The 57,224-nt window shown below is 69.6% G+C and carries 49 protein-coding genes, 1 pseudogene and 1 riboswitch (1 of these 51 running past the window's edge); of the genes and pseudogenes, 31 read left to right on the forward strand and 19 right to left on the reverse strand.

Translation table 11 applies throughout. From position 1 onward, the window contains the following. Positions 1–274: 274 nt before the first annotated feature. The 4 genes from AB0I69_RS46605 to AB0I69_RS46620 all read left to right on the forward strand — a co-directional run bounded on the left by AB0I69_RS46605 (position 275) and on the right by AB0I69_RS46620 (position 5,761). On the forward strand, positions 275–739 hold the full coding sequence (locus tag AB0I69_RS46605; protein WP_363101928.1) for a hypothetical protein: 465 nt from the start codon (positions 275–277) through the stop codon (positions 737–739). Positions 740–873: 134 nt separating this feature from the next. Beyond that, on the forward strand, positions 874–3,918 hold the full coding sequence (locus AB0I69_RS46610) for a tetratricopeptide repeat protein (protein ID WP_363101929.1): 3,045 nt from the start codon (positions 874–876) through the stop codon (positions 3,916–3,918). Positions 3,919–4,064: 146 nt separating this feature from the next. Beyond that, positions 4,065–4,706 carry a recombinase family protein gene (locus AB0I69_RS46615; RefSeq protein WP_363101930.1) on the forward strand — a complete coding sequence of 214 codons (642 nt, stop codon included), beginning with the start codon at positions 4,065–4,067 and terminating at the stop codon, positions 4,704–4,706. 53 nt (positions 4,707–4,759) lie between these two features. Then, positions 4,760–5,761 (forward strand): CBS domain-containing protein, encoded by a 1,002-nt coding sequence (locus AB0I69_RS46620; RefSeq protein ID WP_363101931.1) that lies wholly within the window; start codon positions 4,760–4,762, stop codon positions 5,759–5,761. Between the two features lie 475 nt (positions 5,762–6,236). Here AB0I69_RS46620 and AB0I69_RS46625 read toward each other — a convergent pair whose 3' ends face one another. After that, on the reverse strand, positions 6,237–6,704 hold the full coding sequence (locus tag AB0I69_RS46625; protein WP_363101932.1) for a hypothetical protein: 468 nt from the start codon (positions 6,702–6,704) through the stop codon (positions 6,237–6,239). A 250-nt stretch (positions 6,705–6,954) separates the two neighbouring features. Further along, entirely contained in the window at positions 6,955–7,200 is a 246-nt protein-coding gene (locus AB0I69_RS46630; RefSeq protein ID WP_363101933.1) for a hypothetical protein, read from the reverse strand. 111 nt (positions 7,201–7,311) lie between these two features. Between AB0I69_RS46630 and AB0I69_RS46635 the strand changes: the two are divergent. The 7 genes and pseudogenes from AB0I69_RS46635 to AB0I69_RS46665 form a co-directional block, all read left to right on the forward strand. Next, positions 7,312–7,815, forward strand: a pseudogene (locus AB0I69_RS46635) (DUF4192 family protein); the annotation flags it as partial. A gap of 440 nt (positions 7,816–8,255) precedes the next feature. Beyond that, entirely contained in the window at positions 8,256–10,496 is a 2,241-nt protein-coding gene (locus AB0I69_RS46640; RefSeq protein ID WP_363101934.1) for a glycogen debranching N-terminal domain-containing protein, read from the forward strand. A 130-nt stretch (positions 10,497–10,626) separates the two neighbouring features. Beyond that, positions 10,627–11,385, forward strand: coding sequence for an NUDIX hydrolase (locus AB0I69_RS46645; protein WP_363101935.1), 759 nt, complete (start codon positions 10,627–10,629; stop codon positions 11,383–11,385). 91 nt (positions 11,386–11,476) lie between these two features. Beyond that, positions 11,477–13,423 carry an ATP-binding cassette domain-containing protein gene (locus AB0I69_RS46650; RefSeq protein ID WP_363101936.1) on the forward strand — a complete coding sequence of 649 codons (1,947 nt, stop codon included), beginning with the start codon at positions 11,477–11,479 and terminating at the stop codon, positions 13,421–13,423. 162 nt (positions 13,424–13,585) lie between these two features. Beyond that, positions 13,586–14,473, forward strand: a complete 888-nt coding sequence (locus AB0I69_RS46655; protein WP_363101937.1) for an FCD domain-containing protein — start codon at positions 13,586–13,588, stop codon at positions 14,471–14,473. Positions 14,474–14,906: 433 nt separating this feature from the next. Beyond that, positions 14,907–16,445 carry an RNA polymerase sigma factor gene (locus AB0I69_RS46660; protein WP_363101938.1) on the forward strand — a complete coding sequence of 513 codons (1,539 nt, stop codon included), beginning with the start codon at positions 14,907–14,909 and terminating at the stop codon, positions 16,443–16,445. Between the two features lie 132 nt (positions 16,446–16,577). Beyond that, the gene (locus AB0I69_RS46665; RefSeq protein WP_363101939.1) at positions 16,578–17,435 is read left to right on the forward strand and encodes a serine protease; all 858 of its coding nucleotides are present in this window, start codon (positions 16,578–16,580) and stop codon (positions 17,433–17,435) included. 116 nt (positions 17,436–17,551) lie between these two features. Here AB0I69_RS46665 and AB0I69_RS46670 read toward each other — a convergent pair whose 3' ends face one another. Then, positions 17,552–17,785 carry a hypothetical protein gene (locus AB0I69_RS46670; protein WP_033283991.1) on the reverse strand — a complete coding sequence of 78 codons (234 nt, stop codon included), beginning with the start codon at positions 17,783–17,785 and terminating at the stop codon, positions 17,552–17,554. Positions 17,786–18,228: 443 nt separating this feature from the next. Between AB0I69_RS46670 and AB0I69_RS46675 the strand changes: the two genes are divergently transcribed. The 6 genes from AB0I69_RS46675 (at position 18,229) to AB0I69_RS46700 (ending at position 25,121) form a co-directional block, all read left to right on the forward strand. After that, positions 18,229–20,349, forward strand: a complete 2,121-nt coding sequence (locus AB0I69_RS46675) for a DNA topoisomerase IV subunit B (RefSeq protein WP_317883153.1) — start codon at positions 18,229–18,231, stop codon at positions 20,347–20,349. Positions 20,350–20,549: 200 nt separating this feature from the next. Beyond that, positions 20,550–21,074 (forward strand): DUF1453 domain-containing protein, encoded by a 525-nt coding sequence (locus tag AB0I69_RS46680; protein WP_363101940.1) that lies wholly within the window; start codon positions 20,550–20,552, stop codon positions 21,072–21,074. Then, positions 21,071–22,222, forward strand: coding sequence for a histidine kinase (locus AB0I69_RS46685; protein WP_363101941.1), 1,152 nt, complete (start codon positions 21,071–21,073; stop codon positions 22,220–22,222). Before AB0I69_RS46680 ends, AB0I69_RS46685 begins: the two co-directional genes overlap by 4 nt. Then, complete coding sequence (locus AB0I69_RS46690) at positions 22,219–22,905, forward strand: response regulator transcription factor (RefSeq protein ID WP_363101942.1); 687 nt, start codon at positions 22,219–22,221, stop codon at positions 22,903–22,905. The genes AB0I69_RS46685 and AB0I69_RS46690 overlap by 4 nt, the downstream gene beginning before the upstream one ends. Positions 22,906–22,974: 69 nt before the next feature. Continuing rightward, positions 22,975–23,535: a DUF485 domain-containing protein gene (locus tag AB0I69_RS46695; protein ID WP_363101943.1), complete on the forward strand. Its 561-nt coding sequence runs from the start codon at positions 22,975–22,977 to the stop codon at positions 23,533–23,535. Then, positions 23,532–25,121, forward strand: a complete 1,590-nt coding sequence (locus AB0I69_RS46700; protein ID WP_363101944.1) for a cation acetate symporter — start codon at positions 23,532–23,534, stop codon at positions 25,119–25,121. Before AB0I69_RS46695 ends, AB0I69_RS46700 begins: the two co-directional genes overlap by 4 nt. Before the next feature lie 84 nt (positions 25,122–25,205). Here the strand turns inward: AB0I69_RS46700 and AB0I69_RS46705 are convergent, their stop codons facing one another. After that, on the reverse strand, positions 25,206–25,898 hold the full coding sequence (locus AB0I69_RS46705; protein WP_327400814.1) for a response regulator: 693 nt from the start codon (positions 25,896–25,898) through the stop codon (positions 25,206–25,208). A gap of 159 nt (positions 25,899–26,057) precedes the next feature. Here AB0I69_RS46705 and AB0I69_RS46710 point away from each other — a divergent pair, with 159 nt between their 5' ends. From AB0I69_RS46710 to AB0I69_RS46720, 3 genes are all read left to right on the forward strand, one after another. After that, positions 26,058–26,873 (forward strand): ABC transporter ATP-binding protein, encoded by an 816-nt coding sequence (locus AB0I69_RS46710; RefSeq protein WP_363101945.1) that lies wholly within the window; start codon positions 26,058–26,060, stop codon positions 26,871–26,873. Continuing rightward, positions 26,863–27,741 (forward strand): ABC transporter permease, encoded by an 879-nt coding sequence (locus AB0I69_RS46715; RefSeq protein ID WP_363101946.1) that lies wholly within the window; start codon positions 26,863–26,865, stop codon positions 27,739–27,741. The genes AB0I69_RS46710 and AB0I69_RS46715 overlap by 11 nt, the downstream gene beginning before the upstream one ends. Positions 27,742–27,821: 80 nt before the next feature. Continuing rightward, on the forward strand, positions 27,822–28,874 hold the full coding sequence (locus AB0I69_RS46720) for an ABC transporter substrate-binding protein (protein ID WP_363101947.1): 1,053 nt from the start codon (positions 27,822–27,824) through the stop codon (positions 28,872–28,874). Positions 28,875–28,947: 73 nt separating this feature from the next. Here AB0I69_RS46720 and AB0I69_RS46725 read toward each other — a convergent pair whose 3' ends face one another. The 4 genes from AB0I69_RS46725 to AB0I69_RS46740 all read right to left on the reverse strand — a co-directional run bounded on the left by AB0I69_RS46725 (position 28,948) and on the right by AB0I69_RS46740 (position 33,684). Continuing rightward, a complete protein-coding gene (locus tag AB0I69_RS46725) occupies positions 28,948–29,628 on the reverse strand; it encodes a response regulator (RefSeq protein ID WP_363101948.1) in 681 nt (226 codons plus the stop codon). After that, positions 29,625–31,295 (reverse strand): sensor histidine kinase, encoded by a 1,671-nt coding sequence (locus tag AB0I69_RS46730; RefSeq protein WP_363101949.1) that lies wholly within the window; start codon positions 31,293–31,295, stop codon positions 29,625–29,627. The genes AB0I69_RS46725 and AB0I69_RS46730 overlap by 4 nt, the downstream gene beginning before the upstream one ends. Positions 31,296–31,434: 139 nt before the next feature. Further along, complete coding sequence (locus AB0I69_RS46735) at positions 31,435–32,373, reverse strand: sucrase ferredoxin (protein WP_363101950.1); 939 nt, start codon at positions 32,371–32,373, stop codon at positions 31,435–31,437. A gap of 54 nt (positions 32,374–32,427) precedes the next feature. Next, a complete protein-coding gene (locus AB0I69_RS46740; protein ID WP_363101951.1) occupies positions 32,428–33,684 on the reverse strand; it encodes a citrate synthase family protein in 1,257 nt (418 codons plus the stop codon). Positions 33,685–33,782: 98 nt separating this feature from the next. Between AB0I69_RS46740 and AB0I69_RS46745 the strand changes: the two genes are divergently transcribed. After that, on the forward strand, positions 33,783–34,949 hold the full coding sequence (locus AB0I69_RS46745; RefSeq protein ID WP_363101952.1) for a citrate synthase/methylcitrate synthase: 1,167 nt from the start codon (positions 33,783–33,785) through the stop codon (positions 34,947–34,949). 249 nt (positions 34,950–35,198) lie between these two features. Here AB0I69_RS46745 and AB0I69_RS46750 read toward each other — a convergent pair whose 3' ends face one another. Then, entirely contained in the window at positions 35,199–35,435 is a 237-nt protein-coding gene (locus tag AB0I69_RS46750; RefSeq protein WP_363101953.1) for a hypothetical protein, read from the reverse strand. Positions 35,436–35,563: 128 nt separating this feature from the next. Further along, entirely contained in the window at positions 35,564–36,109 is a 546-nt protein-coding gene (locus AB0I69_RS46755; protein WP_363101954.1) for a DUF6082 family protein, read from the reverse strand. Positions 36,110–36,558: 449 nt separating this feature from the next. On the opposite strand from AB0I69_RS46755, the gene AB0I69_RS46760 reads away from it, so the two are divergent. Continuing rightward, a complete protein-coding gene (locus AB0I69_RS46760; protein WP_363101955.1) occupies positions 36,559–37,659 on the forward strand; it encodes a GTP-binding protein in 1,101 nt (366 codons plus the stop codon). 7 nt (positions 37,660–37,666) lie between these two features. Here the strand turns inward: AB0I69_RS46760 and AB0I69_RS46765 are convergent, their stop codons facing one another. After that, complete coding sequence (locus tag AB0I69_RS46765) at positions 37,667–40,123, reverse strand: DNA topoisomerase IV subunit A (RefSeq protein WP_363101956.1); 2,457 nt, start codon at positions 40,121–40,123, stop codon at positions 37,667–37,669. A gap of 326 nt (positions 40,124–40,449) precedes the next feature. Between AB0I69_RS46765 and AB0I69_RS46770 the strand changes: the two genes are divergently transcribed. From AB0I69_RS46770 to AB0I69_RS46785, 4 genes are all read left to right on the forward strand, one after another. Further along, positions 40,450–41,805: a pitrilysin family protein gene (locus AB0I69_RS46770; protein ID WP_363101957.1), complete on the forward strand. Its 1,356-nt coding sequence runs from the start codon at positions 40,450–40,452 to the stop codon at positions 41,803–41,805. Beyond that, positions 41,802–43,190 (forward strand): pitrilysin family protein, encoded by a 1,389-nt coding sequence (locus AB0I69_RS46775; RefSeq protein ID WP_363101958.1) that lies wholly within the window; start codon positions 41,802–41,804, stop codon positions 43,188–43,190. Before AB0I69_RS46770 ends, AB0I69_RS46775 begins: the two co-directional genes overlap by 4 nt. A gap of 201 nt (positions 43,191–43,391) precedes the next feature. After that, a riboswitch (cyclic di-AMP (ydaO/yuaA leader) is annotated at positions 43,392–43,555 on the forward strand. A gap of 13 nt (positions 43,556–43,568) precedes the next feature. Continuing rightward, on the forward strand, positions 43,569–44,324 hold the full coding sequence (locus AB0I69_RS46780) for a M23 family metallopeptidase (protein ID WP_363101959.1): 756 nt from the start codon (positions 43,569–43,571) through the stop codon (positions 44,322–44,324). Positions 44,325–44,511: 187 nt separating this feature from the next. After that, positions 44,512–45,216, forward strand: coding sequence for a GntR family transcriptional regulator (locus tag AB0I69_RS46785; protein ID WP_033283971.1), 705 nt, complete (start codon positions 44,512–44,514; stop codon positions 45,214–45,216). A 221-nt stretch (positions 45,217–45,437) separates the two neighbouring features. On the opposite strand, the gene AB0I69_RS46790 is transcribed toward AB0I69_RS46785, so the two are convergent. After that, positions 45,438–45,719: an HPr family phosphocarrier protein gene (locus AB0I69_RS46790; RefSeq protein ID WP_043677998.1), complete on the reverse strand. Its 282-nt coding sequence runs from the start codon at positions 45,717–45,719 to the stop codon at positions 45,438–45,440. A 188-nt stretch (positions 45,720–45,907) separates the two neighbouring features. Here AB0I69_RS46790 and AB0I69_RS46795 point away from each other — a divergent pair, with 188 nt between their 5' ends. From AB0I69_RS46795 to AB0I69_RS46810, 4 genes are all read left to right on the forward strand, one after another. Then, the gene (locus AB0I69_RS46795) at positions 45,908–48,730 is read left to right on the forward strand and encodes a GNAT family N-acetyltransferase (RefSeq protein WP_363101960.1); all 2,823 of its coding nucleotides are present in this window, start codon (positions 45,908–45,910) and stop codon (positions 48,728–48,730) included. Between the two features lie 87 nt (positions 48,731–48,817). Further along, the gene (locus tag AB0I69_RS46800; RefSeq protein ID WP_363101961.1) at positions 48,818–49,405 is read left to right on the forward strand and encodes a DUF5998 family protein; all 588 of its coding nucleotides are present in this window, start codon (positions 48,818–48,820) and stop codon (positions 49,403–49,405) included. After that, positions 49,405–50,595, forward strand: a complete 1,191-nt coding sequence (locus AB0I69_RS46805) for a nucleotide pyrophosphatase/phosphodiesterase family protein (protein WP_363101962.1) — start codon at positions 49,405–49,407, stop codon at positions 50,593–50,595. The genes AB0I69_RS46800 and AB0I69_RS46805 overlap by 1 nt, the downstream gene beginning before the upstream one ends. A 43-nt stretch (positions 50,596–50,638) precedes the next feature. Then, complete coding sequence (locus tag AB0I69_RS46810) at positions 50,639–51,286, forward strand: thymidine kinase (RefSeq protein WP_043678008.1); 648 nt, start codon at positions 50,639–50,641, stop codon at positions 51,284–51,286. 19 nt (positions 51,287–51,305) lie between these two features. Here the strand turns inward: AB0I69_RS46810 and AB0I69_RS46815 are convergent, their stop codons facing one another. The 3 genes from AB0I69_RS46815 to AB0I69_RS46825 all read right to left on the reverse strand — a co-directional run bounded on the left by AB0I69_RS46815 (position 51,306) and on the right by AB0I69_RS46825 (position 53,001). After that, positions 51,306–51,800, reverse strand: a complete 495-nt coding sequence (locus tag AB0I69_RS46815) for a DUF4352 domain-containing protein (protein WP_363101963.1) — start codon at positions 51,798–51,800, stop codon at positions 51,306–51,308. Between the two features lie 74 nt (positions 51,801–51,874). Beyond that, on the reverse strand, positions 51,875–52,678 hold the full coding sequence (locus tag AB0I69_RS46820; RefSeq protein ID WP_363101964.1) for a VOC family protein: 804 nt from the start codon (positions 52,676–52,678) through the stop codon (positions 51,875–51,877). Positions 52,679–52,848: 170 nt separating this feature from the next. Then, positions 52,849–53,001 carry a hypothetical protein gene (locus tag AB0I69_RS46825; RefSeq protein WP_363101965.1) on the reverse strand — a complete coding sequence of 51 codons (153 nt, stop codon included), beginning with the start codon at positions 52,999–53,001 and terminating at the stop codon, positions 52,849–52,851. Between AB0I69_RS46825 and AB0I69_RS46830 the strand changes: the two genes are divergently transcribed. Further along, positions 53,000–53,848 carry a sulfurtransferase gene (locus AB0I69_RS46830; RefSeq protein ID WP_363101966.1) on the forward strand — a complete coding sequence of 283 codons (849 nt, stop codon included), beginning with the start codon at positions 53,000–53,002 and terminating at the stop codon, positions 53,846–53,848. The genes AB0I69_RS46825 and AB0I69_RS46830 overlap by 2 nt on opposite strands. 60 nt (positions 53,849–53,908) lie before the next feature. On the opposite strand, the gene sepH is transcribed toward AB0I69_RS46830, so the two are convergent. From sepH to AB0I69_RS46850, 4 genes are all read right to left on the reverse strand, one after another. Next, positions 53,909–54,934, reverse strand: a complete 1,026-nt coding sequence (sepH, locus tag AB0I69_RS46835; protein ID WP_363101967.1) for a septation protein SepH — start codon at positions 54,932–54,934, stop codon at positions 53,909–53,911. Positions 54,935–55,519: 585 nt separating this feature from the next. After that, positions 55,520–55,762 (reverse strand): hypothetical protein, encoded by a 243-nt coding sequence (locus AB0I69_RS46840; protein WP_363101968.1) that lies wholly within the window; start codon positions 55,760–55,762, stop codon positions 55,520–55,522. 14 nt (positions 55,763–55,776) lie between these two features. Then, positions 55,777–57,096, reverse strand: coding sequence for a D-arabinono-1,4-lactone oxidase (locus tag AB0I69_RS46845; protein WP_363101969.1), 1,320 nt, complete (start codon positions 57,094–57,096; stop codon positions 55,777–55,779). Then, on the reverse strand, positions 57,056–57,224 hold the end of the coding sequence (locus AB0I69_RS46850) for an MFS transporter (protein WP_363101970.1). 1,079 nt of this gene lie beyond the right edge of the window; 169 of the gene's 1,248 nt are visible here — the last part of the coding sequence; the start codon falls outside the window, past its right edge; its stop codon occupies positions 57,056–57,058. Before AB0I69_RS46850 ends, AB0I69_RS46845 begins: the two co-directional genes overlap by 41 nt.

Below are 57,224 nucleotides of genomic sequence, written 5' to 3' on the forward strand. Positions count from 1 at the left end.
TCCGAGTAGTCCTTCATCGCCATCGGCGGTCTTCTCGCTTCCTCCGGATCAAGCAGATCCAGTATCAGCGTGTCCACCACTCAGGGGGAGGCCCCGACACCGAACTCGCCAAGCTCGACCCGGCCGGATATCGGCCATTGCGTCCCAGCTCCAAGCGGCCCTGAGCGTCGCGGGCCCGGTCTGGTCCAGTCACTGTGCGCAAGGGCGGGTCAGGGCCGGAGTGTTGCTGCCATCGTGATGGCGGACACGGATATTCAGCGCGGTTGGGGGCGACATGGGACGGAACGCCAGATGGGTGGTGGCGGGGCTGGTGACGGCCGCGGCCTTCGCGGTGCCAGCATGGCTGTGCGGGGCTATCGTGCTGCCGCCTCTGCTGAAGGATCCCGCGATCCGCTGGTCGCTGGCCGCTGCGCTCGGCGCGGTGCTGGGCTCGCTGGCCGTGCTGTGGGGCCAGGGTTTCGCCACCCGGGCCCCGTCGACCGGAACCTCCGGCCACTCGGTGATGGCCACGGCTGAGCGCGCCGTCGCCATCGGGGGGGACAACCGGGCCCCCGTCTCCACCGGCGACACCACCACAACCTCCCAGCCCGCCCCCGCCCAGCCTCCTGCCGGACCGCACCCCGCCTCTCCGCCGGCTCCGGATACGGTGTCCGCGTCCGGGAACCGTGGGATCGCCATCGGCGGAACCAACTCCGGCCCGCTGTCCACTGGCGACCAGCGTGGCGGTGCCCACCCGTGAAGTGGCCGTTCCAGCGCCCCGGTACGCAACCGGAACCACCCGCCACCAGCTCACGGGTGGAGGCAAGCGCCGAGCGGGCCGCCGCCATCGGGGGTGACAGTAACGCCCCAGTGCTGACCGGGGATGGTGCCAGGGTGGTGTACCTACCGCCCGGGGCGGTTCGGCCACCCGCCGAGGTGAAGGCTCCGGCCGGACTGGACAACCTGCCGGTGCGGCCAAGGCTGTTCGTCGGGCGTACGACCGAACTGGACCGGTTGGATGCCGCGCTGGCGGCTCCGGGCGGGGTGGTGGTACAGGCTGTGCACGGGCTGGGCGGGATCGGCAAGAGCACCCTGGCCGCCCACTGGGCTGCCACCCGCACCCACGGCTGTGTCCCGGTCCGATGGATCAACGCCTACAGTGCCACCAGCGTCCAGGAGGGCCTGGTCGAACTGGCCACCGCTCTGGAATCGGGCCTGCCCGATGCGCTCTCGCCGGAGGCGTTGGCCGAGCGTGCCCTGCAGTGGCTGGCCAGCCACACCGGCTGGCTGCTGATCCTGGACAACGTCAACGACCCGGCCGACATCGCCCCTCTGCTCGCGCGGCCCACTAGCGGCCGCTTCCTGATCACCAGCAGGCTCGCCACCGCCTGGCACAACGTCACCACGATCGTGCGCCTGGACGTTCTGGATGAAGCCGAATCCCTGGACCTGCTCACCCGCATTGCCAGCCACGCTGGCCCCCGGGACCTGGACGGCGCCGCCGAACTGTGCGCCGAACTGGGCCACCTCCCCCTGGCCATCGAACAGGCAGCCGCCTACCTCGCGCAGAATCCGCTCACCACCCCCCGCGCCTACCTCGCGCTTCTCAATGAGTACCCGGCGCAGATGTATGGCGACAGCGCCGTCGTCACCCCGGATGAAACCACCATCGCCAAGATCTGGAACGTCACCTTGGACCGGATCACTGCTCTTCGGCCCCAAGCCGCCGACCTGCTGCGCCTGCTGGCCTGGTACGCACCTGACCAGATTCCCGTCACCCTCCTGGACGGCCTCGCCGACCCGCCGACGTTAAACGCCGCGCTAGGCCTCCTGACCGCCTACAGCATGATCACTCCCGACCCCGCCACCAACACCCTGACCGTCCACCGACTAGTCCAGGCCCTCGCCCGCACCCCCGACCCCGCCGACCGCCACCGCACTCCCAACCTCGTCGACCAGGCCCGCACCCACGCCACCACCCAGCTGGACACCGCCATCCCCGCCGCCTTGCACACCCCAGATGCCTGGCCCGCTTGGCGTAGCCTGCTCCCCCACATCGATGCCTTCGCCGACCACACGACCGAGGACACCGACACCCACGCCACCGCGCATCTCCTCAGCCTCACCGGGCTCTTCCTCAACAACCACGGCCAGCTCACCCGCGCGATCAGCCACCTCCGACGCGCTCTGACTGCCACGATGCGGGTGCTAGGTGAGGACCACCTCAACAGCCTGCACTCCCGCAACAACCTCGCGGGCGCCTACACGTCGGCTGGGGACCTGGGGCGGGCGATCCCGCTGCTCGAGCAGTCCCTCACCGACGCCGTGCGGGTGCTAGGTGAAGACCACCGCTCCACCCTGACCACCCGCAACAACCTCGCCACCGCCTACTCGGCGGCGGGCGATCTGGGGCGGGCGATCGGGCTGCACGAGCAAAACCTGACCGACACCGTGCGGGTGCTAGGTGAGGACCACCCCGACACCCTGGCCTCCCGTAGCAACCTCGCTAGCGCCTACGAGTCGGCGGGCGATCTGGGGCGGGCGATCCCGCTGTTCGAGCAGTCCCTCACCGACCGATTGTGGGTGCTGGGTGAGGACCACCCCGACACCCTGGCCTCCCGCAGCAAGCTCGCTAGCGCCTACGAGTCGGCGGGCGATCTGGGGCGGGCGATCGGGCTGCACGAGCAAAACCTGACCGACCGGCTGCGGGTGCTCGGTGAAAACCACCCCGACACCCTGGCCTCCCGCAACAACCTCGCCACCGCCTACGGGGCAACAGGAGATCTGAGGCGGGCGATCCCGCTGTTCGAGCAGTCCCTCACCGACATCGTGCGGGTGCTGGGTGAAGACCATCCCAACGCCCTGGCCTCCCGTAGCAACCTCGCCAGCGCCTACGCGTTGGCGGGCGATCTGGGGCGGGCGATCGGGCTGCACGAGCAAAACCTGGCCGACCGGCTGCGGGTGCTGGGTGAGGACCACCCTGACACCCTGACCTCCCGTAGCAACCTCGCCAGCGCCTACGAGTCGGCGGGAGATCTGGAGCGCGCGATCTCGCTGTACGAGCAGTCCCTCACCGACACCGTGCGGGTGCTGGGTGAAGACCACCCCGACACCCTGAGCTCCCGCAACAACCTCGCAACCGCCTACACGTTGGCGGGCAACCCAGAATGGGCGATCGGGCTGCACGAGCAAAACCTGACCGACCGGCTGCGGGTGCTCGGTGAAAACCACCCCGACACCCTGACCTCCCGCCACAACCTCGCCACCGCCTACTCGGCGGCGGGAGATCTGGGGCGGGCGATCGGGCTGCACGAGCAAAACCTGGCCGACACCGTGCGGGTGCTGGGTGAAGACCATCTCTCTACCCTGCACTCCCGCATCAACCTCGCTAGCGACTACGAGTCGGCGGGAGATCTGGGGCGGGCGATCGGGCTGCACGAGCAAAACCTGGCCGACACCGTGCGGGTGCTGGGTGAAGACCACCCCTCCACTTTGCGCTCCCGCCACAACCTCGCCACCGCCTACTCGGCGGCGGGAGATCTGGGGTGGGCGATCGGACTGCACGAGCAAAACCTGACCGACCGGCTGCGGGTGCTCGGTGAAAACCACCCCGACATCCTGGCCACACGCCACAACCTCGCCGCCGCCTACTGGTCGGCGGGAGATCTGGGGCGGGCGATCCCGCTGCTGGAGCAGTCCCTCACTGACACCGCACGGGTGCTAGGTGAGGACCACCGCTCCACCCTGACCGCCCGCAGCAACCTCGCCACCGCCTACGAGTCGGCGGGAGACCTAGAACAGGCCATCCCCCTGTACGAGCATGCCCTCGTCGCCATGATTCAGGTACTGGGCGAGGGCCACCCAATCACAGAAGCCGTCCGAACCAATCTCGCTCTCGCCGTCGTCGAACGTGATCGTGGCGAGACGGGGCAGCTCTGACCCGGTGCCATAAGCGTGGTTCTGACGCTGCGTTGTGACACCACCTTTTGACACAGGCCGACCTGTAGGAATCTGATCACGGTCCGGCGGCCGACTGCCAGTGCCATATCCATGCCGCAGCGTCAGATAATGGGATAATGAGCCGCATGGATCTCGCGTATTGCAGGGTCGCTACCACTGGAAAGGACCTCATGCGGCAGATCGACGCGATGCGTGCCGCCGGAGTCGCCGAGGAACACATCTACGTCGACAAGCGCACCGGAGCGAACATGGACCGCGAGGGCCTGACTGCACTGCTCGGCTTCGCCCGGCCCGGTGACCGCATCAACGTGCTCACCCTGGACGGGATGGGCCGCGACATGCGCGAGACCCTGAACCTCGTGCACGACCTCACTGAACGCGGCATCTTCCTGCGCACGCTCGGCGACAAGCTCGCCGTGGACAACAGTGAACCGGGGCCCGGAGTCGACATGGCCATCGCGCTGCTCGCGATGTTCGCGCAGATGGGGCGGATCTACATGCTGGAGCGCACCGCTGGCGCCCGCGCGTCCCAAGAGGCCCCGCGGGTTGCCGGCCGGTTGCCCGGCGAAGCTCGACGCGACTACCCGAGTCGGAGCTGCTCAGCGGATCAAGGATGGCGCGATCCCCGAGCAGGTCGCCGCCGGCCTCGGCGTCAGCCGCTCCACTCTCTACCGGGAACTCCGCACGCACCGCGAAGGCGCCGCTGCCGAACCGGTCGGACAGGAAAGCTGACCAGTGGGCCAGGCCACATTGCTGCAGGTCGGTGATATTTGTTGTTTTCGCGACAGGGAATCGCCCCAATGGAAAATGGAGAATAGGGATGGAATATGAAGAACTCATCAAAGAGGCCAAGAAGCAAAGTAAAAAAGATCCGATTCAGATCAGAATAACGGATCTCCTGGGCTATTGGGACGCAAAGCGTCGAGGGCAGCGGATACTTGACTCCATTGCCGCAGCCCTGCAGAAGGAAGGGCTGACCACCTTTCCTCCCTTGGGTGAGGGCTGGCTCGGTGGAAGCGTGCAGATTGTGGCGGTCCCCCAACCGGACGATTCGGATGACCTCCCACAGGATGAACTGGTGCCCGAGAAGCCAGTCGGCCTCACGCTCGGCAGTCTGGAGTCCGCCAATTCGGGTGTCGCCTCCGTCACTCCCAATGATTCCCTAGTCAAAGCTCAGTCGAAAATGATGGCTGACGATTATTCTCAGTTGGCTGTAATGAGCGGAGAGCGCTCGTACCAGGGGGCGGTCAGCTGGGAGTCAATTGCGCAAGCCATACTCACCAACCCTGACTGCACCCTGCGGGACGCCATCGTCTCGGCACCTGTGGTCAAATCCAAGGAAGATCTTCTCGGAAATATTCCAAAAATCATTGAATTTGGATATGTATTCGTTCAAAGTCGTGACGGGAAGATTCAAGGGATCGTCACTACGGCGGACCTCAGTAATCAATTCTCCCTGCTCGCATCTCCGTTCTTTCTGCTTGCGGAGATCGAAAGGCGGTTGCGCAAGATAATTGACGGCTCGTTTGAGATTGATGACCTGAAGGCGTGTGTTGCCCCGGAGGAAGAGGAGAGAAAGGCGGGACTTACGTCGGCTGATGACTTGTCGATGGGCGAATATATGCGCCTCCTGGAGCATCCCAACCGCTGGGAAAAGCTGGGATGGCAGGTGGATCGCAGCACTTTCATTAAGGCGCTGGACTCGGTGCGAGAGATCCGAAATGAAGTCATGCACTTCAGTCCTGATCCGCTTCTGGACGATCAGAACGCTCGCCTCGTGAACTTCCTCAAGTGGCTACGAAAGCTCAGGCCAGCAGACTGATCCGAGTGCTACAGCCGCAGATCACGGAGCTGTGGCCGAAGCTGACCGCTTCTGCGCACGCGGCCAGCGGAAACCCCCCCATGCGCCGTCTGCAGCAGACGGCTACTGAGGGTTGCCAGAACAACGTCTAGCACCTTCACCTTCACTTGACAGCACAAGGTAATTGTCGAGCTGCGCCAACGCCCTGGGCGAGGGACAGTGCGCCATTTACCGCTGAAGATACAGCGACATGTAGCTCGGAAGGTCACGCCGCGATCCGGGCCGCCCCCGCCGACCGTTTCCGATCTTGCTCCAGTAAAGGGTGTGTTTGTGAAGTAGACGCCCTGGACGGGGTCGTCAAAGTTGGTCTAGCTCGTGGAGCTTTTGCAGGGCGAGGGTGGGCGATTCGCGGAGTCGCCGGTCTCGGGCTTTGAGACGCAGCATGGTGACGGTGTGATCGCTTCCGGCGCAGCTCGAGTGGCAGCCAGCGTGTCATCTACGCGGTAATGACCTTCTCAGCGATCCGGTCGTCGAGGTAGATCACCGTGGTCGGCCGGTCCTCGTCGCTTGAGGGGGTCGCGTTGAGCAGGGCCTGGGAGATCGCTGAGCCGACGCGTCGTCCGATGGCACGGTCCAGATCGGTCCAAGCTTTCCTCAGCAGGTGGATCTGGATGTCGTGGCAGAAGTGGAGGACTGCGGCGAGGGTGGTGCCGGACAGTGCCACGGTGACCATGCCGTCCTTCTCGGGGATGACCTCGTCCTCGGTCGGTGGGTAGAATGCGGTGCCAGGCCGCACGGTTGCCCAGGGGACGTTTTCCTCTAGATAGACCCAGGTGTTGCGGTGGCAGCGGATGCGGGCTACTCCGATACCGGCGGCTTTCGACATGTCGCTGCGGAATCTGTCGTGACTCCTGGGCCAGTTGTTGTAGGGCTCTTTGCCTAGCAACCTGGCGATGGCTCCCATTGCGATTTCCCTTCGAAAGCAGAGAGGTTTGCGAGCCGTGTCTGCTTGGACATGACGAGGAAGCCCTGCTTGAACGCCGCCGTGCGCCCCCATAGACATGTACCGCGTCCCCGCTGGCGTTCATTCTTCGCACGACGGGTTGCTTGGGAGTCGACTCGCCACGCGAGTTGGCACTGTGCGATCGCCTGACCCGCGGCCTACCACCCACTCGGCTGTGGGTGATGTCCGCCGTAATGCAAGAGCAGCTTGATCAATTGTCGTGCGGCGCCCAGAGCCTCGAACCGTCGCCCGGCAGGCGGCAGTTCTGGGTTCCGGCGGCGGATCTTCGCGTCTCCGGCAGTGAGGCCGTCGCATTCGCTGGGGCGCCGGAGGTGGACTTCACCTGCTCCGAACGGCGGAGCCCGATGTCGAGGTAGTTGCGGCGGAAGGCTGTGTTGCTCATGCCGACCTGGCGGGCGTGCGCGAGAACGCTCGGACGCCAGCTCTCCTGTCGCATGCAGTAAGCATCTCCTGGAGCTTCTTGCGGATGACGGCCTTAGCTAACTCCGGTCAGTGTCTGAGCGTGCACAAGCCAGGACCCCCAGTAGCCGCGTTAGTGCAGATAAGGTCGACCGGCGACGACTTGGAGGCCAGGGAGGCACTGGCCATGGCCCTGGGTGCGGATCCCGACTACCTGTTCGCCCGCCTCCTGCATCAGGCCTGCAACGAGGGCCTGGACCCGGAGTCGATCCGCCGCTGCCTGCGCGCGGAACGGGTGGGTCGTGCAGGAGTGGAGGCCGATGAGCCGGGCGACGCGGAGGTCGCCGACGGTTCCCTACCGCAGGGTGCGAGCGATCCCGACGACGCTCCGGCACCGGTGGCATCACCTACGGGCTCCCGTCGTCGGCGCCGGGCGCGTACCGCCGACGAAGCCGAGGGCCGTCCTCGCCCCTCAGGAGCGGACGGCCGTCGGTCGGGGCCGGACGGGTCCCGCCCCCGCACACCGGCGCAGGGCACCGCACGCCCCGGCAGTTCGCGTTCACGCGCCTCAGGGAAGAGCGGTTCGCGGCGCTACGACACCTGCTCGGAGAGGCCGCGGCCGGGGAGCAACGGCATTGAGGGGGACGGATGATCAAGCGTAGGGGGAGTGCCGGGCAACCCCCTCGGTCAGGCGGACGGCGTGGTGTGTTCGGAGTCTGGTTCCGCAAGGTCCTCGGGTTCCGGGTGGCGACCCCACAGGTGGTGACTCTCCTGGGTGCGCGAGCTGGTACCGCGCTGGCCGCAGGGCACACGCACACAGCGCGAGGAAGTGGCGCGTGCGGCCGATGGGCTGTGCGCCGGGTCGTCGGCGGCCAACGACGGGCAACTGGCGTTCCCTGTCCGTCTCCTTCGCTCCGCCGCCATTCGGTCGGCTTCCCAGGCCGCGGGCGTGACCAGGAGGAGCCCGGATCCGTTCACCTGAGTGGCGGAACGCCTGAACGGGTCGTGTCGCTGTACAGCCCTTGTCCTCCCGGGACCCTCCGTCCGGCGCCGAACACGTCCGAGGCGCACAGAGCGCAGAAGAAGCCGCCCATGCATCAGCCGACGCCGCCCTCCGCCGCCGATGACCGCCCTGGCTCCGGTGTCCCGGAGTCGTCCCCGAGCCGGGGCACCGGCCCGTTGCCGTACACGCGCACCGGCCATCCTGAGCAACCCGGGAACGCGAGTCGTGCCGACCGGACATCTCGTCGACCGGCGGAAGCCTTGGCGCCCGGCCAAATTCGTCGCCCACCGCCCTCCTCACCCCCGTCCCCACTCCAGTCCTCCTCCCTCTCCCCACCTCAAAGCTCGGTGTCATCCACACCTCGCCCGGCGCCTCGCCGTTCGATCGAACTACCTCCCACCCACACCACCCTGATCTGTGTCGCCCTCCCGGGCCTCGCCGTGTCGACCGAGCAAGGTCAGCTGAACGGCCGGGGACTGGAGGGGTTCTACCGCGCGGGTCGGCGGATCCTCTCCCGCTGCCAGGTGCGGGTGGCCGGACGTGAACCGCTGGCGGTACAGGCCAGGATGACGGCGGCCGACCGTGCCCGTTTCGTGGGAACCCTGCGGGTGTCGCCCGACTGCGGCCCGGACCCGGACCTCGTCGTTGAGCGGACCCGACATGCCGACGGTACGGAGCGCATCACGCTGCGCAGCCTGTCCTGGCGCCCCCTGCGCCTGCCGGTCGAGGTGGCGCTCGGCACAGACCTGGCGGACCTGGGCGCCATCGCCGCGGGCAGCACGGGACCCGAACTGCCCGGCAGCGTGCACGACTCCGGGCTGCGCTGGTCCGGTGCCACCGGGAACTCAACAGTCACCGCCGACCCGCCGCCCGTCGACGCACTGGCCTCCGCGGGACTGCTGCGCTGGGAGTTCGAACTGCCACCGGGAGGTACGGCGAGCATCGAACTCCGGGTACGGCCGGACGGTGCGGGACCGGTCCGGGCCGTGGGCCACGCGGCGACCAGCCCCCTGGCCTCTGCACGGGCGACCGGTGACGACCACCGAGTCCAGGCGCTGCTGCGGACCAGCATCGAGGATCTCAGGGCACTGCTGCTGCGCGACCCCGCGCATCCCTCCGACACGCACCTCGCGGCCGGGGCACCCTGGCGCTGCGGCCTGGCCCCGGCGGAGTCGCTCACGGCGGCCCGTATGACGCTGCCCCTCGGCACGCGGCTCGCCGCGGGCACGCTGCGGATCCTTGCGCGGACCCAACTCCCGGGCCCTGGAGCGCAGTTCGGAATGATCCCCGGACCGCGCCGCGATGCCGGCGCCCATCTGCCACCGGGCTGCACGGGGACAGAGGCGACCCTGCTCTTCCCGGTGGTTCTGGCGGAGGCCCGCCGCTGGGGGCTCCCGGAGCAGGAGACGGAGGAGTTACTGCCGGCCGCCGAGCGCTGCCTGACCTGGCTGCGGACCACCGTGGGCGACGGTACGTATCTGCGTGACCCGCATCCCAGTGGCCCCGTCCGCTGCGAGACACAGGCTCACGCCCACCGGTCGGCGCTGCTCGGAGCCGATCTGCTCGACGCGTTCGACAGACCCGGCGGTGCCGATCTGCGGCAGTGGGCACAGGAGTTGCGCACCGCGTTCCGCACGGACTTCTGGATCGGGGACCTGGGCGGCGGCCGCCCGGCAGCGGCCCGAGTTCCGGACGGACGCCTCGTACCGCACCTCGGTGCCACGGCGGCCCATCTCCTCGACACCGGGCTGCTGGGCGGCGGCGAGCACGCGCCCGGCCTCCTCGACAAGGCGCGGGCCGAACAACTCGCCCGACTGCTCGGCGGCCCGGCCATGGACTCGGGCTGGGGACTGCGTGGGCTGGGCGTGAAGGAGCCGGGGTACAACCCGTTCAGTCACCGGGGCGGAGCCGTACGCGTGTCGGAGACGGTGATCGCCGTCGCGGGCCTGGCCGCCGGCGGTTACGAGAAGGAGGCGGCCTCGCTGTTGCAGGGGGTCCTCGCCGCGGCCGAGGCGTTCGGACACAGGCTCCCCGAGATGTACGCGGGGGAGCAGCGCACGGACGGGAGTGCTCCCCTTCCCCATCCGGCGGCCTGCCGCCCGGCGGCGACGGCAGCGGCCGCCGGAGTGCTGCTGCTGACCACCCTCGCGGGGATCCGCCCCGACGCCCCCGCCCGGACGGTCACCCTCCGCCCGGTACGCAGCGCGCCCCTGGGCGAGATCGGCCTGACAGGGCTGCGGATCGCGGGCGCACCCTTCTCCGTACGGGTCGGCCGCCTCGGTGTCGCCATGGTCGAGGAGGCCGCTGACGGCCTGCAATTGGGAGCGTGACCTCGTACAAGGCCACATCGGCCGACGGTCGGAAGCGGAGGGCGAGCCGCGCATCGCATCGAAGTGGATCAGTCATGGCGGTACCGGCGAAGGGAGTGTTTATCGTCAGGCAGACGACTATGATCGCCGCATGTCCTACGACCCGTCAGCGTATCCGCCCTTCGCCGTCACCGTGGACCTGGTCGTGCTGACCGTGCGCCGCCATGCTCTGTGCGGGCTGGCGGTACGCAGGGGCGAGCCGCCGTTCCAGGGGCGCTGGGCGCTGCCCGGTGGCTTCGTGCGGGCCGACGAGGATCTGTCGCAGGCCGCCGCGCGCGAACTGGCCGAGGAGACGGGACTGCGCGCCCACGATCCGGCGGTCCCCGTCCAGGACAACGGAGCGCATCTGGAACAGCTCGCGACCTACGGCGACCCCAAGCGTGACCCGCGGATGCGGGTGGTCAGCGTCGCCCACCTCGCACTCGCTCCCGACCTGCCCGCCCCGCGCGCCGGCGGCGACGCCAGCAACGCGCGCTGGGCGCCGGTCGAGGAACTGCTACAGCAAGCGGGGTTCGGGCGCGACGGCGATCCGGTGGCGCCGCTTGCCTTCGACCACACACAGATCCTGTCCGACGGGGTGGAACGCGCCCGTTCGAAAATCGAGTACTCGTCCCTGGCCACAGCGTTCTGCCCCACCGAATTCACCGTCGGTGAGCTGCGCCGTGTCTACGAGGCGGTGTGGGGCGTGGCGCTGGACCCGCGCAACTTCCACCGCAAGGTGACCGGCACGCCCGGCTTCCTCGTCCCGACCGGCGGTACGACGACCCGTCAGGGCGGCCGCCCTGCGCAGTTGTTCAGGGCCGGAGGGGCCACACTGCTCAACCCGCCGATGCTGCGCCCCGAGGTGTGACGCCGTAGCATCTCGACCGAGGCGATCAACCGTTGCGGAGCGGGCCGTTCGGTGCCCGAAAAAACGGACATAGCGCGCTATCTTGCTGTGGGTGATCCAGGCCTTCGGACTGACCAGCAACGCCCGCAAGGAGCATCCGCCCGCCGTCGACGACGTCTCCTTCGAGGTACGCGCGGGGCGTGTCACCGCGCTTCTCGGAGCACCGGGCGCGGGGAAGACGACCGCGCTCAGGCTCATGCTCGAACTCCAACAGGGACGTGGAATCACCTACTTCAGGGGCCGCCCCCTGCACCGCATCGCCCACCCCTCGCGCGAGGTCGGCGTACTCCTGGGCGACGTGCCGGGACATCCGGCCCGATCGGTCCGCGGCCACCTTCGAATGCTGTGCGCCGCGGCGGGCGTTCCGGCCCGGCGCGCCGACGAGGTCCTCGAAGTGGTCGGCCTCGTCAGCCTGCGCGACGAGCGCCTGGGCAGCCTCGCGCGCGGCATGGACCGTCGCCTCGGCCTCGCGTGCGCCCTCCTGTCCGACCCGCACACCCTCGTGCTGGACGAACCCGCGGACGCCCTCTCCGCCCGCGAAAGCCGTTGGCTGTACGGCATGCTGCGCGCACACGCCGCCCAGGGCGGCACGGTCCTGTTCACCACGGCCGAACCCAAGGAAGCCGCTCGCAGCGCCGACCGGGTCGTCACCCTCGAACAGGGCAGACTCGTCGCCGACCAGGAGGCCGGAGACTTCGCCCGCACCCGACTGCGCCCCCGCGTCGCCGTCCGCAGCCCGCACGCCGCCCGCCTCGCCGCCTTCCTCACCAAGGAGGCCCGCACCGCGCACTGCTCCGTCGAAGTCGTACGGGAGGACGGCAACCGCCTTTCCGTGTACGGCAGTACATGCGCCGACGTCGGCGAGACGGCGTTCCGGCACGACATCCTCGTACACCAACTCGCGGACGAGATCGGGGACATGGGGCCTGGTGCCGGAACGACTCTCCGAAGTGAGCCGGAACCCATCGATGAGCCGCGGGTGCCGGACACCGCAGCGCCGGCCGAGCCGCCCGATGCCGAAGAGCCGACACCCGCGATCGAACCCCACCCGCCGTACGAGCCCCACACAGCCGCTGCCGGCCCCCGTACGACAAGCCCCGCCCCCTCCCGACTGGTTCCCCTCGTCGACCCCGAAGAGGCGGCCGGTACTCACCCCCGCGCACGCCCCTCCCGAGCCCTCACCCTCGACGCCCTGTCCCCGCTCCCGCCTCCCATCTCCGTCCGCTCGGCTCCCAGCCCGCTGCGCCCGCTCCGCTACGAGTTGCGCCGCGCCGTCGGTGTCGGCACCGGGTTTCTGACCGGGGCCGCCGTGCTCGTCGTGTCCGCCCTCACCGCACTGCTGTTGGCTCGCATCGGTCACACCCCGCAGCCGCGCCTGCTGGCCGCGTGGCCCCGGGAACTGCCCCTGCCACCCGCGGCGCTCGGCGCGGGACTTCTCGGGGCGTTCGCCTTCGGTGACGAGTTCCGCCACCCTGCCCTGGCGGCGGACCGCGGCACCGTGCCCCGCCGGATGGGGCTGCTCGTCGCGAAGCTCCTCGTCTCCGCGGCCACCGCGCTGCTGCTGGCCTTCCTCACGGTGGGCTGCGACGCCGAAGTGCTCTACCTCGTCTACGGACGGGAGCTCGCACAGGTTCCCGCCGACTGGCTTTCGATGAGCGCGAGTTGGACCGGTCTGGTCGTCGGGTGCGCCTGGGCCGGTGTCCTGGCCGCGGGCATCTTCCGGTCCACCACGGCAGGGCTCGCCGCGGTCGTCGCCGTACCGATTCTCGTCGTACCCCTCGTGCACAAGGCTTTGGAAGGGCCTGCCGTGCCGACCGCGGAAGGCCTTCCGATGCGGTTGCGGAAGGTGTTCCTGCTGCAGTGGCCCTTCGGGGGAGAGCGTTATCTGTCCGCGGCGGCGCGGGTGATCGCCCAACCCGTGGGCGGGGCGCTGACGTTGTCGCTGACAGCTCTGCTCTGCGCGTATCTGCTCACGACCCTGCGTAGCAGGGTCCGATGACGACCGTCCGCACCCTTCAGGTTCCGCTCTGCGCACAACTCCCCGTAGAAAGCCCATTTCTTTCCGATAAGGCGTCAATTGCGACGGGGTGAGCGATCACCCTTTCGTGTGCTTTTCACCAAAGACCTCAAGGGAGTTGGAGCCAGCGCCGACAAAGGATCCGTGAGTACCCTTGCGCACACCATGATGACCGCCGCCCGCTCCGTAGACTCCGGTCTCGCCGGCCCGGGCGAACTCGACCGCTACCCCTATGCCGAGGCGCCCGTCACCGAGCGCCTCGGAGCCCCTTCCTGGGACGGTTCCGACCCCGAGCTGGGCCGCGTCGGCCGACGTGCCGCGGGCAGCCGCGGACGTGGGCTGCACGGCCAACTCGTCCAGCAGCTCGGTCAGATGATCGTCTCTGGCGACCTGGGCGCCGACCGCCCGCTGGTGCCCGAGGAGATCGGCCAGCGTTTCGAGGTCTCCCGCACCGTCGTCCGCGAGTCGCTCCGCGTCCTTGAGGCCAAGGGTCTGGTCAGCGCCCGCCCGAACGTCGGCACGCGCGTGCGTCCCGTCAGCGACTGGAACCTCCTCGACCCGGACATCATCGAATGGCGCGCCTTCGGCCCGCAGCGCGACAACCAGCGCCGCGAGCTGAGCGAGCTGCGCTGGACCATCGAGCCGCTCGCCGCTCGCCTCGCCGCCGGGCACGGGCGCGAGGATGTCCAGCAGCGCCTCTCCGACATGGTCGAGATCATGGGCCACGCCATGGCGCAGGGCGACGCGCTGACCTTCTCCCGAGCCGACGCCGAGTTCCACTCGCTGCTCATCCAGGTCGCGGGCAACCGCATGCTGGAGCACCTTTCCGGGATCGTCTCGTCGGCCCTCCAGGTCTCCGGCGGCCCGGTCACGGGCTGTGACCGCCCGACCGACGCCTCCCTGGGGCACCACGCCCGGATCGTCGACGCCCTCGCCGCCGGCGACGGTGCGGCGGCCGAGGCGGCCATGCGGCAGCTGCTCATCGTGCACCCCGAGGTGGAGCGCGTGGTGCCCGCCCCGCGCGAGCACTGACCCGCGCGGGTGGGCCGACGCGGTCGAGGTGCGCCGCGTTCTCGTGGCGTCGCCGGGCCTGGGCGCCGATTCCCGCCGGACCCCGCAGGATCCTCCAGGGAACCGGCGGGGTCCGGCGGTGTGACGGGGTGCCGGAGCGCCTTCAGGAGTGCCGGTCACAGCCCTGGGTGACCTCCTCTGTGCATGTCTGACCGTTTTTGAGCGCTTACGGGGTGTGACTCGGGCCACGCAGATTGGGCGTAACGCTCGCGGGAACTGCGCGATGACCTAAGAGGTGACAGCCGCGGAAGGGAATACGGACGCCGTTCAAGGCGCTGTGCTTCTTCCCGGCCCCAGCCCGCGCCGTCGGCCCATCCCCAAGTCGGCGGTCGTCGGCTCCTGTCCGTACCGGACGGGGCCGGAAGCCGTTTTCCATCGTTCCGAGAGGTTGTTCGTGTCGGCCAGCACATCCCGTACGCTCCCGCCGGAGATCGCCGAGTCCGTCTCTGTCATGGCGCTCATCGAGCGGGGAAAGGCTGAGGGGCAGATCGCCGGCGATGACGTGCGTCGGGCCTTCGAAGCTGACCAGATTCCGGCCACTCAGTGGAAGAACGTACTGCGCAGCCTCAACCAGATCCTCGAGGAAGAGGGTGTGACGCTGATGGTCAGTGCCGCGGAGCCCAAGCGCACCCGAAAGAGCGTCGCAGCGAAGAGTCCGGCCAAGCGCACCGCCACCAAGACGGTCGCCGCGAAGACGGTGACCGCCAAGAAGGCCACCGCCACCGCCACTGCGGCGGCACCCGTCGCCGACGCCTCCGCCGAGGACGACGCCCAGAAGGTCGCTGCCAAGAAGACGACGCCCGCCAAGAAGGCGGTCGCGAAGAAGGTCGCCGCCAAGAAGACGACGGCGGCGGCCAAGAAGACCAGCGCCAAGAAGGACGACGCCGAACTGGTCGACGAAGAGGCGACCGAGGAGACCCCCGGCAAGACCGGGGACGAGCCCGAGGGCGCCGAGAGCGCCGGCTTCGTACTCTCCGACGAGGACGAGGACGACGCGCCGGCGCAGCAGGTCGCCGCTGCCGGTGCCACCGCCGACCCCGTCAAGGACTACCTCAAGCAGATCGGCAAGGTTCCCCTCCTCAACGCCGAGCAGGAGGTCGAGCTCGCCAAGCGCATCGAGGCCGGTCTGTTCGCCGAGGACAAGCTGGCCAACGCGGACAAGCTCGCCCCCAAGCTCAAGCGCGAGCTGGAGATCATCGCCGAGGACGGCCGCCGCGCCAAGAACCACCTCCTGGAGGCCAACCTCCGTCTGGTGGTCTCCCTGGCCAAGCGCTACACCGGCCGCGGCATGCTCTTCCTGGACCTCATCCAGGAGGGCAACCTCGGTCTGATCCGCGCGGTCGAGAAGTTCGACTACACCAAGGGCTACAAGTTCTCCACGTACGCCACCTGGTGGATCCGCCAGGCGATCACCCGCGCGATGGCCGACCAGGCCCGCACCATCCGTATCCCGGTGCACATGGTCGAGGTCATCAACAAGCTCGCGCGCGTGCAGCGTCAGATGCTCCAGGACCTGGGCCGCGAGCCCACCCCGGAGGAGCTGGCCAAGGAACTCGACATGACCCCGGAGAAGGTCATCGAGGTCCAGAAGTACGGCCGCGAGCCCATCTCCCTGCACACCCCCCTGGGTGAGGACGGCGACAGCGAGTTCGGTGACCTCATCGAGGACTCCGAGGCCGTGGTCCCGGCCGACGCGGTCAGCTTCACGCTCCTCCAGGAGCAGCTGCACTCCGTCCTGGACACCCTGTCCGAGCGCGAGGCCGGCGTGGTCTCGATGCGCTTCGGTCTCACCGACGGTCAGCCGAAGACCCTCGACGAGATCGGCAAGGTGTACGGGGTCACCCGTGAGCGCATCCGCCAGATCGAGTCCAAGACCATGTCGAAGCTGCGCCACCCGTCGCGTTCGCAGGTGCTGCGCGACTACCTCGACTAGGTCGTAGCCGTACGACACGGAAGGCCCGGCCTCCCCTCGGGGAGCCGGGCCTTCGTGCTGGCCGCGGGTGCGGCGCGCGGCGCGCTGGATCACTCTGGGTCTCTGATGACCATCCCAGAGTGAGGAACGTGCATGCGTCGTCCCCTTGCCCGGGCGCTGACCCGGCCGCTCGTCCTGGCGGCTGCCGCGTCCGCCATACCGCTGGTCTCCGCGTCCCCTGTGGCCGCCGACAGCATCGTCGTCGGCGGGTTCCCGGTCGATGTCTCGGAGAGCCCATGGACAGTGGCGCTGTCCAGCCGTGACCGGTTCGGGGGTACCCGGGCGGGACAGTTCTGCGGCGCTGTGGCCGTGAGCCGGACCGCCGTACTGACCGCGGCCCACTGCATGGGTGACGACGTCCTGGGGGCGCCACCGCACCGGGCGGCCGACCTCAAGGCCGTCGCGGGCCGTACGGACCTGCTCTCGGGCCGGGGCCAGGAGATCGCCGTACGCGACGTGTGGATCAACCCGGACTACGACGCCGCCAGCAATGCCGGTGACTTCGCCGTGCTCACCCTCGCCGATCCGCTGCCGCAGAGCTCGGTGATCAGGATGGCGGCCGCGGGCGACACGGCCTACGACCCGGGCACGGCCGCCACGGTCTACGGCTGGGGCGATCTCACCGGCAGCGGCGACTACGCGGGCAGCCTGCACGCCGCGCGCGTGCACGTGCTGCCCGACGCCCGCTGCGAGGAGGCCTATCCAGGCAGCGCCGACGGCACCTATCTCCCCGAGGCCATGCTGTGCGCCGGAGAGGCTCAGGGAGGCCGTGACGCCTGCCAGGGGGACAGCGGGGGACCGTTGGTCGCCCAGGGGCGGCTGATCGGGCTCGTGTCGTGGGGCAGCGGGTGCGGGCGGGCCGGGAGCCCTGGCGTCTACACCAGGGTGTCGGACGTCCTGCGGACACTGGGCCGCCACCGCGGCTCGCCAGGGCCGCACAAGGGCGCCTGACGGCGCCTGAGAGGCATCCGCGGGCACGAAGACGGGCGGCCCCGCTCCTGTGGTTCAGAAGCGGGGCCGCCCGTCGCCGGCCTGGGCCGGTGCTGGCTCGTCGTGGACGCGATGTGTCAGCGGTCTTCTTCTGGTGCGCTTGCAGCAGGAGCGGAGGTCAGCCGCTCCGACTCGTCCTGTATCTCAGCGGCGATCTTCTTGAGTTCCGGCTCGAACTTGCGGCCGTGGTGGGCGCAGAAGAGCAGTTCTCCGCCGCTCAGCAGGACGACGCGCAGGTATGCCTGGGCGCCGCAGCGGTCGCAGCGATCGGCGGCCGTCAGTGGGCTCGCGGGGGTCAGAACAGTAGTCACGTCGCCTCTTCTCTAGCTCGACGAGCTGTCGTACCAGGGTCAACATCCAACCAGCCCGAAAACGTTCCCGCTCGTGGCTTTTCCTCGAAAAATTCTTCCGGGGCGGCTGTCTGCTGCCGGTTGGCGGCGAATGTGCCGTATTGCGTGTCTATGTGTCTGTACGGGTTCGCGCTGTGGGATCAGGGTCGGGTCCACCCGGCTGGATTGCCGGTTGTTCATGAGGACGTGCCCGGAGCCTAAATGGTTCATGCCCCGAAGGGAACGTGATATGTACTTCACTCCATCGAGGGATCGAACAGGCATACGACCCTGAACTAGTGTGAGGAGGAGACGAGGGTGGCGTTACAACGGCTCTACCAGGCCTCGGTACCCTCTGAGCGGCAACCGAAGCCGGGCCCTTACCCAAAAGGGCCTCATCTGAAATTCAGCGAGGAGCGAACCGCGTGACCGCCGAAACGTCCGTGCCGTCGACAGCGCTGCTGGCAGGAGCAGACCGGGACGGTTCCAACTACACCGCGCGGCACCTGCTCGTCCTTGAGGGGCTAGAGGCCGTACGCAAGCGCCCGGGCATGTACATCGGGTCGACCGACAGCCGTGGCCTGATGCACTGCCTGTGGGAGATCATCGACAACTCCGTGGACGAGGCCCTCGGGGGCTACTGCGACCACATCGAGGTGATCCTGCACGACGACGCCTCGGTGGAGGTCCGCGACAACGGCCGGGGCATCCCGGTCGACGTCGAGCCCAAGACCGGCCTCTCCGGTGTCGAGGTCGTCATGACCAAACTGCACGCCGGCGGCAAGTTCGGCGGCGGCTCGTACGCCGCCTCCGGTGGTCTGCACGGCGTGGGTGCCTCCGTGGTGAACGCGCTGTCCGCGCGGCTCGACGTCGAGGTGGACCGCAGCGGCAACACCCACGCCATCAGCTTCCGGCGCGGTGTGCCGGGCTCCTTCGCGACCGCCGGTCCGGACGCCACGTTCGAGCCCGGTGGCCTGCGCAAGACCAAGCGGATTCCCAAGACCCGCACCGGCACGCGCGTGCGCTACTGGGCCGACCGCCAGATCTTCCTCAAGGACGCCAAGCTCTCTCTGGAGGGCCTGCACCAGCGGGCCCGGCAGACCGCGTTCCTGGTGCCCGGGCTGACCATCGTCGTCCGCGACGAGTACGGCCTCGGCGAGGGCGGGAGCAAGGGAGAGGAGTCCTTCCGCTTCGACGGCGGCATCAGCGAGTTCTGCGAGTACCTGGCGAGCGACAAGCCGGTCTGCGACGTACTCCGTCTGTCGGGTCAGGGCACCTTCAAGGAGACGGTGCCCGTCCTGGACGACCACGGCCAGATGACACCCACCGAGGTCACGCGCGAACTCGGCGTCGACATCGCGCTGCGCTGGGGGACCGGTTACGACACGAACCTCAAGTCGTTCGTCAACATCATCGCCACCCCCAAGGGCGGCACCCACGTCGCAGGCTTCGAGCAGGCCATCGTCAAGACGATGAACGAGGTGGCGCGCGCCAAGAAGCTGCTGCGCGTCGCCGAGGACGACGTCGTCAAGGACGACGCCCTGGAGGGCCTCACCGCGGTCGTCACCGTCCGGCTCGCCGAACCGCAGTTCGAGGGCCAGACCAAGGAGGTGCTCGGCACTTCGGCGGCCCGCCGGATCGTCACCAACGTGGTCACCAAGGAGTTCAAGGACTTCCTGACCTCGACGAAGCGTGACGCGGCGGCCCAGGCCCGCGTGGTCATGGAGAAGGCTGTCGCCGCCGCCCGTACGCGTATCGCGGCCCGGCAGCACAAGGACGCGCAGCGCCGCAAGACGGCCCTTGAGTCCTCCTCGCTGCCCGCCAAGCTCGCCGACTGCCGCAGCGACGACGTCGAGCGCAGCGAACTGTTCATCGTCGAGGGAGACTCCGCGCTCGGTACCGCCAAGCTCGCCCGGAACTCCGAGTTCCAGGCGCTGCTGCCGATCCGCGGCAAGATCCTCAACGTCCAGAAGTCGTCCGTCACCGACATGCTGAAGAACGTCGAGTGCGGGGCGATCATCCAGGTCATAGGAGCGGGATCGGGCCGCACCTTCGACATCGACGCGGCCCGCTACGGCAAGATCATCATGATGACCGACGCCGATGTGGACGGCTCCCACATCCGGTGTCTGCTCCTGACCCTGTTCCAGCGCTACATGCGACCCATGGTCGAGGCCGGCCGGGTGTTCGCCGCGGTGCCGCCGCTGCACCGCATCGAGCTCGTCCAGCCCAAGAAGGGCCAGGACAAGTACGTCTACACGTACTCGGACCGTGAGCTGCGCGAGAAGATGCTGGAGTTCCAGAGCAAGGGCGTCCGGTTCAAGGACTCCATCCAGCGCTACAAGGGTCTCGGCGAGATGGACGCCGACCAGCTGGCCGAGACGACGATGGACCCCCGCCACCGCACCCTGCGCCGGATCAACCTCTCCGACTTGGACGCGGCCGAGCAGGTCTTCGATCTGCTGATGGGCAATGACGTGGCACCGCGCAAGGAGTTCATCTCCAGCTCGGCCGCGACGCTGGACCGGTCGCGCATCGACGCCTGACCGTCGCGCAGGGCCCGGGTCCGACCTGGGCCCGGGCCCTGCGCCGTCGGTCGGCTCCACCCGCGGGTGGAGATCGGGGAGGCCCGGGGATCCACCCACGATCCACCCTGGCGCCGATCTGCTGACCTGTGAATTTCCGTAGCGTCGAAGGCGTCGGCAGCGCTCGCTGCCGGCATCCTCTTCCGCTCACGGAGGCTCCGATGTCCGGGCTCGTCAACACGTTGGTGATCGTGGCCGTCGTCGCGGTGGTGATCGTGCGACAGTTCCGCGCTCGCCGGATCGGCACCGACCGGCGCTGGTGGCTCCTTCCCGTGATCCTCGCCGTCGTGGCGCTGCGCGAGCCCGGAATACTCGACCCGCACCACCACACCGAGTCGGCTCTTCTGCTCGGCGTCGAACTGCTCATCGGGCTGGCCACCGGAGCCGGCTGGGCCTGGACCACACGTCTGTGGGTCGAGGCGGACGGTTCCGTGTGGAGCAAGAGCACCAAGGCGAGCGGGGGCGTCTGGATCGTCGGCATAGCCCTGCGCGTCGGTCTCGTCGCCCTGGGCGCGGTCGTGGGCGTGCACCAGGACAGCTCGGCCCTGATGCTCGGACTCGCGGCAACGCTGCTGGTCCGCTCCGGAGTCCTGGTCTGGCGGGCCCAGTCCCTCACCTCGGTGGGCGGATCGGCCCCGGCATACGGTTTCGGCATGGCGCGGCCCGCAGGGAAGGAGCGCGTGTGACCGAGAACGCCTGGACGCGCTGGCCCTCGCGGGAGGCGCTGGGTCGAGAGGGAGTCTCGCGGCCCCGTCGCATGCTCGCCTGGGCCGTCCGCCTGCTGGTGATCGGCATGCTGCTGGGGGGCGCCCTCACCGGCAGTCACCTCCACGGCTGGGCCCTGGCCGGCGGTGTGTCAGGGATCCTGGTGGCCGCCGTCCTCGGCTGGGCCTTCTGGCGCACCACCCTCGCCCACAGACTCTGGCCGTCGGTGGGACTCATCGCCGCGCTCCTCGGGATCGCGATCGCGGGACAGGCCGTCGGTTTCACCGTTCCGGCCCTCGTCATCTGGTGCGGTTGCGCCGTCAGCTCGCTGGAGCGGTTGCCCATCGCGGTCGCCGTGCCCGTCACATCGGTGTCCCTCGCGATCTTCGCGGCGGTCAACAACGACGTGTGGTTGACCACGGCGGTCACGACGGCCGGGCTGGCCCTCGCCGGATACACACTCCGCCTCGACGCCGAGGCCCGGGGCAACGCCCAGCGGCTGCTCACCCAGGAACGGATGGCACGTACTGCCGAGGCGGAGTCCGCCGCGCTGGCGGAGCGGGCCCGTATCGCCCGGGAGATCCACGACGTGCTGGCCCACAGCCTCTCCGCCCAGCTCGTGCACCTGGAGGCGGCCCGGCTGCTGATCGAGCGGGGAGCCGACCGGGAGACGATTCTGGAACGGGTCGTGGCGGCACGGGGGATGGCCCGTGACGGCCTCGCCGAGACCCGGCAGGCAGTGTCCGCGCTGCGGGGCGAGTTGACTCCGCTGGAGGACTTCCTGACCGAGATCGTCGCTACGACCGGCGGTGCGGAGGTCACCGTTGCGGGTGACCGGAGGCAGCTGTCGGCCGAGGCCTCGCAGGCCGTGCGCAGGGTCGCCCAGGAGGCCCTGACGAACGTCCGCAAGCACGCCCCGGGCGCCAAGGTGCTGCTCCGGCTGGAGTACGGCGAGCACGAAGTGACCCTGGACGTACGGGACTCGGGCGGCTCACCGGGCGAACTGACCGGGGCGGGAGGTGGGTACGGTCTGCTGGGTATGCGGGAGCGCGCCGAGTTGCTGGGCGGCTCGCTGCGGGCCGGGCCGGAGGAGGAGGGATTCGTGGTGACGCTGAAGGTGCCTGCATGACGGAGGAGGCCGTGAAGAAGCCCGCGCGCGTCGTGGTCGCGGACGACCAGACCGTCGTACGGGAAGGCATCGTGATGCTGCTGGGGCTGCTGCCCGGGATCGAGGTCGTCGGTGCCGCGGGCGACGGGGACGAGGCGGTGCGGCTGGTCGCCGAACTCGCCCCGGACGTGGTCCTGATGGACCTGCGCATGCCGCGCTGCGACGGCGTCGAGGCGACGCGGCGGATCCGCGCGGAGCACCCCGGAACGCAGGTCGTGGTGCTCACGACGTTCGCGGACGACGCGTCGCTGTTCCCGGCGCTGCGCGCGGGAGCGCGCGGTTACCTCACCAAGGACGCGGGCGGCGACGAGATCGTACGAGCCGTGGAGAGCGTGCTGTCCGGTGACGCGGGGCTGTCGCCGAGCATCCAACGGCGTTTGCTGGAGCGCCTGTCGGATCCCGAGCCACAGCCGTCGGCCGGGCCTGATGAGTCGCCGGACGGGCTCACCGCGCGGGAGACGGAAGTGCTGGTGCTGATCGCCGAGGGCCTGACCAATCAGGAGATCGCCCGCAAGCTGCATGTCTCCACGGCGACCGTGAAGACGCACATCAACAACCTGTTCGCCAAGACGGGGCTCAAGGACCGTGCGCAGGCGGTGCGTTACGCCTACGGGAAGGGGCTGGTGCGGCCACCAGCGGGTTGAGTCACCTGATGGGGTGAAGACCGCGGAGAAGAAGAGTCGGGGATCTTCCCGTTCTGTCCATCCTTGGGCATGCAGTCAAGCAACGGTCGTCCCCGCGGTGGCGGGAGTGGTCACGAGAGTCCGGCCGAGAACCACGAAGGTCATGACCTGACCCCCGCCGAGGCATCCGGAAAGGTGAGGTACCACGACCCGTGGTACGACGCACTCGCCTCCGGCTGGGGCGAGTTGGACGGCGCGGGTGTGCCTGCTCCCGAAGTGCCGTCCGCGCGCCGGGAGGACGAGGGACGGGCACTGCGCGCCGGGGACGTGTATGTCGAGGTGCAGCGCAGCGCGGCCTTTCAGGAGGTGCGCAGCCGGTATCTGAGGTTCGTGGTGCCGGGGATGATCGTCTTCCTCGCCTGGTACGTGGCATACGTGGTGGCCGCGACGACCGCGCCCGGACTGATGGCCCGGCCCGTGGCGGGTGCCGTGAACGTGGGGATGGTCGCGGGGCTCGGGCAGTTCCTCACCACGTTCCTGCTCACCTGGGCGTACGCCCGGCACGCGCGGCTGCGCAGGGACCGGGCCGCGCTCGAACTGCGGTGGGACACCCAGGAACTGACGCGTGGCGTGCGAGGCGGTGTTTCGTGACCGGCAACCATCAGACGCTGGCGTTGCTGCTGTTCAGCGGGTTCGTCGCCGTCACCCTGGGGATCACCACCTGGGTGAGTCGCAACCGGCACGGTTCGGCGGAGGAGTTCTATGCCGGCGGGCGGCTCTTCTCCCCGATGGAGAATGGTTTTGCCATCGCGGGCGACTACATGTCGGCCGCCTCCTTCCTCGGCGTCACCGGGCTCATCGCGCTGTACGGCTACGACGGATTGCTGTACGTGGTGGGCTTCCTCGTCGCCTGGCTCGTGGTGCTGTTCCTGGTCGCCGAACTGGTGCGCAACTGCGGGCGGTTCACGCTCGCCGACGTGGTCGCCGCACGGATGAGCGAGCGGCCGGTGCGGATCGCGGCGGGAACTTCCTCGGTCACCGTGTCCGTTCTGTACCTGGTGGCACAGATGGTGGGCGCGGGCAGCCTGGTGTCGCTGCTGCTGGGCGGGACGAGCCCGGCCGCGCGGGCGTGGACCGTCATCGGCGTCGGCGCGCTCATGGTGATCTATGTGTCGTTGGGAGGGATGCGGGCCACCACCTGGATCCAGATCGTCAAGGCGATCCTGCTGCTCAGCACCACCGTCGCGCTGACGGTGCTGGTGCTCGTGCGCTTCCACGGGAATGTCGACCAACTGCTGCTCACCGCCGCCGATCGCAGCGGTCATGGCCTGGCGTTTCTGGCGCCGGGGCTCAAGTACGGCGGGGACTGGACCGCGCGGTTCGACTTCATGAGCCTGGGTCTGGCACTCGTGCTGGGGACGGCCGGGCTGCCGCACATCCTGTCCCGCTTCTACACCGTGCCGACCGCGCGGGCCGCGCGGCGTTCGGTGATCTGGTCGATCGGGCTTGTCGGCGCCTTCTATCTGATGACGATCGTGCTCGGCTTCGCCGCGGCCGCGATCGTCGGACCGGAAGCCATGCGGAAGTCGAACGCGGCCGGGAACACGGCGGTCCCACTGCTGGCGCTCGACCTGGGCGGCGCCAACTCCACAGGCGGAACGGTCCTGTTCGCGATCGTCGCCGCCGTGGCCTTCGCCACGATCCTCGCGGTGGTCGCCGGGATCACGCTGGCCTCCTCGGCCTCCGTGGCCCACGACCTGTACGCGTCGCTGCGACGCCGGCGCGCCAAGCCGTACAGCGAGGTGGCGGTGGCGCGGACGGCGGCGGTCGGCATCGGCGTGATCGCCATCGCGCTGGGCCTGCTCGCCAGGGACCTCAACGTCGCCTTCCTGGTGGGCCTCGCCTTCGCCGTCGCCGCCTCCGCGAACCTCCCGGTGCTGCTCTACTCGCTGTTCTGGCGCGGCTTCACGACACGCGGCGCCGTGTGGGCCGTATACGGCGGACTGATCCCCGCACTGGGGCTCGTGCTGCTCTCGCCGGTCGTGTCGGGCAGTCCGGATTCCCTGTTCCCGGGCGTCGACTTCCAGTTCTTCCCGCTCCAGAACCCCGGCCTCGTGTCGATCCCGCTGGGCTTCCTGGCCGGCTGGCTCGGCACGGTCACCTCGACGGAGGTCCCGGACGAGGCCAAGCACGCGGAGACCGAGGTACGGGCGCTGACGGGGGCGGGGGCCGTGTAGCGGGGGCGCCCGCCGTCGTCGTACGGGCGCTCCGCCGCCGTACGACTGTCGGCAGGTGTGCCCATGTGCCCGTGCCACGCGTGGCTACGGCGCCACCCAGGCGTAGCGGTGTTCGGGGCGGCCCGTGTCGCCGTACTTGAGGGAGAGGCGGAGGCGGCCCGCCTGTTCCAGGTGGCGGAGGTAGCGCTGGGCCGTGGAGCGGCTCAGGCCGGTCTCGGCAGCGACCTCGTGGGCCGAGAGCGGATGGCCGGCGCTGTGCAGGACGCCGCAGATCAGGTCGGTGGTCGGTTCCGAGTGGCCGCTGGGCAGGCCGGGGGAGGCCGGCGCGGTCGTCGTGCGCAGGGCGCCGAAGATCCGGTCGACCTGCTCCTGGCCGGCGATGCCACGGCCGCCGACCCGGTCGACGGTGCGGCGCAGCGCGGCGTACGAGTCCAGGCGGGTGCGCAGCGCGGCGAAGGTGAACGGCTTGACCAGGTAGTGCAGGGCGCCGAGGCGCATCGCCCGCTGCACGGTCGTCACATCGCTGGCCGCCGTGATCATGATGACGTCGGTCGTGTGGCCCTGTTGCCGCATGCGGTGGACGAGTTCGAGACCCGTCTGGTCGGGCAGATAGTGGTCGAGCAGCACCAGGTCGATGGTCCCGCGTTCCACGGTGGCCAGCGCCTGGGCAGCGCTGTGTGCGCGGGCGGCGACCCGGAAGCCGGGAACCTTTCCCACGTACTTGGCGTTGATCTCGGCGACGCGGAAGTCGTCGTCCACGACCATGACGTCAATCATTGGGCCTCTTTCCTCAAGGCCAGGCGAGCGTTAAGCCCGTGTTTCGGCTCCGCAGTTGTAGCGCGAGCAAAACGAGCACAACAGGCTCTTGCGAGCAAAAGAACGGCTTGCGCCCAGAAGACTGCTGCTGTGGTCCGCGCCACACCTACGGTCCCGGCCATGAGCGCAGACACCAGCCCCGCCATCGAGCTGCGGGGCGCGAGCAAAACCTTCAGGACCCCGTCGGGGGGTCTGCACACGGCCGTCAAGGGGCTTGATCTCACCGTCGGGCGTGGCGAGTTCGTGGCGGTCGTCGGCCCCACGGGTTGCGGCAAGTCGACCACGCTGACCCTCGTGAGCGGGCTGGAAGAGCCCTCCGAGGGCGATGTGCTGGTGGCCGGGGTGCCGGTCTCCGGCGTCGGCGACAAGGTCGGCTTCGTCTTCCAGCAGGACGCCACCTTCCCCTGGCGCACGGTCCTGTCCAACGTCATGGCGGGCCCCCGCTTCCGTGGCGTACCGAAGGCGGAGGCCAAGGCGAAGGCGCGTGAGTGGCTCGCCCGGGTCGGACTCTCCGCCTTCGAGGACCGCTATCCGCACCAGCTCTCCGGCGGCATGCGCAAGCGCGTCGCGCTCGCCGCGACCTTCGTCAACGACCCCGAGATCCTGCTGATGGACGAGCCGTTCTCGGCGCTCGACGTGCAGACCAGGGCCCTGATGTCGGACGAGCTCCTGGAGCTGTGGGAAGGCACCGGCGCCTCGGTCGTCTTCGTCACCCACGACCTGGAGGAGTCCATCGCGCTGGCCGACAAGGTCGTCGTGATGACCGCCGGACCGGCCACCGTGAAGCAGATCTTCGACATCGACCTGCCGCGGCCCCGCAAGGTCGAATCCGTGCGCCTGGAGCCGCGGTTCATCGAGATCTACCGCGAGATCTGGGAGTCCCTCGGCGAAGAGGTCCGCATCACGCGCGAGAGGGGTGCGGCCAATGTCGCCTGACGTCATACCCGAGGCCGAGGTCGCGGCGCCCGTGACCGAGCCCGGCACCAAGCCGGACCGCGCGCATTCACGCGCGCGTGCCGCCCGCAAACGCAAGGTCGGCGTCGGGACTGCCCGGGTGCTGCTCCTGGTCGCCGTTCTGGGGCTGTGGGAATGGCTCTCCCGGGCCAAGGTCATCGATCCGTTCAACTTCTCGATGCCCTCGAAGATCTGGGACCAGATCTGGACCTGGGTCATGCACGGAACCGCGCTCGGTTCCCTGGGCGAGCAGATCTGGTACACGCTCCAGGAGGCACTGCTCGGCTGGATCATCGGTGTGATCGCCGGTGTCGTGTTCGGTATCGCGCTGGGACGGATCGCCTTCCTCGCCGATGTACTTGGTCCATACATCAAGGTGCTCAACTCCATACCGAGGATCGTCCTCGCGCCCATCTTCATGATCTGGTTCGGACTCGGACCGGCCTCCAAGGTCGCCTCCGCCGTGGTGCTCGTCTTCTTCCCGGTGTTCTTCAACGCCTTCCAGGGCACCCGCGAAGTCGACCGCAACCTGGTCGCCAACGCCCGCATCCTCGGCGCGAGCGACCGCAGGGTGACCCTTCAGGTGGTCATTCCGTCCGCCACCTCCTGGATCTTCACCAGCCTCCACGTCAGCTTCGGCTTCGCTCTCATCGGCGCGATCGTCGGCGAGTACATCGGCGCCACCAAGGGCATCGGCCTGCTCGTCGCGCAGTCCCAGGGCACCTTCAACGCGGCCGGTGTGTACGCCGCGATGGTGATCCTCGCGGTCGTCGCCCTCATCGCCGAAGGGCTTCTCACCTTCGCCGAGAACCGCATCTTCCGCTGGAAGCCTTCGGGCTCCGACAGCTGAACGGCCGCTCGCCACAGCCCTGTTGAAGAGCCCCCTTCCTCCCCGCACCGCACCGCACGCTCACAAGGACGTGAACCGCCATGCGCAAGACCGCCAGATACACCGCCCTGGCCGCCTCGGGCCTGCTCGCCCTCTCCTCGCTCACCGCCTGCGCCAACGACGCGTCTTCCACCGCGTCCACCAGCAAGGGCGACGGTAAGGGCGTGAAGGTCAAGATCATGGTCGGTGGCCTGGACAAGGTCATCTACCTGCCCGCGATGCTCACCCAGCAGCTCGGCTACTTCGACGCCGAGGGCCTCGACGTGGAGCTGCTGAGCGAACCGGCCGGCGTACAGGCCGAGACCGCGCTCGTTTCCGGGCAGGTCCAGGGAGCCGTGGGCTTCTACGACCACACGCTCGACCTGCAGGTCAAGGGCAAGTCGGTCGAGTCCGTGGTGCAGTTCTCGCAGGCACCCGGCGAGGTGGAGGTCGTCTCCACCAAGGCGGCGGGGAAGGTCAAGTCGCCCAAGGACTTCAAGGGCAAGAAGCTCGGCGTGACCGGCCTCGGCTCCTCCACCGACTTCCTCACCAAGTACCTCGCCGTCAAGAACGGCGTGAATGTCAGCGAGTTCACCCCGGTCGCCGTGGGTGCGGGACCGACCTTCGTCGCCGCGCTCCAACAGGGCTCCATCGACGCCGGTATGACGACCGACCCGACCGTCGCCACCATCCTCGACAAGAAGGCCGGCAAGGTCCTCGTCGACATGCGGACGCCGGCGGGATCGCAGGCGGCGCTCGGTGGGCCGTACCCCTCGTCAAGTCTGTACATGCAGACGGACTGGGTGAACGGCCACAAGTCAACTGTGCAGAAGATGGTCAATGCATTTGTCAAGACGCTCAAGTGGATGTCCACCCACAGCGCGACCGAGATCGCGGACAAGATGCCCGCCGACTACTCCCAGGGCAACAAGTTCCTCTACGCCACCGCGATCAAGAGCACACTGCCGATGTTCACCAAGGACGGCGTGATGCCGACGAACGGCCCGGAGACCGTCGAGAAGGTGCTCAAGGCGTTCAACCCCACCATCAAGAACGCCAAGGTGGATCTCGACAAGACTTACACGACCGAGTTCGTGAAGAACGCGACAGGCTGACAGCCGCGCGGTCGGCATCCGTATAGGAGGAAGGGGTACGGCCCCTTCCCCCCCGCCCCCACAGGCCGTGCCCTCAGGCGCGGGTCGCCCACACGTAACGGTGTTCCGGGCGGCCCGCGTCGCCGTATTTGAGCGTCAGCCTGGCCCGCCCGGTGCGCTCCAGGAGCTTCAGATAGCGCTGGGCGGTCTGCCGGCTCACCCCCGTGCGGTCGGCGATCTCCTGGGCGGACAGCGGGCCTTCGGCGTTCATCAGGGACTGGCGCACGAGTTCCGCCGTTGTGGGGGAGTGCCCTTTGGGCAGCCCGGGTTCCGAAGGCGTGGACAGGGCGCCGAAGATCCGGTCCACCTCGGCCTGTTCGGCCTCGCCGCCGCCGTCGAGCGTGCGACGCAGTTCGGCGTACGCCTCCAACTTGGCCCGCAGGCCGGCGAAGGCGAACGGCTTGACCAGGTACTGCAGCGCGCCCTGCCGCATTGCCGCCTGTACGGTCGTCACGTCCCGGGCCGCCGTCACCATGATCACGTCGGTCTGGTGGCCGCGTCGGCGCATCTCCTGGACGACCGACAGACCCGTCTCGTCGGGCAGGTAGTGGTCCAGCAGGACCAGGTCCAGGTGGGGCAGCGTCTCCAACTGGCGCAGCGCTTCGGCTGCGTTGTGGGCCTCGCCGGCCACGTGGAAGCCCGGCACCTTCTCGACGTAGGCGGCGTTGACCTGCGCGACCCGGGTGTCGTCGTCCACGACCAGGACCTCGATCATCGTGAGTCCTCCTCGGTGACGGTCTCCCCGGGTGCGGTGAGAGCGGGTTCCAGGTCCGGCTCGCTCAGCGCCTCGGGCAGCACGACCACGAACTCCGCGCCCCCGCCGAACGCCTCCGTCACCACCGTGCTGCCGCCCTGCCGCTCGGCGAGCCGACGCACCAGAGAGAGGCCGATACCGCGCTTGCCGTGGGCCGGTGGCTTCTTCGTGGACCACCCCTCGGTGAAGATCAACTCCCGTTGTTCCGCCGGGATTCCGGGGCCCGTGTCACGCACCCGGAGCACGGCCGTACGCCCTTCCGTCCGCAACTCGACCTCCACGCGTGCGTGCGGTGTGCCCGCGACGGCGTCGAGCGCGTTGTCCACCAGGTTGCCGACGACCGTGACCAGCCCGCGCGGGTCGATCAACCGGTCGGGCAGCCAGGTCCGGTCGGAGATCCACAGGGCGACGGCCCGCTCGGCCGCGACGGTCGCCTTGCCCACCAACAGGGCGGCGAGCAACGGGTCCTGGATCTTCTCGGTGACCTGCTCGGCGGTGGCCCGGTGATCACCGACCACCTCCCCGACGAAGTCCACGGCGTCGTCGTACATCTCCAGTTCGAGCAGCCCCAACAGGGTGTGCATGCGGTTGGCGTGCTCGTGGTCCTGGGCGCGCAGGGCGTCGATCAGACCGTGCGTCGAGTCCAACTCCCGGCCGAGCTGCTCCAGTTCGGTGCGGTCGCGCAGGGTGGCGACGGCGCCTCCGTCGTCGGTGGGCATCCGGTTGGTGACCAGGACCCGCTGGCCGCGGACGGCGAGCAGGTCGGTGCCGGTGACCCGGCCGGCGAGGACATCGGTCGTACGTCCCTCACCGAGCGCCTCGTCGAGGGACCGGCCGACCGCCTCGTCACCGATGCCCAGCAGGCGTCGCGCCTCGTCGTTCAGGAGCCGTATGCGGCCCGTGCGGTCCAGGGCGACGACGCCCTCCCGGATGCCGTGCAGCATCGCCTCGCGCTCCGAGAGCAGCGCCGAGATGTCCGAGAAGGCCAGGTCCCGGGTCTGCCGCTGGACCCTCCGGGAGATCAGCCAGGCCGCCAGCGCGCCGACGGCGAGAGCGCCCCCGGCGTACGCCAGCAGCCCCGGGATCGCGCTGATCAGCTGCGCGCGGACACTGTCGTACTTGATGCCCACCGAGACGGCTCCGACGATCGTGCCGTCGGCGGCGCGCACGGGCACCTTGCCGCGCGCCGAGCGGCCCAGGGTGCCGTTGTCGATCTGCTTGACCTCCTGACCGGCCAGGGGCTGGCCGGGCGAGGTCGAGACGAAACGGCCGATCTCGCTCGGAGTCGTGTGCGACCACCGCATGCCCCGCCAGTCCATCACCACCACGTACTCGGCCTTGGTGGCCTTCCGGATCCGCTCCGCCTCCTTCTGCACGGGCCCGTCCGGGGTCGGAGGCGTGTTCTGGAGGTCCTTGATGATCAGCGGCTGCTGCGCGGTGGTCTGGGCGATGGCCAGAGCGCGGTTCATCGCCTCCTGGGCCAGCTGTTTGCTCAGCGGCGCGAGGAACAGCCCGGTCGCCAGGACCGCGACTCCCGCAGCGATTGCCAGCTGCATCAGCAGCACCTGCGAGAACACCCGCCGCGGCAGCCCGAGGCGACGGCGGCGTGCGGGGGGAGTGGGGCTCATACCCATGACGGTACGTGCAGGGGTGGGGGCTGCCCCAGGGGTGTGGCGTGGATCTCTTGACCAATTCTTGGGGAAACCGGCGTCCAGTGGAGGGCGGTTTCCCGCGGTGGCCGGTCAGGTGGCCCGGTGCTCGGGCGGGTCAGCCCGCCAGTGCCGTCGTCAGCTCGCGCACCGCCACCACGTCCATCCGCGCCGGTGCGCCGAGGACCGACGCCCCGCAGCTCTCCGGGCGGGGCGGCAGGGAGGCGCCCTGGGCGACGATCACGCGCCAGTGGCGTCCGTCGGTGTGTGCGACGGTCACCTCCCAGCGTGGTGCGCCGCCGTCCGTCCGTACGACGCGCAGGGCATCCATCGCGTGCTCGCCCGTCGCCGTCCGCACGGCCAGCTCCGCCGCCTGTCCGGGCCGTTCCCAGGCCGAACTGCCCCGGCAGCCCTCGACGACCACACGGCCGTCCTGGACGCCCTGCAGGATCTCCTTGACGGCGTGGGCCTCGGCCCGCCCGTACGCGTAGCCGTACGGCAGGACGAGCACTGTGGGTGAGAAACGATGACCACCCAGATGGGTGACCTCCCAGGCGCCCTCGACCCCGGAGGCGGCCAGTTCCGCTGCGAGGGGGCGGCCCAGGAGTGCGCAGCAGCGGTCGCGCTTGCCGTTGGTGCAGACGAGCGCGAGCGGATCGCCGGTGTGGGCCCGCCCGCCGAGCGCCGAGCCGAACGAGTTCGGGTCACCGGCGCCGAGGGCGGCGAAGTCGAGGGCGAGCAACTGCCGAGGGTCCTCGGTCATGGCGCTGTGCAGCCATACGTTTCCGGGAACGGTGTGGGCCGCGTACACCTGGCGCACCGGCGAGGCGGCGGGGTCGGCGTGCCGCCCGGGGCGTCGGATGAGCGCGATCCGTACGCCGGTGTTCGCGGCGGCCGCTTCCAGGGCACGGCCCAGCACGGGGTCCAGGTGGCTCGAAGTGAGCGCTTTGGCACCCCAAGGGCCGGGCTGTTCCAGCAGCAGCCACGTCGTCGCTGTGGCCGCGGTTCCGGAAATGGGCTCGTCGAGGTCCCGAGAGACGGTCGCGCACGTACTCACAGAGGTGAGCCTAACCTGACTTCGCCCGGGGCGACTTCCGGCCGCCCTCGTGTCCTACTCCGGTAGTGGTTGAGGTGGTCTGGGACCTACGTAGTGACCGCTGGGCCGCATCCGCAGCGGGCGCTCCCCGTACTCCTCCAGGGCGTGTGCGATCCAGCCCGCCGTACGGGCGACGGCGAAGATCGTCTCGCCCGCCGTGGAGAGCATGCCCGAGGAGACGGTGAGGACGGCGAGCGCCAGGTCGACGTTGGCGTGCAGCGGGGTGTGGCGGGCGGTGGTGGCGACGATGTCGCGGGCCGCGGCGAGGGCGGGCCCGGCGCCCGGAATCTCCTTCAGGAGTGCGAACAGGGCACGCGCGCGTGGGTCTTCGCCCGGGTAGAGCCGGTGACCGAGTCCGGGGACGCGGCGGCCGGCCCGCAGTTCGTCCGCGACCACCGGGGCCGCGGAGCCCTGGTCGAGCACGTCGAGCAGCAACCGGTGCGCCAGGCCGCTCGCCGCGCCGTGCAAGGGGCCTTCGAGGACCCCCAGGCCGGAGGAGACGGCCGCGTAGGGGTGTGCGCGGGCCGAGGCGGCGACGCGCACCGCGAGCGTGGACGCGGCCAGGTCGTGGTCGACGAGCAGCCCAAGTGCCGTGTCCAGGACGTGCAGTGACGCCTCGTCAGCCGGCTGTCCGCTCAGCCGTGCCCACAGGCGGTGGGCCAGTGGACCCTCGTCGCGGTGGGCGCGCCGCACCGGCGGCAGGGCGGCGACGAGGGTCGGGATGAGGATGCGCGCGGTGCCGAGCACGGCGTCCTCGGACAGGTCGAAACGCAGCGGGTCCGCGGTCGCCGCCGCGATGGCCGCGACCCGCAACCGGTCGGTGGGGCCGGTGTGTTCGGGCAGTGCGTCCACGGCGCGGCGGGCGACGGCTACGGCCGCCTTGGGCGCGGTGAACGTGATCCCGGGGCGCAACTCCCCGGTCCACAGCCACTCGGCGATCTCCTCGTAGGAGTGGCGTGCGGCCAGCCGGGTCGCGTCGACGCCCCTGAAGTAGTACCGGTCCTTGTCGATGAGCGTGATGCTGGTCCGTACGGACAGTTCACCGCCGGAGCTCGAACTCCCGCTGCTCTCCCGCCTGTTGCGCCGGCCGAGCGCCTGCACCTCCTTGGCGTCGAAGGTGCTGCCTCGACCTCCGGGTTCGCGCCTGCTGCCCAGCTGCCCGCGACTCACGTACGCGTACACGGTCTCGGGCTTCACGCCGAGCAGCTCGGCGGTCTCCTTGGTGCTCAGCCGTCGCTCGGGATGACCGGGAGAGGGTTCTTGATCGCGCATGGAGGCCACGGTATCCACTCCTTGCATATATTGATTCAATCAATATTGACAGAGGTTGAGTCAACCATGGACATTTGAATCAAGTCCAGGGAGGAAACATGTCCATCAACAGGGCCGCAGCCGCTCGTATCGAGGTTCCGCGGGGACTCGCGGGCGTCGTCGTCACCGACACCCGAATCGGTGACGTCCGAGGGGGCGAGGGCTTCTACCACTACCGCCAGTACTCCGCCGTCGAACTCGCGCAGACCCGCGGCTTCGAGGACGTCTGGCATCTCCTTGCCCGCGGCGAACTGCCGGACGCCGAGCAGAGCGCCGCCTTCGCCGCCGAGACCGCGGCGCTGCGCCGACTGCCCGACGAGGTGCGCGCCGCACTGCCCGCCGTCGCGGCGGCGAGCGGGACGTCGGGACCGCTGTCCGGCATGCGTACGGCACTGTCGCTGCTCGGCGCCGCGAAGGGCTTCCGGCCGGTGTACGACATTGACGCCGACGCGCGCCGCAGGGACACCCTCGTGGCCTCCGCCGCCGTACCGACGCTGCTGACCGCGCTGTACCGGCTGGGGCAGGGACTCGACCCTGTCGAGCCGCGCGAGGACCTTCCGTACGCGGCCAACTACCTCTACATGTTGACGGGTTCGGAGCCGGACAAGCAGCAGGCCAGGGCGATCGAGCAATACTTGATCTCAACCATTGACCACGGATTCAATGCATCAACCTTCACCGCACGTGTGATCGCGTCGACGGGGGCGGATGCGGCGGCCTGCCTGGTCGGCGCCGTAGGGGCGCTCTCGGGTCCGCTGCACGGAGGTGCGCCCAGTCGGGCCCTCGACACCCTGGACGCGATCGGCACCCCGGACCGTATCGACCCCTGGATCCGCGAACGCGTCCTCGCGGGCGACCGCATCATGGGCTTCGGCCACCCCATCTACCGCACGGAGGATCCCCGCTCCCGGATGCTGCGCGAGATCGCCCAGCAGTTCGGTGGCCCGCGGGTCGAGTTCGCCGTCGAGGTCGAGCGCCAGGTCGAGGCGATCCTCGCCGAACTCAAGCCCGGCCGCGAACTCCACACGAACGTCGAGTACTACGCGGGGTTGGTCATGGAACTCTGCGGGCTGCCACGGGAGATGTTCACTCCTACGTTCGCGGCTGCGCGGGTGGTGGGGTGGAGCGCGAACGTGGTGGAGCAGGCGGAGGACTCGAAGATCATTCGGCCGGTGGCTCGGTACGTGGGGGTTGAGGCGCCGGTGGCGGTGCCGGAGGTGGCTTGAGAGATGCGCGAGGGTCGGCACCGGTCTGGTGCCGACCCTCACGAAGTCATGGTCGAGCACTGCTCGGCGGGGTGGGTGCCGGTCATCTCGAAGCGTTCCCGTTGCGTCAGGGGGTTGTGCGCAGGGCGAAGTGATGCGAGTGGAGACCGGGCCTGCGGGGACTCGTCTTCCGGAGGTTGCCCCTCAAGCGGGGCGGCCGAGTGGACCTCAACAGTTGACGGTGTAGTCCATGGTGCGGCCCTGCCATTCTCATTCGTCAGGAATATCGGCTTTAGCGCGTAGGAGTGTTTCGCGGCTGATGATCACAATGCGTTCATAGTCCGCACGCGCGGCGTCAGGGGGGAGTTCCTGATCGAGTGTCGCAGTGGCCTCTGTCCCGATGACGGCGAAGCGTCCGTCACTCAGTTCGAAGATGTCCGGGCATGTGTCGCCGGACAAGCTGCCTCGTTCGCGTGGGGACGCACCGATGCGGCGCACGATGTTCAAAGAGATCCCTGTCCTTCGGAGGGGCGGGTGGTGGCCCATCTGGGCGGGGACAGGGTATAAGCCGATGTTGGCCGGTCTTCACAGGGGGCCCGGAATGGCGATTCTTGTTGACGGAGCGTCAACTCCGTTCATTCTTCCGGCGGTTCACCGACAACCCACCAGTCTTCTGTGTCCGCTTCATCCAAATCGCGGATCAGGCGGTCCACCATTCGGCCCACCTTGGCTTCGATCGACTCCGCCTTGAGGCTGGCCCGATGGGGATGATGGGCGCGCCAGTAGTCGCGAAAGATGGTGTTCTGGCAGATGGTCCGGAGGTGGCCGTGCAGTTCCTCCCAGTTGACGATGCCCACGCGGTAGGCGAGCAGGGCGTTGTTGTACAAGGCGTTCGCGAACAGGTACTGGCGCTGCTGCGTGGGTGAGTCCACTTGGACGTTGCTGTACACGGCGGCCAGGTCCGGATCCTCCATGGCCTTGGTCAGCAGGTAGAACTGCAGTCGCTGCTGTTCCGTCAGCATCGCCTGCCTGTCGCTCTGTTCCACTTCGGCGACGCGCAGTCGAAGCTCCTCGAACTTGCGCCGGTTCGCGACGAGCGCCGTGAGCGCCCCCGCAGCGAAGGCGAGTCCTGCGGTGGCGGCGGCACTGGGCCCTCGCATCCCGCGGTTCTGTGTGGCCATGTCAACCCCCGAATCAGGCGGCCGTCCGCCGGTCGTCGGGGTGCGGGTCGACTGATGGGGACCGGCGAGCGATGGGCGGCGCTTGCCGTCTCCCAGAGTGCCGAGCGGCTCTGATCGGCAGGGAGGCGGAGAGGAGGCGCACGGAGGGAAGCGAGGGTCGCACGAACCGGCGCCTTCCCCAACGTCTGCCCCGCAAGTGCTGCTAACAATCGTTCACTTCGCGGCGATTCTTACGGCTCGTATCCTGGGGCGGCATTCAACCTCCGTACGTGTGCCGGACCGCGAGCCGGTGCACGCGTCGGCGTGAAAGAGGTCGCACGTTGAGCCAGCAGAGCCCGAGCGCAAGCCCGAGCCCGAACACGAATCCGGCGTCGGTTCCGATTACAGATCCGGATCCGAGCTTGCCTACGACCTCGGTGGCGAGTCGGAATCCGACCCAGGTGCCTGCGTTGGATCCGACACCGACGCCGAGCCCCCACCAGATCCCCGTCCTAGTCCTCGCCGGATTCCTCGGCTCCGGCAAGACGACCCTGCTCAACCACCTCCTGCACCGCAGCGGAGGCAGCCGTATCGGCGCGATCGTCAACGACTTCGGGGCGATCGAGATCGACGCCCTGGCCGTCGCCGGGGCCCTCGGTGACTCGACCGTCTCGCTCGGCAACGGATGCCTGTGCTGTGCCGTCGACGCCAGTGAACTCGACGTCTACCTGGAGCGGCTCGCCCGGCCCTCCGCCGGTATCGACGTCATCGTCATCGAGGCCAGCGGACTCGCCGAACCGGAGGAACTGGTGCGCATGCTGCTCGCCAGCGAGCATCCGGGGATCGTCTACGGCGGACTCGTCGAGGTCGTCGACGCCGCCGAGTTCGACGACACGCGCGCCAAGCATCCCGAGATCGACCGGCATCTCGCCCTCGCCGACCTCGTCGTCGTCAACAAGCTGGACCGGGCGGCAGTCGAGGCCCAACGCATCCTCGGCCTCGTCCGTTCCCTCGCCGATCGTGCCGCCGTAGTGCCCGCCACCTACGGCCGTATCGACCCCGAGTTCCTCTTCGACTGCCGGCCGAGCGAGGAGCGTGTCGGGCAGTTGACCTTCGACGATCTCCATGAGCACGCCGGTGGGGAGCAGGACGAACACGACGCGCACGCCGACCACCTGCACACCGCCTACGACAGCCTCTCCTTCGTCTCCGACGTGCCCATGGACCCGCGCAGGCTGATGGGGTTCCTGGACAGCAGGCCCGAGGGGCTCTACCGGATCAAGGGGTACGTGGACTTCGGCGCGCACGATCCCCGCAACCGGTACGCCGTGCACGCCGTCGGACGGTTCCTGCGGTTCTATCCCGAGCCCTGGGCGAGCGGTGACACCCGGCTGACCCAGCTCGTGCTCATCGGCACCGGCCTCGACCTGCCCGCCCTCGGCAAGGAGTTGGAGGCGTGCAAGAACGGCGACGCCCCACACGCCGACGAGCACGGCATGTGGGGCGTCCTTCGTTACGTACAAGAGCCGGACCAGGAACCGGAGTTCGACCACCAGGAGTCGGAGGTCTGACGCCGGGTTACACCGGCCCCGCCACCACCGACACCGTCTTCACCAGCGACACGCCCGAGCCGTCGCGCCGCGGGTCCATCTCCGGGAGCTCCGCCGGGGTGCCGTCCCGCTGTGCGGCCTTGGCCGGTACTGCGCCCGCCCAGGCCAGGGAGAGGCAGTCCTCGCCCTTGAGGAAGCGCTGGCAGCGGACGCCGCCGGTGGCTCGGCCCTTGCGGGGGTACTGGTCGAACGGGGTCAGCTTGGCCGTCGTCTGGACGGAGTCGTCGAGCGTGCCGCGTGAGCCGGCGACCGTGAAGACGACCGCGTCCACGGCCGGGTCGACCGCCGTGAACGAGATGACCTTCGCGCCCTCGACGAGCTTGATGCCCGCCATGCCGCCGGCAGGGCGGCCCTGGGGGCGGACCTGGGAGGCCTGGTAGCGCAGGAGTTGGGCGTCGTCCGTGATGAAGACCAGGTCCTCCTCACCGGTGCGCAACTCGATCGCGCCGACGATCCGGTCGCCGTCCTTGAGCGTGATGACCTCCAACTCCTCCTTGTTCGTGGGGTAGTCGGGGACCACGCGCTTGACGACGCCCTGCTCCGTGCCGATGGCGAGGCCCGGGGAGGACTCGTCGAGGGTCGTCAGGCAGATGACCGTCTCGCCCTCGTCCAGGGAGACGAACTCCGAGACCGGCGCGCCGCCGGAGAGGTTCGGCGCGGCTGCCGTCTCCGGGAGTTGGGGGAGGTCCACGACGTTGATGCGGAGGAGGCGGCCGGTCGACGTGACCGCGCCCAGCTCGCCGCGGGCCGTCGCCGGGACCGCCGAGACGATCACGTCGTGCTTGGTGCGCCGGGCCTCGGAGTCCTCCGGGAAGGGCTCGCCGTTCGCCGTACGGGCCAGCAGGCCCGTCGAGGAGAGCAGCACCCGGCACGGGTCGTCGGCCACCTGGAGCGGCACGGTGGCGGCGGGCGCGCCCGCCGACTCCAGCAGGACCGTACGCCGGTCGGTGCCGAACTTCTTCGCCACCGCGGCCAGTTCGGTCGAGACCAGCTTGCGCAGCTCGGTGTCCGACTCCAGGATGCGGGTCAGTTCCGCGATCTCCGCGGTGAGTCGCTCCATCTCCGACTCCAGCTCGATCCGGTCGAACCGGGTGAGCCGGCGCAGCGGCGTGTCCAGGATGTACTGCGTCTGGATGTCCGACAGGGAGAAGCGCTCCATCAGGCTCTGCTTCGCCTGCGCCGAGTTGTCGCTGGAGCGGATGATCCGGATGACCTCATCGATGTCGATGAGCGCGGTGAGCAGGCCCTCCACCAGGTGGAGGCGGTCGCGCCGCTTGGTGCGGCGGAACTCACTGCGTCGCCGTACGACGTCGAAGCGGTGGTCGAGATAGACCTCCAGGAGTTCCTTGAGGCCGAGCGTGAGGGGCTGGCCGTCGACCAGCGCCACGTTGTTGATGCCGAAGGACTCCTCCATCGGCGTCAGCTTGTAGAGCTGCTCCAGGACCGCTTCGGGCACGAAGCCGTTCTTGATCTCGATGACCAGGCGCAGGCCGTGCGCGCGGTCGGTGAGGTCCTTGACGTCGGCGATGCCCTGCAGCTTCTTCGCGCCGACCAGGTCCTTGATCTTGGCGATCACCTTCTCCGGGCCCACGGAGAAGGGCAGTTCGGTGACGACGATGCCCTTGCGGCGCGCCGTCACGTTGTCCACGGCGACCGTGGCGCGGATCTTGAAGGTGCCGCGGCCGGTCTCGTACGCGTCCCGGATGCCGGTGAGGCCGACGATCCGGCCGCCCGTGGGCAGGTCGGGGCCGGGGACGTGCCGCATCAGGGTGTCCAGGTCCGCGTTCGGATAGCGGATCAAGTGGCGGGCGGCGGCGATGACTTCGCCCAGGTTGTGCGGCGGCATGTTGGTGGCCATGCCGACGGCGATGCCCGACGAGCCGTTCACCAGGAGGTTCGGGAAGGCGGCGGGCAGGGCCACCGGCTCCCGCTCCTGGCCGTCGTAGTTCGGGGTGAAGTCGACCGTGTCCTCGTCGATCGACTCGGTCATCAGGTTGGCAGCCTCGGACGGCCGGCACTCGGTGTACCGCATGGCGGCCGGCGGGTCGTCGTTGCCCAGCGAGCCGAAGTTGCCGTGGCCGTCGGCCAGCGGCACGCGCATGGAGAAGGGCTGGGCCATGCGCACCAGGGCGTCGTAGATCGACGCATCCCCGTGCGGGTGCAGCTTTCCCATTACTTCACCCACGACTCGCGCACACTTGACGTATCCGCGGTCGGGGCGCAGGCCCATCTCGTCCATCTGGTAGACGATGCGTCGGTGGACCGGCTTCAGGCCGTCCCGGGCGTCCGGCAGGGCTCGGGAGTAGATGACCGAGTACGCGTACTCAAGGTAGGAGCCCTGCATCTCGTCGACGACGTCGATGTCGAGGATCCGCTCCTCGAACGAGTCGTCGGGCGGCGGGGTCTTCGTGCTGCGGCGGGCCATCGCTGCCGGCTCCTCTTTTCTGGTCGCTCGCCTGGGGGTCGCTCCCCTTCGGCTCACTCTTGCTGAAGCGTGAACGGGGTCTGACGTGAACCATTGTGGACCGCGGCACTGACAACGCGGACCAGGACCCGGCGTCGGCCGCTCGGCTCCGTCGCCGACGGCTGCCGCGTGAGTCCACGTGTTGCGACTGCCGCAGGCTACGCGATCTCGCTCTGGGCGTACGTCCGCCGGGAACTTCGCCGACGGTGCGCACGCTTGCATACAGTGGCGGGACGAGCAGGATTTCTGCGGTTCCAGCCAGAGAATCCGCGATCGAAGGGACGTACATGCCCATGGGTCACACGGCCACCGCCGAGGCAGGATCCGGCGGTCTGACAGCGACCGAACACCGCCTGGCCAACGGTCTGCGCGTGGTCCTCTCCGAGGACCACCTGACCCCGGTCGCGGCGGTGTGCCTCTGGTACGACGTCGGTTCCCGCCACGAGGTCAAGGGGCGTACCGGCCTGGCTCACCTCTTCGAGCACCTGATGTTCCAGGGCTCCGGACAGGTGAAGGGCAACGGACACTTCGAACTGGTGCAGGGCGCGGGCGGTTCGCTCAACGGCACCACCAGCTTCGAGCGCACCAACTACTTCGAGACCATGCCCACCCACCAGTTGGAGCTCGCCCTCTGGCTGGAGGCCGACCGCATGGGCTCGCTTCTGGCCGCCCTGGACGAAGAGTCCATGGAGAACCAGCGGGACGTCGTCAAGAACGAGCGCCGCCAGCGCTACGACAACGTGCCCTACGGCACCGCGTTCGAGAAGCTGACCGCCCTCGCCTACCCGGAGGGCCACCCCTACCACCACACGCCCATCGGCTCGATGGCGGACCTGGACGCGGCCACCCTGGAGGACGCGCGTGCGTTCTTCCGCACCTACTACGCGCCCAACAACGCGGTCCTGTCCGTGGTCGGCGACATCGACCCCGAGCAGACACTCGCCTGGATCGAGAAGTACTTCGGGTCCATCGCGTCGCACGACGGCAAGCCCGCGCCCCGTGACGGTTCGCTGCCCGACTCGATGGGCGGGGAGCTGCGTGAGGTCGTCGTCGAGGAGGTCCCGGCCCGCGCCCTGATGTGTGCCTACCGGCTCCCGGAGGACGGCACGCGCGCGTCCGACGCGGCCGACCTCGCCCTCACCATCCTCGGCGGCGGCGAGTCCTCGCTCCTCTACAACCGCCTTGTACGGCGCGACCGTACGGCTGTTGCGGCCGGCTTCGGTCTGCTGCGGCTGGCCGGGGCGCCCTCCTTGGGCTGGCTGGACGTCAAGACGTCAGGTGACGTCGAGGTGCCGGTCATCGAGGCCGCCATCGACGAGGAGCTCGCCCGGTTCGCCGAGGAGGGCCCCACGGCCGAGGAAATGGAGCGCGCCCAGGCCCAGTTGGAGCGCGAGTGGCTGGACCGGCTCGGCACGGTCGCGGGCCGCGCCGACGAACTGTGCCGGTACGCCGTCCTGTTCGGCGACCCGCAGCTCGCCCTGACCGCCGTACAGCGCGTCCTGGACGTGACGGCGGAGGAGGTGCAGCAGGTCGCCAAGGCCCGCCTGCGCCCCGACAACCGCGCGGTGCTCGTGTACGAGCCCATCGCGGCCGAGGATGACGAAGCAGAGGCCGGCGACGAGAACGAGGAGGCGGCCAAGTGACCGAGCTCGCCACGATGGAATTCCACCCACAGCCCCAGGCCGGCGAGGCCAGGCCGTGGGCCTTCCCGGCCCCGGAGCGCGGGACGCTCGGCAACGGCCTGACCGTGCTGCGCTGCCACCGCCCCGGCCAGCAGGTCGTCGCCGTCGAGGTGCTCCTGGACGCGCCCCTGGAGGCCGAACCGGCCGGCCTGGACGGTGTCGCCACGATCACCGCGCGGGCCTTCTCCGAGGGCACCGACAAGCACTCCGCCGAGGAGTTCGCCGCCGAGCTGGAGCGCTCCGGCGCCACCCTCGACGCGCACGCCGACCACCCCGGACTGCGCCTGAGCCTGGAGGTCCCGGCCTCGCGCCTGGCCAAGGGCCTCGGCCTGCTGTCGGACGCCCTCAGGGCGCCCGCCTTCGCGGACAGCGAGGTCGAGCGGCTGGTGCGCAACCGCCTCGACGAGATCCCGCACGAGACGGCCAACCCGTCCCGCCGCGCGGCCAAGGAGCTCTCCAAGGAGCTGTTCCCGGCGACCTCGCGCATGTCGCGTCCGCGCCAGGGCACCGAGGAGACCGTCCAGAAGATCGACTCCGGTGCCGTACGCGCCTTCTACGAACGGCACGTTCGGCCGGCGACGGCCACCGTCGTGGTCGTCGGCGACCTCACCGGCATCGACCTGGACGCGCTTCTGGCCGACACCCTGGGTTCGTGGACGGGCTCCACCGCGCAGCCGCGTCCCGTGCCGCCGGTGACCGCCGACGACACCGGGCGGGTCGTGATCGTGCACCGTCCCGGCGCCGTCCAGACGCAGCTGCTCATCGGCCGCGTCGGTGCCGACCGGCACGACCGAGTGTGGCCCGCCCAGGTGCTCGGCACGTACTGCCTCGGTGGCACCCTCACCTCCCGCCTGGACCGCGTCCTGCGCGAGGAGAAGGGCTACACCTACGGTGTGCGGGCGTTCGGCCAGGTGCTGCGCTCGGCACCCGACGGCACGGGCGCGTCGATGCTCGCCATCAGCGGCTCCGTGGACACCCCGAACACCGGTCCCGCGCTGGACGACCTGTGGACGGTGCTCCGCAAGCTCGCCGAGGGCGGACTCACCGACACCGAGCGGGACATCGCCGTACAGAACCTCGTCGGGGTGGCGCCGCTCAAGTACGAGACCGCCGCGGCCGTCGCGAGCACGCTGGCCGACCAGGTCGAGCAGCACCTGCCCGACGACTACCAGGCGACGCTGTACCAGCAACTCGCCGCGACCGGCACCGTGGAGGCCACCGCGGCGGTCGTGAACGCCTTCCCGGTGGACCGTCTGGTGACGATCCTCGTCGGCGACGCGGAGCAGATCAAGGAGCCTGTGGAGGCTCTCGGCATCGGTGAAGTGACCGTCGTTCCGGCGGAGTAGACGGAGTAGCTGCACGCGCGCGTGGGGAGCCCTGGTGACTGAAGCGTCACCAGGGCTCCCTATTGTCCGAATTGGGGGAGAGGTTGCCCGTCTGCCCTGTGGCATACCCAACAAAAACCGTGATCCGTTTGGGGATTGAAAGTGACCCCCCTTAGCGTCGGTCCGGCTGTCCGTCAGGCACCGCGCCGCACTCGTGGCACCGGACAGTCATCGCCGAGTCCCCGTACGGCGCGAGCCAGGGGAGCCGGGGACCCACAAGAGTCCCTGGGGTGAATCGGACGCCCGCGCGCGTAGCGAGGGGGTCCGTAGGAGACCTTCCTGCTCCGAACCCGTCAGCTAACCCGGTAGGCGAGAAGGAAGGAAAGGACCAGCCACTACATGGCGTTCACCCGCGCCACCGGGAAGCACCGTCGCCCGAGCCGGACCCACCGCACTACCGTTCGTGTCGCGAGTGTCGCGGCCCTCACCACCACCGGCGTCGTCGGCACCCTCGCGAGCGCCCCCGCGTTCGCCACGGAATCCGCCGCCGAACAGACCGGCCTCACCCCCGTCATCGCCATGGGCGACTCCGTCGCCGAGAAGATCGACGCCCAGGCCGCCGCCCAGCAGCAGGCCGCGGCCGAGCAGGCCGCCAAGGAGGAGGCCCGCGCCAAGGCCGCCGCACTGGCCAAGGCGGAGCGCGAGGCCGAGGTACGCGCCGCCCGCGCCGCCGAGCGCGAGAAGCTCAACGCCTTCGTCGCCCCGGTCTACGGCTCGTACGTCTCCACCGGCTACAAGACCGGCGGTTCCCTGTGGTCCTCCGGTGCCCACACGGGCATCGACTTCCACGCCTCGACCGGCACCTCCGTGCACGCGGTGGGCTCCGGCACCGTCGTCGAGGCCGGCTGGGGAGGCTCGTACGGCAACCAGGTCGTGATCAAGATGGCCGACGGCATGTACACCATGTACGGCCACCTGTCGTCCATCGGCGTCTCCGTCGGCCAGAGCGTCACCCCGGGCCAGCAGATCGGCCTCTCCGGGGCGACCGGCAACGTCACCGGACCGCACCTCCACTTCGAGGCCCGCACGACCGCCGAGTACGGCTCCGACGTCGACCCCGTCGCCTACCTCCGCAAGCACGGTGTGAACGTCTGACGACTCGGCGCCGCACTTCCCGAAGCCCTGGCCCGCCGGCCGGGGCTTTCGGCGTTTCCGGAGCCCTCCTGTCCAAAAAATATCCATGGATTCCGGCCCGCCATCGGAAATTCCCGCTCATTGCAATAGAGTCACGGAACACACGTCAATCGTCGACGTTTCACGGGGATTAAGGCGGAGGTCGGACATGCGTATTCCGGCGCACTCGGTATGCACGGCGATCCGGGACGACATCGTCGCCGGTGTCTACGAGCGCGGCAGCCGGCTCACGGAGGAACTCCTCGCGCGCCGGTACGGGGTCTCGCGCGTCCCCGTCCGGGAGGCCCTGCGCACGCTGGAGGCCGAGGGGTTCGTGGTGACCCGGAGGCACGCGGGCGCGTGCGTCGCGGAACCGACCGAGCAGGAGGCCGCCGACCTGCTGGAGATGCGGATGCTGCTGGAGCCGCTCGGCGCCTCACGGGCCGCTCAGCGGCGCACTGAGGCCCACCTCAAGGTGCTGCGCGGCCTCGTCAGGCTGGGCCAGGAGCGCGCCAGGCGGGGCAACAGCGAGGATCTGCGCTCCCTGGGCAGCTGGTTCCACGAGACGCTGGCACAGGCCTCCGGGAGCCCCGCGCTGACCTCGATGCTGACCCAGCTGCGGCACAAGATCGCCTGGATGTACGCGGTGGACGCACCGGCCAACCCCGTGGAGTCCTGGGCCGAGCACGGGGCCATCGTGGACGCGGTGGCGCGCGGCGACAGCGAGCGGGCGCGGGCGATCACCGCCCTGCACACCGAGCGGGCGGGCACCGCGCACCGGCTGCGCTTTCCCGGCGGGGCGAACGGCGCGAACGGCACGGACCGTGTGAGGACTTCGCAACCTCCCGTAAACATGTCCGGCCTGCGGCATTAACACGGGCACCGTATACAAAGAGGAGATAATTCGCGGGGGATTATTTCTGCTGCCCGTAAGTGGAATTGCGAAGGGCTCGCCCGGTAATTCGGACGAGCCCTTCGAGGTTGCGGTACATCGTTTTTGCGGCGAAAGCGCCGCAACCATCAATTGAGGAACCCCGATGGCGCGCAACCACCTCCGCGAGAGCGGCGCCGGTTTAGGCGCAAAGGGGGCGTGCCTCAGACGGTCTCGGGGAGTTCCTCAAGACCTTCGGCGACCAGCTTCGCCAGCCGGTCGAGGGCCGCGTCGGCGCCCTCGGCCTCGGAGGCGAGGACGATCTCCTCGCCGCCCTGGGCGCCCAGGCCCAGGACCGCGAGCATGGAGGCCGCGTTGACGGGGTTGCCGTCGGCCTTGGCGATCGTCACGGGGATACCCGCGGCCGTGGTGGCCCGGACGAAGATGGAGGCGGGGCGGGCGTGAAGGCCCTCCGCCCAGCCGACGTTGACGCGGCGCTCAGCCATGTGATGCTGCCCTTCAGAGTCTCAGGGTTGTCTAGACCAGTTTCCCACACGTGAAGCGAGCCCGGACCAGTCCTGTGGACCGTCCGGAGCGAGGAGTCGGACCGCGGCCTCGGCCCGACTTCTCCTTGCTGCTTTCTCCCACAGACTGCCTCGCGCCGTTGTCGGACGCGAGCCGTACGCTGGGGCCCATGCAGACCTCGTCGGACCGGCACGAGTACCCCGCCCACTGGGAAGCCGACGTGGTGCTGCGCGACGGGGGTACCGCGCGCGTCAGGCCCATCACCGTCGACGACGCCGATCGCCTGGTCAGCTTCTACGAGCAGGTCTCCGACGAGTCGAAGTACTACCGCTTCTTCGCGCCGTATCCTCGCCTGTCCGCCAAGGATGTCCACCGCTTCACGCACCACGACTTTGTGGACCGGGTGGGACTCGCGGCCACCGTCGGCGGCGAGTTCATCGCCACCGTACGCTATGACCGCATTAGTGCCGACGGGCGTGCCGCCTCCGCACCGGCGGACGAGGCCGAGGTCGCCTTCCTGGTGCAGGACGCGCACCAGGGGAGGGGTGTCGCCTCCGCCCTCCTGGAGCACATCGCGGCCGTCGCCCGCGAGCGCGGCATCCGCCGCTTCGCCGCCGAGGTGCTCCCCGCCAACAACAAGATGATCAAGGTGTTCACGGACGCCGGCTACACCCAGAAACGCAGCTTCGAGGACGGCGTCGTACGCCTGGAGTTCGACCTCGAACCCACGGACCGGTCCCTCGCCGTGCAGCGCGCGCGGGAGCAGCGCGCCGAAGCGCGGTCCGTACGACGGCTGTTGGTGCCCGGCTCGGTCGCCGTCGTCGGCGTGGGCCGCGCGACCGGCGGGGTGGGCCGCAGCGTTCTCGACAACATCAGGGACGCCGGGTTCACCGGCGGCCTGTACGCCGTGAACAAGGCCTTCCCCGAGGAGCTGAAGGAACTCGACGGGGTGCCGGCGCACCGCTCGGTGCGCGACATCGAAGGCCCCGTCGACCTCGTGGTCGTCGCCGTCCCGGTCGAGTACGTCCCCGAGGTCGTCACCGAGTGCGGTGAGCACGGGGTGCAGGGGCTCGTCGTGGTCACCGCCGGTTACGCCGAGAGCGGCCCCGAGGGACGCGAGCGCCAACGCGAACTCGTGCGCCACGCGCGCACGTACGGCATGCGCATCATCGGGCCGAACGCCTTCGGCGTCATCAACACCGCCGCCGACGTACGGCTGAACGCGTCCCTCGCGCCCGAGATGCCACGCCCCGGACGCATCGGGATGTTCGCGCAGTCCGGCGCCATCGGCATCGCCCTGCTCTCCCGGCTGCACCGACGCGGCGGCGGGGTCACCGGGGTCACGGGTGTGTCCACCTTCGTGTCGTCCGGCAACCGCGCGGACGTGTCCGGCAACGACGTCCTTCAGTACTGGTACGACGACCCCGACACCGACGTCGCCCTCATGTACCTGGAGTCCATCGGCAACCCCCGCAAGTTCACCCGCCTCGCCCGGCGCACGGCGGCGGCGAAGCCACTGGTCGTGGTGCAGGGCGCCGGATCAGCCCCCCAGGGGCACGAGGTACGGGCGACGCGGCTGCCGCACGCGACCGTGTCCGCGCTGCTGCGGCAGGCCGGGGTGATCCGGGTCGAGACGATCACCGAACTGGTCGACACAGGGCTGCTGCTCGCACGGCAGCCGCTGCCCGGCGGGCCGCGGGTGGCGATCGTCGGGAACTCCGAGTCGCTGGGACTGCTGACGTTCGACGCGTGCCTCTCCGAGGGGCTGCGGCCACTCGCTCCGCTGGATCTGACCACGGCGGCCACGGCGGTGGACTTCCATCGGGCACTGTCGGAGGCGTTGGCCGATGAGGGGTGCGACGCGGTTGTGGTGACGGCGATACCCGCGGTGGGGGAGGGGCAGGCGGAGGACGCGGCGTTGGCGGAGGCGTTGAGGTCGGCTGCCGAGGAGGTTCCTGGGAAGCCGGTGTTGGTGGTGCACGTGGAGCTCGGAGGGCTTGCGGAAGCATTGTCAGCTGCTACCAGCACGGCGCCACAGGTCGGTTCGAAGGCACCCGGCACTGTAGGCGCTGCCCACCCGTTCCGCCCTGCGGAACGCCTGCCCACCGTGGTGCGGCCCCTTGAAGGCGGCGGCCTCATCCCCGCCTACCCCGCCGCCGAGCGCGCCGTCCGTGCCCTCGCCGAAGCCGTGAAGTACGCGCAGTGGCGGCGCGAGGCCGTCGACCCCGGCAGGGTCCCCGAGTTCGAGGACATCGACGAGAAGGGGTCCGCCGCGCTGATCGGCGGGCTGCTCGCGCGCGGGCAGGGCCTCACGCTCGGCACCGACGACACGTGCGAGCTCCTCGGGAAGTACGGCGTGGACGTCCACCGCGCGCTGCCCGCGCCCACCCCCGATGACGCCGCCGAGGCCGCCCGCACCCTCGGCTACCCGGTCGCCCTCAAGGCCACCGCCCCGCACCTGCGGCACCGCGCCGACCTGGGCGGCGTACGCCTGGATCTGGCGGACGAGGAGCAACTGCGGCGGGCCTACGTCGAGTTGGGCGAGTTGTTCGGGAAGCCGGAGGAACTGCGGCCGGTGGTGCAGCGGATGGCGCCGCGCGGGGTCGACACCGTCGTACGGGCCGTCATCGATCCGGCGGCGGGGGCCGTGCTGTCGTTCGGACTCGCCGGAGCCGCCTCGCAGCTGCTCGGGGACACCGCGCACCGGCTGATTCCGGTCACGGACCGGGAGGCCGGCTCGCTGATCCGGTCGATCCGGACGGCGCCGCTCCTGTTCGGCTGGCGCGGTTCGACGCCGGTCGACACGCCTGCCCTGGAGGAGCTGATGCTGCGCGTCTCGCGGCTGGTCGACGACCATCCCGAGGTCGTCGCCGTGACCCTGGAACCGGTCGTCGTCGCCGCACACGGCCTGAGCGTTCTCGGCGCCTCCGTCCGCCTGGCCCCGCCGCCCGCCCGCGACGACCTGGGCCCGCGGACGCTTCCCGTGTACTGACCGGGCGCCGGCCGTCCACTGAGACAGGCGGGATCGGACCGTCCTGAGCGGTGCCTCGCAGTCAGTGGGCCACCGTAGGATGGGCGTATGGCCAAGACCAGTACGACGACCCAGGGGCTGCGTGCGGCGATCGAGCGCAGCGGCTACTACCCGGCCCTCGTGGCCGAGGCGGTGGAGGCCGCCGTCGGCGGCGATCCGATCCGGTCGTTCCTGGTCCACCAGGAGACCACGTTCGACCAGAACGAGGTGCGCCGGCACGTGACCGTGCTGGTCCTCACCGGCAACCGCTTCATCGTCAGCCACACCGACGAGCAGGCCGCCGACAGCACCTCCCCGACGCCGTACGCCACGACGTCCACGGAGTCCGTGAAGATCGGCCGGATCTCGTCCGTGGTGCTCAGCCGAGTGGTCGCCAACCCGGAGTCGTACACGCCGGGCACGCTGCCCCGCGAGGTCGTGCTGACCATCGGCTGGGGTGCCGTCTCCCGGATCGACCTGGAGCCGGCCGCCTGCGGCGACCCCAACTGCGAGGCCGACCACGGCTACACGGGCAACTCGACGGCGGACGACCTGAGCCTGCGCGTCAGCGAGGCCGGCGACGGCCCGGAGACGGTGCAGCAGACTCTCGCCTTCGCGCAGTCGCTCTCCGAGGCGACCGCGGACGTACCGCGATAATGGCGCAGCCCGCAACCTGGGACCACCCCGAGCCCCTCGCCGTCGAGTCCGCGCCCGTCCCCGAGTACGGCTCCGGCTCCCTCGCCGACCTGCTGCCCACGCTGGCCGCGGGCATGGGCGTACCCGGTACGACCGCGGTGATCACGGAGCTGACCCCGGCCGACCGCAACTGCGTCTTCCTGATCGACGGCCTCGGCTGGGAGCAGATCAAGGACCACGCCGACGAGGCCCCTTACCTCCACGCGCTCCTCGGCAGCTCGCGCGGCGGCACGGGACGACCGCTCACCGCCGGCTACCCGGCGACCACCGCGACCTCCCTCGCCTCCGTCGGCACCGGTCTGCCGCCCGGCGCCCACGGCCTGCCCGGCTACACCGTGCGCAACCCGGCCACCGGCGAGCTGATGAACCAGCTGCGCTGGCAGCCGTGGACCAAGCCGAAGACCTGGCAGCCGTACCCCACGATCTTCCAACTGGCGCAGGACGCGGGCGTACACGCCGCCCAGGTGTCGTCCCCCACCTTCCAGAACACCCCGCTGACGAAGGTCGCGCTCAGTGGCGGAACGTTCCACGGACGGCTGACCGGCGAGGAGCGCATGGACCTCGCGGCCGAGCAACTGGCCGCCGGGGACCGCTCCTTGGTGTACACGTACTACGCCGAACTGGACGGTGCGGGGCATCGCTACGGCGTCGCCTCCGACACCTGGCGCGGTCAACTCATGTGCGTCGACCGGCTCGTCCAGCGCCTCGCCGAGCAACTGCCGCCGCGCAGCGCCCTGTACGTCACCGCCGATCACGGCATGATCGACGTGCCCTTCGACGAGGAGCACCGCATCGACTTCGACGCGGACTGGGAGCTGCGCGCCGGCGTCGCCCTCCTCGGCGGCGAGGGCCGCGCCCGCCACGTCTACGCGGTGCGGGGCGCCGAGAACGACGTACTGACCTGCTGGCGCGAGGTGCTCGGCGAGCAGTTCTGGGTCGCCTCACGGGACGAGGCGATCGCGGCGGGCTGGTTCGGCCCGCACATCGACGAGCGCGTCTACGACCGCCTCGGCGACGTGATCGCCGCCGCGAGGGACGACGTCCTGATCATCGCGTCCGAGCGGGAGCCGAAGGAGTCGGTGATGGTCGGCAACCACGGTTCGATGACCCCTGCCGAGCAGCTGGTCCCCCTGCTCGAAGTACGCTCCTGAAGTCCACCCACTGCCCCCTTCGCCGAAAGGTGTTCAACTCCCCATGCCCGAGCTGGTGTTCTTCTCCGGAACGATGGACTGCGGGAAGTCGACCCTGGCGCTCCAGATCGAGCACAACCGCTCGGCGCGCGGCCTGGCGGGGATGATCTTCACGCGTGATGACCGGGCCGGCGAAGGAAAGCTTTCCTCACGCCTCGGCCTGGTCACCGACGCGGTGGAGGTCGAGGACGAGCAGGACCTGTACGCGTACGTCGTCGACCACCTCTCCCAGGGCGGCCGTGCGGACTACGTCATCGCCGACGAGGCGCAGTTCCTGGCGCCGGTGCAGATCGACCAACTCGCGCGCGTGGTCGACGACCTGGGCCTGGACGTCTACGCCTTCGGCATCACGACCGACTTCCGCTCCAAGCTCTTCCCCGGCTCCCAGCGCCTGGTGGAACTCGCCGACCGCGTGGAGGTCCTCCAGGTCGAGGCCCTGTGCTGGTGCGGCGCCCGCGCCACCCACAACGCCCGCACGATAGGCGGCGAGATGGTCGTCGAGGGCGCGCAGGTCGTCGTGGGCGACGTGAACCAGGCGGAGGCCATCGGCTACGAGGTCCTGTGCCGCCGCCATCACCGGCGCCGGATGACGTCGGCGACGGCGCGGGCGGCGGCTTTGTCACCGGATGTGCTGCCGATGACGTCGGCGTAGGCCTCACGGCACTCAGGGCTCAGGGCACCTGCCACTCGCCGACGTCGTCGGAGAACCCACTGTCCATGGCGAACTGGACGGTGACTACCCGGGAGGTGTTCGGTACCTCGAACGTAATGAAGCCGAGGGCCGCCTTTCCGGGGCTGATCGTGATGCTGCCCGGGAACGACGGGCCGGCCGTGGAATCGTTGAACGAATCGGAGAACCGCTGCCCGTTCTTGTCGATCACGGTCGCGCCGTTGGACGGTGAGTCGTCGTAGACGGTCGTGCCCGTGTTCTTCAACCGGAACTGGACGGCCACCAGGTGGTCTCCCGCGCTCGGCTTGAGGTAGGAGTCCTTCGGGTGCGCCGGTTCGACGACCTTGGTCACCGTCACGTCCAGAGCCTCGCCGGAATCGAGGCCGGTGAGCCGCAGGGTGTCCCCGACCTTGGTGTCGGTGGTCCCCAAAGGCGCCAGAGCCAGCGCCGGAACTGCCAGCAGGCAAGTCAACAGCGGTGCCGTACGACGAAGCATCGCTCCTCCAGGTGTGCGGAGCGGCTGATGGTCCCCATGATCCGCCCGCACCACACCCGAAGCGACCCGAGCGGCTACCGCGGCCCCTGGATCACCGAGAACATCGCGCCCTCAGGGTCGGCCACCGTGGCCACGCGGCCGTGGGGGCTGTCGTGGGGTGGTCTGAGGGTGTGGCCGCCGAGGTCCGTGACGTGCCGCAGTGCCTCGTCCGCGTCGGCGACCTCGAAGTACGTCATCCAGTGCGGGCCCCGGTCGCGGGGCAGGGCGGTGCCGACGCCGTGGATGCCGGCGACCGGGTGGCCGTCCAGGTGCAGGGTGACGTAGTCGAAGTCGGCGGACACCACCGGCACCTCCTCGTAGCCGAACACCGCCTCGTAGAACTTGGCGACGCTCTCGGTCTCCGAGGTCAGCAGTTCGTTCCAGGCGGGTGTGCCGGGGACGCCGGTGATGGACGTGCCGAGGTGGGCGGCGGCCTGCCAGATGCCGAACACGGCGCCCGACGGGTCGGAGCCGATCGCCAGTCGGCCGGCTTCGGCCGCGTCCAGGGGGCCCACCCCGACCGTGCCGCCGCACATCCGTACCGTCTCGGCCGTCTGGTCCACGTCGTCCGAGGCGAGATACGGCGTCCAGGCGATGGGCAGGTGCCGGTCCGGCGGCAGCTGGCCGATACCGGCCACCTCCTGCCCGTCGAGCAGGGCCCGCGCGTAGGGGCCGAGCTGATGGGGACCGGGTTGGAACTCCCAACCGAACAGCTCTCCGTAGAACTCCTGAGTCGTGGCCATCCCGTGCACCATCAGACTCACCCAGCAGGGTGTGCCCTGCGTACGCCGAGCATGTGTGTCGCCGTTCAGGCCGGCCGACCCCCGTGCCTCGGTCATCGTCACCTTCTCCTCGGCCCCTCGCGGTGGCCGTGTCGCTTCCGCTCTGCGGGCCCGCGTGCCGCAGCCGCGTGCACGCCCCGTGCCGATGCTCGCACCCCCTGTGGCGCACCGCGCCCCGGCCGCGCCGTCGACGGGCGGCTCACGTAGGGAGGATGACCGGTCTGCGGTCACTCGTCCGTTTCCGGGCGATTGCCGTGGGGTGTCCATCGGTTGTACAGCATGTGCTCGATCCCGTACGCCTCGTGATCGAGACTGTCCGGCCGAGCAGAGTAGTCGGACCTGGACGTGTCGGCCACCCCTTGCGCGAGGATGGTGGCCATGAACGCCATCATCTCCGCATCCGAACTGGCGAGCGATCTGACCGGGACGAACCCGCCGGTTCTCCTCGACATCCGCTGGCAGCTCAGCGTCGCGAAGGCCACAGGTGAGCCGCCCTTCGACGGCCGCGCCGAGTACGCGGCCGGGCACATCCCAAGTGCCGTCTACGTAGACCTCGATCAGGAACTGGCCTCGGCCCCCGGAGCCCACGGTCGGCACCCCCTGCCCGACACCGCGCGGTTCGGCGCCGCGATGCGCCGCGCGGGTGTGTCGGCCGACCGGCCGGTCGTTGTGTACGACGGCGGACAGGGCTGGGCGGCGGCCCGCGCGTGGTGGCTGCTGCGCTGGGCGGGTCACCCGGACGTGCGGGTGCTCGACGGCGGCCTTCCCTCTTGGGAGGGGTCCCTGGAGACGGATGAACCGACGCCGGCCGAGGGCGACTTCACGCCGGAACCGGGTGCCGTGCAACTCCTGGACGCGGACGGAGCCGCCGCGCTCGCCCGCAGCGGAGTCCTGTTCGACGCACGCGCGGGGGAGCGCTACCGGGGCGAGGTGGAGCCGATCGACCGGGTGGGCGGCCACATCCCGGGCGCCGTGTCCGCACCGACCAACGAGAACGTGGGCGCGGACGGCCGCTTCCTCCCGGTGGAGGAACTGGCCGCCCGCTTCAACTCCCTGGGCGCGAAGGAAGCGGGAGTCGGCGTGTACTGCGGCTCCGGCGTCTCGGGCGCCCACGAGGTGCTGGCCCTTGCGGTGGCGGGCATTCCGGCCGGGCTGTACGTCGGTTCCTGGTCCGAGTGGTCCGCGGACCCGGAGCGACCGGTCGCCGTCGGCCCCGACCCGCAGTAGCGACGGTACGACGAGGGGCCCGCAGCCGATTCTGCTGCGGGCCCCTCGTCGTACGCCTGACTAGTCCTGCTTCTTCCTTCGCGTCCCGAAGACGATCTCGTCCCAGCTCGGAACCGCTGCTCTACGACCAGGACGGACGCCGTCCGCCTCGGCCTGGCGGTCGGTCGAGCCGATGAGACGGTCGCGGTGGGCGCCGACGGAACGGGGCATGAGCACGTCCGCGTAGGCCGAACCGGCCGAGGCCGCGGGCGCCGGGGGCTCCTCCGCCTCCGGTTCGACGGCGGGCTCCTCCGGGGGCTCCGAGGGGCGCTCGGGAACCACCATGTCGCCGCGGAAGCTCGGTACCGCCTCCAGGAGGCTGGTCAGCGAATCGCGCTCGCTCTCCTCGACCGGCTCGGGCGAAGGCAGCGCGGGACGCTCCGGGCGCTCCAGGGCACGGTCCAGCGGCCGGTCGCGAGGCAGCCGGGCGATCCGCGGGACGAACGGGAAGCTGGGCTCGGGTGTGGCGGCGAGGTCGTCGGACTCACCGATCAGCGAGCGCGCCTCGTCATCGACGGCCGCGACGAGCCGCCGGGGCGGGTCGTACGTCCAGCTCGCCGAGTGCGGTTCGCCCGCGACCCGGTAGACCAGCAGGACCTCCCAGGTGCCGTCGTCGCGGCGCCAGGAGTCCCACTGGACGGTGTCCTTCTCGGCACCGCGCAGCGTCAGTCGCTCCTGAACGGCCTCGCCGAGCTGGGGTCCTGCGTTCTCGCCGGGACGGCGGACCGGAGTCTTCCGGGCCCGCTCGGCCATGAAGGCGCGCTCGGCGAGCACGGGACCCTCGAACCGGCGAACGCGGTCGACGGGGATACCGGCGAGCTGAGCGACCTCCTCGGCGGAGGCGCCGGCACGTATGCGTGCCTGAATGTCTCGGGGGCGGAGATGGCTCTCCACCTCGATCTCGATCTGGCCGAGGCGGGGACGGTCGCCGCGTACAGCGGCGCGCAGACGCTCGTCAATCGGAAGCGTGTACTCCGTGCTGTCCGCAGCCTTCAGCACCAGCCGTGTGCCGTCGTTAGAGACGGCCACGACACGCAGTTCGGGCATGGGGACCTCCCGGGTGGTGCCTGCCGACGTCACGTGCGTCGCTGCTTCCGCTAGTCGAGTGTGGCCTGCCCGGGTGCAGCCTGCCACAACCTTGCCGAGTTGCCCGGCGTGTCGGGCACGGGCCCTGACTCGCCGTTATGGCACGGTTACCTATTCGCAACGCTAAGTGACCAACTGCGTCACCCTGTGCAACTGGCCCCCTCTGAGCGGTCCATTGAGGCCGCGGACGCCCTGGCAGGAGACCGCACCCAGGGCTCGCAACAGTACTCCATTTGGACCACGTGCGTGGATTGGCACGCCGCCCAACTTCTTGTGGGGGGCGGGACTTGGCGGTGCGGGGCGGGGTTCGGGCGATCTTGAAAGTGGCGTACTTCACGCAATAGCCGGAAACGGAACTATTGGTTTCGACCGTACGTCCCTTTGTCGTACAGATAGTTGATCAGGTACGAGTGAGTGAGGCTGGGTCCCGGAATGCGCCGGCGAGTTCACGGAGGGCGCCGTCTACCGCGCGCGGGTGGGCAGTTGGAAGCGCCCGGTGCTCGCCGCGGTCCTCGTCTTCGGGGTGACCATGACCGGGATCACCGTCTACGAGCTGGTGTCCGGCGACAGCTTCAGCGGCGGCAAGGGGACCACGGTCAGCGCCGCCGTCACCGGCCACGACACCTCGTCGTCCTCGAAGTCCGGTGACGACGAGCCGAGTCCGGCCGATTCCCCGCCGGGTTCCTCGGACGGCTCGTCGGTCGACCCGGAGACGTCATCCGGCTCGACCGACGACGGCACACCGTCCGACAGCGGTGGTACGGAGTCCAGTCCGACGCCGACCTCCACGCCGAGCCCGTCCGCTACGGACCCAGCACCCTCCGCAAGTAGTCGTTCTGGAACCGGCGATCAGGATCCAGCCGATCCCGCAACGCCGTGAACTCGCCGAAGCGCGGATAGACCCCGGCGAAGTACTCCGCGTCCCGGGTGTGCACCTTGCCCCAGTGCGGCCGGCCCTCGTGCGCGGTGAGGATGCGCTCGGCGGCGGTGAAGTACGCCTGGTAGGGCGTGCCCTTGAACATGTGCACGGCGATGTAGGCACTGTCCCGGCCGGAGGCGGTGGACAGCGCGATGTCGTCCGCCGGGGCGGTGCGGACCTCCACCGGATAGCTGATCCTGAAGTCCGAACGGTCGACCATCGCCTTGAGTTCCCGCAGCGTGTCCACCAGGGCCGCGCGCGGGACGGCGTACTCCATCTCCACGAACCGCACCCGCCGGGGCGATGTGTAGACCTTGTAAGGGATGTCCGTGTACGTCCGCGTGGACCAGGCCCGGGTGGAGATCTGGGCGATGGTCGGGATGGTCGCGGGTGCCGCGCGGCCGACCATGTTGGCCACCTGCCAGAGGCCGTTGGAGACGAACTCGTCCTCGAACCAGCCGGCCACCTTGCCCACCGGCTGCTCCGGGCCCGCGCTGCGGTTGTTGCGCTTGGTGTTGGTGCTCGCGGTGTGCGGGAACCAGTAGAACTCGAAGTGTTCGTTCTCGGCCCAGAGTTCGTCGAAGCGTCCGGTGACCTCGTCGAAGGTCATCGGCTCCTCGCGGGCCGTGAGCAGGAAGACGGGCTCCACGGCGAAGGTGATCGCGGTGACGACGCCGAGGGCGCCCAGGCCGATACGGGCGGCCGCGAAGACCTCCGGATTCTCCTTCGCGGAGCAGGTGAGCACCGAGCCGTCCGCCGTGACCAGCTCAAGTCCCTTGATCTGGGCGGCTATCGAGGCCGACTCACGGCCGGTGCCGTGCGTGCCGGTGCTGGTCGCCCCCGAGACCGTCTGCTCCATGATGTCGCCCATGTTCGTGAGCGACAGACCCTCGCGCGCGAGAGCCATGTTGAGTCTCTTGAGCGGGGTGCCCGCCTCGACCGTGACCGTCAAGGCATCGCGATCAATGTTGCGGATGCCGGTCAACAGTTGAGGGCGGATCAACACGCCGTCGGTGGCGGCGATCGACGTGAAGGAGTGCCCGCTGCCCACGGCCTTCACCGTCAGACCGTCCTCACCGGCCTTCCGTACGGCCGCGGCCAGTTCCTCGACGGAGGCGGGCGTGACCTCCCGCGCGGGCCGGGACGCGACCGTACCGCCCCAGTTACGCCACGTGCCGTTCTTCGCGCTCGCTGTGGTGCTCAACAACGGTGCCTCCCCGACCCGGTGCCGGTCTGCTGAGCCGGCGGTACCCGAGGAAACCCACCGCGACCGCGACGACCCCGGCGACGACCGGAACCCCGTACCCGGCACGCGCGCCGGCTGCGTCGATC

Origin of the sequence: Streptomyces sp. NPDC050508, from assembly GCF_040655155.1 — a bacterium.
Classification (GTDB): domain Bacteria; phylum Actinomycetota; class Actinomycetes; order Streptomycetales; family Streptomycetaceae; genus Streptomyces.

What these genes read in the sequence shown, in the direction of transcription:
- AB0I69_RS46705 (WP_327400814.1), bottom strand. Translation starts at nt 25,898, where the DNA reads ATGATTGACGTCATGGTCGTGGACGACGACTTCCGCGTCGCCGAGATC.
- AB0I69_RS46690 (WP_363101942.1), top strand. Translation starts at nt 22,219, where the DNA reads ATGACGGAGGAGGCCGTGAAGAAGCCCGCGCGCGTCGTGGTCGCGGAC.
- AB0I69_RS46630 (WP_363101933.1), bottom strand. Translation starts at nt 7,200, where the DNA reads ATGCGACAGGAGAGCTGGCGTCCGAGCGTTCTCGCGCACGCCCGCCAG.
- AB0I69_RS46820 (WP_363101964.1), bottom strand. Translation starts at nt 52,678, where the DNA reads ATGACCGAGGCACGGGGGTCGGCCGGCCTGAACGGCGACACACATGCT.
- AB0I69_RS46800 (WP_363101961.1), top strand. Translation starts at nt 48,818, where the DNA reads ATGGCCAAGACCAGTACGACGACCCAGGGGCTGCGTGCGGCGATCGAG.
- AB0I69_RS46740 (WP_363101951.1), bottom strand. Translation starts at nt 33,684, where the DNA reads ATGCGCGATCAAGAACCCTCTCCCGGTCATCCCGAGCGACGGCTGAGC.
- AB0I69_RS46605 (WP_363101928.1), top strand. Translation starts at nt 275, where the DNA reads ATGGGACGGAACGCCAGATGGGTGGTGGCGGGGCTGGTGACGGCCGCG.
- AB0I69_RS46810 (WP_043678008.1), top strand. Translation starts at nt 50,639, where the DNA reads ATGCCCGAGCTGGTGTTCTTCTCCGGAACGATGGACTGCGGGAAGTCG.
- AB0I69_RS46710 (WP_363101945.1), top strand. Translation starts at nt 26,058, where the DNA reads ATGAGCGCAGACACCAGCCCCGCCATCGAGCTGCGGGGCGCGAGCAAA.
- AB0I69_RS46825 (WP_363101965.1), bottom strand. Translation starts at nt 53,001, where the DNA reads ATGGCCACCATCCTCGCGCAAGGGGTGGCCGACACGTCCAGGTCCGAC.
- AB0I69_RS46625 (WP_363101932.1), bottom strand. Translation starts at nt 6,704, where the DNA reads ATGGGAGCCATCGCCAGGTTGCTAGGCAAAGAGCCCTACAACAACTGG.
- AB0I69_RS46790 (WP_043677998.1), bottom strand. Translation starts at nt 45,719, where the DNA reads ATGGCTGAGCGCCGCGTCAACGTCGGCTGGGCGGAGGGCCTTCACGCC.
- AB0I69_RS46640 (WP_363101934.1), top strand. Translation starts at nt 8,256, where the DNA reads ATGCATCAGCCGACGCCGCCCTCCGCCGCCGATGACCGCCCTGGCTCC.
- AB0I69_RS46730 (WP_363101949.1), bottom strand. Translation starts at nt 31,295, where the DNA reads ATGAGCCCCACTCCCCCCGCACGCCGCCGTCGCCTCGGGCTGCCGCGG.
- AB0I69_RS46725 (WP_363101948.1), bottom strand. Translation starts at nt 29,628, where the DNA reads ATGATCGAGGTCCTGGTCGTGGACGACGACACCCGGGTCGCGCAGGTC.
- AB0I69_RS46615 (WP_363101930.1), top strand. Translation starts at nt 4,065, where the DNA reads ATGGATCTCGCGTATTGCAGGGTCGCTACCACTGGAAAGGACCTCATG.
- AB0I69_RS46805 (WP_363101962.1), top strand. Translation starts at nt 49,405, where the DNA reads ATGGCGCAGCCCGCAACCTGGGACCACCCCGAGCCCCTCGCCGTCGAG.
- AB0I69_RS46745 (WP_363101952.1), top strand. Translation starts at nt 33,783, where the DNA reads ATGTCCATCAACAGGGCCGCAGCCGCTCGTATCGAGGTTCCGCGGGGA.
- AB0I69_RS46780 (WP_363101959.1), top strand. Translation starts at nt 43,569, where the DNA reads ATGGCGTTCACCCGCGCCACCGGGAAGCACCGTCGCCCGAGCCGGACC.
- AB0I69_RS46720 (WP_363101947.1), top strand. Translation starts at nt 27,822, where the DNA reads ATGCGCAAGACCGCCAGATACACCGCCCTGGCCGCCTCGGGCCTGCTC.
- AB0I69_RS46770 (WP_363101957.1), top strand. Translation starts at nt 40,450, where the DNA reads ATGCCCATGGGTCACACGGCCACCGCCGAGGCAGGATCCGGCGGTCTG.
- AB0I69_RS46785 (WP_033283971.1), top strand. Translation starts at nt 44,512, where the DNA reads ATGCGTATTCCGGCGCACTCGGTATGCACGGCGATCCGGGACGACATC.
- AB0I69_RS46665 (WP_363101939.1), top strand. Translation starts at nt 16,578, where the DNA reads ATGCGTCGTCCCCTTGCCCGGGCGCTGACCCGGCCGCTCGTCCTGGCG.
- AB0I69_RS46620 (WP_363101931.1), top strand. Translation starts at nt 4,760, where the DNA reads ATGGAATATGAAGAACTCATCAAAGAGGCCAAGAAGCAAAGTAAAAAA.
- AB0I69_RS46645 (WP_363101935.1), top strand. Translation starts at nt 10,627, where the DNA reads ATGTCCTACGACCCGTCAGCGTATCCGCCCTTCGCCGTCACCGTGGAC.
- AB0I69_RS46765 (WP_363101956.1), bottom strand. Translation starts at nt 40,123, where the DNA reads ATGGCCCGCCGCAGCACGAAGACCCCGCCGCCCGACGACTCGTTCGAG.
- AB0I69_RS46695 (WP_363101943.1), top strand. Translation starts at nt 22,975, where the DNA reads ATGCAGTCAAGCAACGGTCGTCCCCGCGGTGGCGGGAGTGGTCACGAG.
- AB0I69_RS46830 (WP_363101966.1), top strand. Translation starts at nt 53,000, where the DNA reads ATGAACGCCATCATCTCCGCATCCGAACTGGCGAGCGATCTGACCGGG.
- AB0I69_RS46795 (WP_363101960.1), top strand. Translation starts at nt 45,908, where the DNA reads ATGCAGACCTCGTCGGACCGGCACGAGTACCCCGCCCACTGGGAAGCC.
- AB0I69_RS46680 (WP_363101940.1), top strand. Translation starts at nt 20,550, where the DNA reads ATGTCCGGGCTCGTCAACACGTTGGTGATCGTGGCCGTCGTCGCGGTG.
- AB0I69_RS46755 (WP_363101954.1), bottom strand. Translation starts at nt 36,109, where the DNA reads ATGGCCACACAGAACCGCGGGATGCGAGGGCCCAGTGCCGCCGCCACC.
- AB0I69_RS46715 (WP_363101946.1), top strand. Translation starts at nt 26,863, where the DNA reads ATGTCGCCTGACGTCATACCCGAGGCCGAGGTCGCGGCGCCCGTGACC.
- sepH (WP_363101967.1), bottom strand. Translation starts at nt 54,934, where the DNA reads ATGCCCGAACTGCGTGTCGTGGCCGTCTCTAACGACGGCACACGGCTG.
- AB0I69_RS46815 (WP_363101963.1), bottom strand. Translation starts at nt 51,800, where the DNA reads ATGCTTCGTCGTACGGCACCGCTGTTGACTTGCCTGCTGGCAGTTCCG.